Below are 53,440 nucleotides of genomic sequence, written 5' to 3'. Positions count from 1 at the left end.
TGTGGGAGATTCTATGGTGCATGGCTAGCCCTTAGATGCCTTTTGGTAAGTATTCGCTCTGGTTCTTCAACAGGGCGAATACCACTCGGGCAAGCTTGCGGGCCAGTGCCACTAATGCTTCGGTTGTGCTTAGCCCTCGAGCCCGCAAAGCCCCATAAAAACCCTTCCACGCCGCTGTGCGGCTCGCCGACATCGCGGCGTTGTGCATCAATCGGCGCGCCTCCGGGTCACCTCGCTTAGACAGGCAGCGGCGTCCCTTCTTTTTTCCCGAGTCCGATATGCGCAGGTCCAGCCCTAGAAAAGCGATGAAGGCATCGGCATTTCTGAAATCTCCACGCTGAAACGACGTAAGTAAACGCGCACCGCTCAACAGCCCGATTCCTTCGACTTTCATGCAGCGCTTGAGCTGACTGCCCAGACCGGCTGCATCCAATTGCGTCTGGATTGTTTTCTCAAGCAAGATTTCCAGTCGCTGCATGGCCTTTATCTGGTTCTCAAAGGCCGTTTTGAGCAACGGTTCGTTCGACCAACTTTGCTTGAGGCTGACACGCGCCTGAACCAAGGCTGCCCGGCGCCGGAAAAGGCTTATAAGCCGGCAATACAGGGGCGATGGCGGGGTCCACGGGTGCAACTGGTGGCCTTCGTTGTTCAAGTAGCGAGCCAACAACCGAGCATCCAGCGCATCGGTTTTGGCGCGAACTTTCACACCTTTGCGGTAATGGCTGAGTTCGTAGCCGCCGATCATGTAGATCACACAGCCCTGCGCATAAGCCAGGTCGGCGAAGTCCTGGTGATAGATATTGGTGGCCTCGATGGCGACATCCACTGGCGCAGGCAATTCCTTGAGCCACTTCTTGATCGCAGCTTTGGTGTTGGGGATCGCTTGCAGTCGATCTGTTTCTGCGTGATAAATCACCAACTCATCTTTGGCGACATCAACCCCCACGATCGGCTTTGCGACAGAAACCGGCATTGCCATTGAAAATCCTCCGCGCTAAGGTTTGAACACTTGAAGGGTTCACCCAGAGGCGCAGGCTTGTTCCTATCGTCGGTCTAGGCCAGATGCATTCTTTATCGGCGCTTGGGTGAAAGGAGGAGGGGTGAAATCTCCCACGGTCTGTACTGCGCGAACAGTCAGAATCGAGCCTTGTCCCTCCTCCTCCCTTCAAGTCCTACCATACAAGCGAGCTTGCTCGCGATAGCGGCAGCCAGTCGACGTCTGCCTCGACTGACACACCGTCATCGCGAGCAAGCTCGCTCCCACAAGGTTTAGTGGCCGCTTTGCGGTCCTGGGCCGGCATACAACTTGCTCCGTCTCCCGTCTCCCCAGGCTGGAAACGGACCATGTTGCATTCCCACCTCACCACCCTCAATGCCGTCTCCCTGGTACTCGATGCCTTCAAGCACGATGGCCTGCCCAGTGATGCATTGCTGGCCGGCAGCGGCATCAGCACGGCGGACTTGAGCCGGGCCGACACGCGCATCACCACCAACCAAGAGATGCAGGTCTGTGCCAACGCCGTGGCCCTCAAGCGCGACATTGGCTTGGAATTGGGGCGTAACATGCACGTTTCTTCCTACGGCATGCTGGGATACGCCCTGCTCACGAGTGCCACCTTAGGTGACGCTTTGCGCCTGGCGTTGCGCTACCCGGCGCTGTTGGGAACACTCTTCGAGCTGGCCTTGGAGGACGACGGCGAGCACATCTGGCTCAGCGCCGGCGACTACCGGGAGAACCCGGCCCTGGCGGTGTTCAACGCCGAGTTCTGCATGGTGTCGCTGAAGGTGATCTGCAACGACCTGCTCGGTCACCCGCTGCCCTTGCGCGCGGCGCGCTTCGAACACTCGGCGCCGGACTACCAGGCGCGCTACGCCTACCTGTTCGACTGCCCGGTGCGCTTCGACAGCTTCGACAACGCCTTCGCCTTCGATCGCCACTGGCTGGAACAACCCTTGCCGCTGGCCGACCCCATCACCCATCAAGCCATGGCCGAACGTTGCCGGCGGCAAAACACGGAATTCACCGGCCGCCAAGCCTGGCTGGGACGAATCCGCCAACTGCTCGGCGCGCAACTGGACGCCGCCCCGGGCCTGGAAGGCCTGGCCGAGCAAATGAACTGCTCGGCGCGCACCCTGCGTCGGCACCTCAAGGACCTGGGTTGCAGCTATCAAGAACTGCTCGATGAACTGCGCTTCGAGCGGGCCAAGCAGATGCTCTGCGAGGATCAGCTGCCGATCTACCGGATCGCCGAACTGCTTGGCTTCAGTGAAACAGCGAGCTTTCGCCATGCCTTCGTGCGCTGGAGCGGCGTGGCGCCGAGTCGGTTCAGGGCGTGAAAGTTGGCTTCAACACGATCCCCGTGGCGAGGGAGCTTGCTCCCGCTCGGCGGCGTAGCCGTCGCAAACCGGCTGACGCGGATTATCTATAGAAACGCGTTGGATCGGTTGGGGCGGCTTCGCCCCCCAGCGGGAGCAAGCTCCCTCGCCACGGGTTGTGAAACTGCGAACCCGTCCACGCCCCGAATCGGCTCACACCCGCGCCAACAAGGGGCGATTTACGGTCAAACCTTTTGGCCATTTCGATCCCCTTTTGGCCTCTCCTGCCGTTCTCCGAAACGCTTCGCGCCGCAAGACTGTGTTCCAACGAATCAGCCCTGCGGAGAACAAGAATGCTGACGATCTACTCAGACGATCACCACCTGCACCACGGACGCTGCGAATTGATGGATGGGCAGTTGATGCCCTGTTTCGAAATGCCGTCCCGGGCCGACCATGTGTTGGAGCGGGTCAAGGCTCGGGCGTTGGGGCCGGTGGAGGCGCCGAAGGACTTCGGCCTCGCGCCGATCCAGCGTGTCCACAGCCCGGCGTACCTGGAATTTTTCAAGGGCGCCTGGGAGCGTTGGACCGAGTTCAATCGCGACGGTGACCTGCTGCCCTACACCTGGCCGGCCCGCACCTTGCGCTCGGTGATCCCGACCAGCCTGCACGGCCAGCTCGGCTATTACAGCTTTGATGGAGGAGCGCCGATTACCGCCGGTACCTGGCAAGCGGCGTACAGCGCAGCCCAGGTCGCCCTCACCGCCCAGGCCCACATCCAGCGTGGCGCCCGTAGCGCCTTCGCGTTGTGCCGCCCACCGGGACACCACGCTGCAAGCGACTTGATGGGTGGTTATTGCTACCTCAACAATGCCGCCATCGCAGCACAGGCCTTTCTTGACCAGGGGCACAAAAAGGTTGCGATCCTCGACGTGGACTACCACCACGGCAACGGCACCCAATCGATTTTCTACGAGCGCAGCGACGTGCTGTTCGCGTCGATCCACGGCCACCCGGAGGCCGAGTTCCCATTCTTTCTGGGCTACGAAGATGAGCGCGGCGAAGGTGCCGGCGCGGGCTTTAACTTCAACTACCCTTTGCCGGCGGGCTCGGGTTGGGAAACCTGGAGCGCCGCGCTGGAACAAGCCTGCGGCGAAGTCCATCGCTACGACGCCGACGTCATCGTCGTGTCCCTGGGCGTGGACACGTTCAAGGACGACCCCATCTCGCAATTCAAGCTCGACAGCCCGGACTACCTGGCGATGGGCAAACGCATCGCGGCGCTCGGCAAGCCGACCTTGTTCGTGATGGAAGGCGGCTACGCAGTGGCAGAAATCGGCATCAACGCCGTGAACGTCCTTGAAGGTTTCCAAAGCGCCCAATGAGGAACAACAGCATGAACAGACTCAAGCGTTTGATGGCCCCGGCCCTGTGCGCCGCGCTGCTGTGTGGCGCCGCTCAGGCCGAGGAGCGCACGTTGCGCGTCTACAACTGGTTCGACTACATCACGCCCAAGGCCTTGGGTGACTTCAAGGCGCAGAACAGCCAGGTCAAGCTGATCTACGACATCTTCGACACCAACGAAGCCCTGGAGGCCAAGCTGCTGACGGGCAACGCTGGCTACGACGTGGTGGTGCCGTCCAACGTGTTTCTGGCCAAGCAGATCGAAGCCGGGGTGTTCCAGCCCTTGGATCGCAGCAAGCTGCCGAATTGGAACCACCTCGATCCCAAGCTGATGAAGCTGATCGAGGCCAACGACCCAGGCAACAAATTCGCCGTGCCTTACATGTACGGCACCATCCTGATCGGCTTCAACCCGGACAAGGTCAAGGCCGCGCTGGGTGAAAACGCGCCGGTGGATAGCTGGGACCTGATCTTCAAGGAAGAAAACATCAGCAAGCTCAAGCAGTGCGGCGTGGCCTTGCTCGATTCGCCCTCGGAAATCCTGCCCCTGGCCTTGCAGCACCTGGGCCTGGACCCCAACAGCAATAAGCCGGCGGACTACGCCAAGGCCCAAGCGCTGCTGTTGAAGATTCGGCCCTACATCACCTATTTCCACTCCTCCAAATACATGGCGGATATCGCCAACGGCGATATCTGCGTGGCCGTCGGTTATTCCGGCAGCTTCTCCCAGGCGGCCAACCGCGCCAAGGAAGCCAAGAACGGCGTGACGGTGGACATGCGCCTGCCCAAGGAGGGCGCGCCGATCTGGTTCGACATGCTCGCCATTCCTAAAGGGGCGAAAAACCCGGACGACGCCTACACCTTCATCAATTACTTGTTGCAACCGCAGGTGATCGCGCCGATCAGTGATTTTGTCGGTTATCCGAACCCGAACAAAGACGCTACCGAAAGCGTCGACCCAGCGATCCGCGGCAACTCCAACCTGTACCCGACCGAAGCGGCCATGGCGACGCTGTATACGCTTCAACCGTTGCCGAGGGATGCCGAGCGCGCACGCACGCGAGCCTGGACGCGAATCAAATCCGGCCAGTAACCACGTCGTATCGGCGCCAAGGTCATACGTCGGCCTATACATAGTTACCACCTGCCCCAGTCCGTGCCTCCCTAGCATGAAAAACCCGAAGCGTTCGGCTTCGGGTTTTCATGTTCAAGGAGGGACACGCAAATGACACTCGACTCGACTGACACAGGCCCTACGTCCGAAGCAAGCATCAAGGCAGCATTGCTCAACCAATTGCTTGCAGGCCCCACCTACCCGGAAGTGGCCGCCGGACTCCTGCAAGGTGCGCTCAAGGACCTTTATCCGTCCTTGGACCTGGACCCCTACACAACCGTCCTCGCCGAACCGGCCTGGGACATCGTCGGCGGCGAAATCGTAGCGTTGCCAACCCGTTATGAGTCACTGAGCAACTTACTGGCCGATCAGATCGACCAGGAACATCCGACCTTGTTGATTGAGGGTTTGCACTTCCTGACCCGGCTGCCGATTACCGAACCCGAAGTGCATTTGCCGGTGCGCATCGAGCAGATCGGAAGGTTGATCAATGAGCTGGCGCCCGCGATGTTGAAGGCCAATCAGGAACAACAACTGGCTTACTGGAACATGCCATTCGGTCATTACGGTGCCCGCTGGCATGAGCTGTCCAATACATTGCGCAAATTCTGGGACGTGCGGCAACTCAAGGGCTGGACGGCGGACGAATGTGCCATGGCCAGGCAACTTTACCTGTACCCCGACCCGCAAGACCGAAAGGATAAATTCCAAAGCCACGCGTACCTGGTCGACGTCGATGCAGTCGCTGGCACTCAGGTCACTCGCTTGAACGAGAACTCGCTGGTCGTCCTGATCGGTCAGATCGATGACAAGGAGGTCATCCTTACGCACTCGTTGTACAGCGGTTATGAGAAGTTCGAGACACGTGACGCATTGGGCCAGTCCCTTACCGATCATCTATCGCTCTCTCACCCCACCACCGCGATACGCTGGCGGCTCTATGAACCGCGCGCAAACATTTTCGACAGCAAGGCCTGTGGACTTATTGGTGTGCAGGTCAGGGTGCTCGGAAACCCTCGTGCGGAGTCGGACGCTGTCGCTGCTGAGCCCGAAATACCCATCAGTGGAATCGCGGTCGGACCAGGCGAGGCGTGGTTCAAGCAGCAGATACCCGATTGGTTACGCAACGCACCAGTAGCCGACCAGACGTTGTTCGCTCAATACATGAAAAACCTGTCGGCGCTGGGCAGTTCCCACGCCGGCGAAACCTACCTGGACGATATCCCTTCGATCAAGGACTACGCGTCAAATGCCTTGAAAACCCAGATGCAATCCGACCACAGCGATGTTTCGACTCTGAAACCGGAAACAATCGTCATCGAGATAACAAGCCCGGTGGTCTGGGGGACCTTTGTCGTTCCGTTCAAATTCGACACAACCGAGTTCAACTTAATCGATCTCGCCTTGCAAAACCTGATTGCGCTTCCACAGGGCAACAAAACCGTGAAGTCCGTGGACGGGACCGAGCTCCCCGAATGGGTGACGGTGGACTACCTTGAGCGCCTTATTACCCAGGTCGATATCGGTCGCGTCTATCCAGAGCTGATCAAACGCAAACTACTCGACGATCCAACGCAATCGTCCCGTCGAGAGCGCCTGTTCAGTTCACAGCTACGCATACAACTGCCCCTGCTTGCGCTGGAAAGTAAATTGAAGGGGTTGGGCGATATCGATGATCGCGGCTGTCGTTACGTCGCGGCGCTGATGGAGCCGCTGGAAGCCGACCGCAAGGTTGACGGGCAAACCATTGTCCTGCGCAAGCTGGCGTTCGTGCCAGAGTGGCAGCTCGGTATTTCCGAGGACATCGTGGCCAATATGTTTGTGATCGGCCCGCAGACACCCAGCGCCGGCCCCTGTCTGCTCTACCGCCCTCTACTCGAACCGCAGCTGTGCCAGTTCCCCTCGTTCAGCAATTTGCTCTATGCCATCAAGCAGTCAGCCACGTTGCGCCAATCGGTACTGGCGTGGCTGCCCGATGGGGTGCGGGACACTTACAGCCGACTGGTTTTCCCGGGCGCTCTGCCTTCGCCCTGGGCCGTTTTGGAGTTCGTGGCGACCCCCATCACATCATTAGCCAACGCGGGGCCCATCACCTTAAGCGACGAATCCTTGGGAGCCGATTTCATGCCGCTGTTGTTCAAGGCCAACGCCAACGCCCTGGTGACACTCGCCGATAAACAATCGGTTTCCAACAGCGAGAGCCGTTGGGAGTCGTTCAAACAGGCGGGGTGGTTGATTTTCAATCTGGCGTTGCCCTATCTCGGCACCACGGCGAACACCGCGACCTGGCTCTGGCAGATACTGGAGGACTTGGAACGGTTAGCGCAGGACGACGGAGAGCGCAAGGACCAGACCAAGTGGGAGGCCGTCGTGGATTTGCTGTTAAACGTGGCGTTAGGCGTGGTCAATATTGCTATCGATCGCTCCAAAGCAGGCAGCCGCGAACGACCAACACAAGCGCCTGAAGTAGCCCCGAAACAAAATGTGCCAGCACCACTTTCCAAACCAAGCATCGAGACACTTTCGCCACTCGTGCAAAAAGAACTGTCACAAGAGCACTACGAGTTCATCCATACCAGTGGCGCCTTGATGGGTAAATCCGGCAGTCACGCCGGGCTTCTCGCTAGCTTCAGCATCGATGCGCCCGATAACCTCGGGCAACCCGAGAGCGAAGGCGTGTTCAAAGGCCTCTACCCGAAAAATGGGAAGTGGTACGCAAAGCTGGCGAGCCAGTGTTTTGAAGTCAGCGTCGAGGGTGAGCAGGTCAGCATCATCAAGGACACACGCTCCGGCCCCCCCTTGCTCCGGGACGAGCGTGACCAGTGGAGAATCGATAGTCGCTTGCGATTAAAGGGCAGCGGATCGAAAGGCGTCAGGCAGAAAGTCGTCGTCGCGGCACAACGCCGCAACATCGAATTGCTTGCCGAACTCAATAAATTTGAAGAAAGCAGAACGTATAACGAATGGGCGCTGAATATCGGTGCTCAAAACATGGAGCGGGCATCGGCCGATTCCCGGGAACTTTTCGGTGAGGTTTATAGTTTGGCCCTGCAAACGCAGCGGCAAAACTATGAAAAAGCGCTGAACGCGTTGATTGAATGGCCAGTCTTCCAGGCCAGGCCGGACGCTCCCCGCGTGAGCATTGGCTACTTGAACGCGCAAATAAATTTCACTTTCGCGGACATGGACATATTGCAGGAACGATTTCTGCCTGCCATGGAACAAGCGAGGGAGATGAACACCCCTCGCTTCCAAATACGCGAACAACGACAGGTCGATGCCGCCAACAGCATGATTCAGCTCGGTGACAACATGATCGAGCGCCTGGATTATATGGAAACACGCTTTTCCAGGCTCAAGAAACTGGGACTCGGAGGCTTTGAGTTTGTGCGCGACTACCGTAGAAAAATGCCTTCCTACACAAGCGACGATCTACGGCTTCTTCAGCTGGGAATGTATCGCCACCTCTGCATGACCCTCGACAGCATTGAAACAATGCCCGAAGGTTGGCTGGAAGTTGACCGACTGGTCGACAATGCGATGGTGGCCTTCCAAACCTTGCGCGAGGCGCTCGATGAAACAACCAAGATTCGGCTGGACGAACAAATCGATGCACTCGGCAGCCTGACGGAACAGTTCACGGCCATCGAAGAGCACCTGGACTACATGGTGAGCGAATACCAGGACAGTGCTAACACTCAACAACTCAACCGTCTGCGTGATCGAATGACGGTTGCCAAGAAACGCGCGTTGCGTCATTTGGCCAAGGCCCTCGACGAGCGAAGCTATAAACGACAATCGCTGACCCTGTATGAGGAACGCCCGCGCTCCAGGAGAAAATTCATCAGAGGCCGCTTCTGGGGAGTCGTCAGCGGCGTGGCGCGCGTGTCCAGCTCGTACGAAGAAACAGATTGGGTCGAGGTGAGGAATCCGTTATCCGGTGAAATGATTGCTTTATTCCACCGTAAGGAAACCGGTGAATGGGTGCCCCATATTGAGTCCAACGAGTCCCCGGCGGTCCCCGCCCTGAAAACCAGCGTCAAGAAAGGCAAAGCCCTGATCAAAGGACTCTCTGCCTTCAAAACACACGTCCAAAATGACTTGCAGCAGCCAGACCGTACACCGTCCGGTATTTCATTAATCATGGGTGCCCATGCGAGCCGGTTCGATACAATCGCCATTGCAATCGAAAAAGCGCTCGACCGGGCCAGGAACGAAACGGTCGAACTTGCGCAAGAAGAACGGAGTTCGGCCGAATCCTTGCAATTACAACTCAAGAGCGAAGCGACGGCGCTACGCGCCGAGGAATACGACACCGTACTGGGGCTCATCAAACAAAGCCCGCCCAACATGAGCGGCGTCACTTGGCTAAACGAACGAAACCTCATCCACGTCACTAAACGAATCAACCGAAAGCGCATCAAGCCCCCGGAGGGAAAGAGATACCTTGACCGGTACGAAATACAGGACAAGCAAAGCGGCAAGCCGCTATGGTTCGCGGACTTTCACTACTCCACCTTTTGGGGGAGCGACCGTAAGTTTCTTTCGGCACATCTGAAAACCCCGGAACAGGTCAAGTCAGGTATGGCAGACATCTCCTTGGATGGATTGAATCAACGTCAATTGATTGATCGTTACCGCAGCGAAATTGCCGTGGATCAGGCCATACAGGTGTTCTTTCCAAAGAAACGGCCATGAAGCCGAGCCTGGCCTGCGATTGATGTCCAGGCCGCGGGCCGTCAGACATCCCAGGCCTTAGCCAGGCTCGCCAGCGCCGTGCCGATCGCCGCGGGCGGGACTGCCGCGAACCCCAGCACCAGCCCGGCGCGGACCTGCGCAGGCGTGGTAGGCAACCAATAGCCGCTCAGGCCATTGATCTCCACGCCGACGCTGGCCGCCTTGGCAATCAGCTCCCGTTCACGCTCGATGCTGTCCACGGGCACCGTGACATGCAGCCCGGCGACGACCGTGGGCATGGCGCCAACACCGGCGACAGCCTTGGGCCAACCCGCCAACAACGCATCCCGCCGAGCCAGGGCCGCCCGACGCATGCGCCTGATGTGTCGCTGGAAATGCCCGGCGGCCATGAACTCGGCCATCACGGCCTGGGTGCTGACTTCGGAGTGGCGCACATCCACGGCGCGTCGTCGGGCGAAGGCGTCGACCAGGCCCGGCGGCAGCACCAGATAACCCAGGCGCAGGGCCGGGAACGCCACCTTGCCGAAGGTGCCGACGTAAAGTACCCGACCCTGGCGATCCAGCGCGGCCAACGGCGCCAGCGGCGCGCCGCTGTAGCGGTATTCGCCGTCGTAGTCGTCCTCGACGATCCAGCCGTCGTTGCGTTCGGCCCAACCCAGCAGCTCCAGCCGTCGCGCAAGGCTCATGACCACCCCGGTCGGGTATTGATGGGAGGGCGTGACATAGGTCAGCCGACAATGGCTCAACGCCGCGAGCGCCGCGCAATCCAAGCCATCGCTGTCCACCGGCACGCCTCGGACGTCGGCTCCAGCCACCGCAAACGCATGCCCCGCAGCGCGATAACCTGGGTTTTCCACCGCCACCACGTCACCGGGATCTACCAATAGCTGTGCACAAAGGCTGATGCCCTGCTGCGCGCCGCTGGTGATCACAATTTGTTCAGCCGTGCACTGCAGGCCCCTCGAACTGCGCAGGTAAGCCGCAATCAGGCCACGCAAGCGTTCGTCTCCTTGAGAATCGCCGTAGCACAGCTGTTGAAGATCCGGCTTGCGCCAGAAAGCCCCGTTCAGCTTGGCCCAGACATCAAAAGGGAACAGGTCGAAGGCCGGCACACCCACCCGGAATGCACGCGGTGGTCCCGCCGGCGGCTGGGCCAGATGATGCTTTTCGACACGTAGCAGCGCGTCGCTGTGGATAACTTTACTGGATGGGCCCACAGGTAAATCGAGCCATTCTGTGGATAAACCTGTGGGTAAGCCTGTTGAAAAGCCTGTGGATGCTTTTGTGGATAATTTCTTCAGCGGCAACGCCACTGCGGACAGATTCGCCACATAGGTTCCGTCACCGACGCGTCCTTCGATAAAACCTTCGGCATAGAGCTGGTCGTACGCACGCACCACGCTGTTGCGGGAAATGGACAAGGCCGCCGCCAGGTCGCGGCTAGCTGGCAGACGCGTGCCGCTTGCCAGGCGACCATCGAGGACGCGGGCCCGCAATGCCTGATAAAGCTGCCGGCTGAGCCCGTGGCGGCGATCCAGTTCGATTCCAGCGGGGTTGAACGACAGCGGCGGCACGGGGTTGTTCATCACACAGCCTCAGGAATGGACCTATCAAACTGGCCTGGAGTGGCTCTTACAACAGACCAATAGCCTGCCTAGGATGCTGGCATTCGCCAAGGAAAAACTTTCATGTACAACCCAAAAGCCTTCGCCGTCCAAGACATACCCCAGTTACATCAAATGATGAACGAGTGCCGCTTGGCCGTACTGGTCACCCAGGGTGAACACGGCCTACAGGCCAGCCACTTGCCGCTGCTGCTGGATACGCGACAGGGTCCCCACGGAAGCCTGCGCGGGCACATGGCCCGGGCCAATCCGCAATGGCGCGACCTGGAGGCCGGGGCCGAGGCCCTGGTGATATTTCCCGGCGCCGATGCCTACGTCAGCCCGGGCCTGTACCCCAGCAAGGCCGAACACGGCAAAGTGGTGCCGACCTGGAACTACCTGGCCGTACACGCCTATGGCACAGCCGAAGTTTTCAGCGACGCCCATCGCCTGCGCGAAGTAGTCGGCGCCCTCACCGAACGTCACGAAACCGGCCGCGCCCAACCCTGGAAACTCGATGATGCACCGGCCGAGTACGTCGAAGCGATGCTCAAGGCCATCGTTGGTTTTTCGCTGCCTATCCAGCGCCTGGAAGGCAAACGCAAGCTCAGCCAAAACCGCAGCCCCGAAGATATCGCCGGAGTGCGCAACGGTCTCGCCACGAGCACCGATCCGCAAGATCAGGCGCTCTCACGCCTGATGCCTGATGCATCCACCAAGGAGTGAACATGAGCCACACCGAGATCCGCCTCGTCACTGCTGAAGACCACGCTGCCTGGCTGCCGCTATGGCAGGCTTACCTACGGTTCTACAACACCGAACTGCCGGAAGCGGTGACCCACAGCACCTGGCAGCGCCTGCTCGACGATCGCGAACCAACCCACGGCGCCCTCGCCTGGCACGGCGATACGGCGGTGGGCCTGGTGCATTTCATTTACCACCGCTCGAACTGGAGCATAGAGAACTCCTGCTACTTGCAGGACTTGCTGGTGACCGAGCAAAGTCGGGGCACCGGTGTTGGTCGGCAATTGATCGAATTCGTCTATGCCACGGCCAAGGCCGACGGTTGTGCCAAGGTCCACTGGCTGACCCACGAGACCAACACGACCGCGATCCAACTCTACGAACGCATCGCCGAACGCCCAGGCTTCATTCAATTTCGCAAAGCCTTGTAAGGAGCACTGCATGTCGACCCCGCTTACCGATTGGAAAGGTGTCTCGGCGCCATCTACGCGCTTGCTCGAAGGGCGATTCATCCGCCTGGAAAAACTCGACCCGGCGCGTCATGCCGAGGGTCTTTGGCAAGCCCTCGAAGGCCCCGGGGCCGATCCGAAACTCTGGGACTACTTGCCCTACGGTCCCTTCAAGGTTCGTGGCGACTTCGACGCCTGGCTGGACAACCATGCAGCCAACACCGACCCGTATTTTTTCAGCGTGATCGACCGTGCCAGCGGCGAGGTGCAAGGGATCCTCAGCCTGATGTCCATCGTGCCGGCCCACGGCCGCATCGAGATCGGCCACGTCACTTTTGGCGCGCCGATGCAGCGATCGCCGAAAAGCACCGAGGCGGTTTATCTGCTGGCCAAGGAGTCGTTCGCCCTCGGCTACCGTCGCCTCGAATGGAAGTGCAACAACGGCAACGCCCGCTCCAAATATGCCGCCGAGCGGCTGGGCTTCACGTTTGAGGGGGTGTTCCGCCAGCACATGGTCGTCAAGGGCCAGAATCGCGACACGGCGTGGTATTCGATGCTCGATTCGGAGTGGCCGGCGATCGGAGCGGCATTTGAACGATGGCTGAGCGAAGAAAATCAACGCGAAGGCGGGCAGGTCCGAAGCTTGGCTGCTTGCCGTTGAGCAAGAGCAGATGGCTATCGCGGGTGGCCTTGCGATAGCCATCGTTGCATCACTCTTTATATATTTTGTATTGCCATGCCCAGTCCGGTATCCGGTTATAACAACCCACGTATTCGGCAAACATCAAAAGACTGTGTTCCGCTCGACTCGCAGTAAAGTCGAAGCGATATAGATGATTCAGTACCTGCGCCGAGGTCGTGGGATCGGCAAAGACTCTGTCAATCAGCTGATGCGCGCGTGCCACATCCTGCTGCAGAGCATTGATCAATGCCGATGTGAAATTCGCTTCGGAGTTCAATGGGCGAACCTGCCCAAGCGCGTCGTAAATATTCAAGTCACTGTAGTACGGGCTGATCAACTCTCTCCAAATACTCCTGGCCTCTTCGCGGGTAAAATTATTGGTCAGATTAGCCAGCAAGTTAGGGATGTCGAGCAGCATAACGATTCTGGAGTTCGACGGAACGCCATCAGATCCGCTTAGCAGCTTGGCGATACTCGCCATACCGATATCTCTGGCGCTTGCCGGCTCCAAGAAACGGATAAAAGCCGCCAGAGATCCTGAATGCATTTCGATATTTCTCAGCGTCTTGTCCGTGAACAAGTGGATCCACCGGATATCGATATTGCCGGTATCCAATAGCTCCTGAGCACGGGTGTCGGCATACCTGGCAATAAAATCCAGCTTCGCTGAACCGAGGGACGGATGACTTATCCACCTTGAAAATACAGATACGGGCAAAGCACCGCCAAGATTGGTTGCGATCACGCGAGAAACCAGAACTCGCTCAGCCCTGGCCAATAACCTGCTTCTGTTGCGAAGCGCACCTCGAAGCAAGCCGACGGTCCGTCCGACCATTTTTTTATAACGAAAGAACTCTATCAACTCATTGATCAGGCTCCCCTCGCCCCGATTTACCTTGAGGGTATTGGCGATCTCGGCCAACTGATGTGGGTGTACCAGTTCCCTGCCGTTAAGGAGCCCCCGCACATCCCCGGCAGCCGCCTCGCTGCTCGGAATATATGCTTTCGGGTTCTTCGGATAGAACTTATGCCACTCGTCGATATCGACGCCGTACTCAAGCAAGATATGAATCGAATCCCGGTTCAACTGAAAATAGCCATCCCTGGCCAGAAGATCGATCGTTCTCCCACCCACGCGGCTGACCAGCGTCATATCCAGGAGCTCCTCGACAACGCTTCTTTCGGCGGGCGTGTAGGGGGTGAAAGAGGTTGCCAGTCCATACAAAGGCCGGGCCGGAGTCAGTTGCTCGATTTGCCTCCAGAGCTCCGACGAGGAGACACCGACGGCTGTCAAGCCTGCACGCAGCGACAGATGTAGCCGAGGCGATCCAAACAATTTATATGGGTTGCGGGCGCCAGCGATCAGGCTCGTTAAAACTTCCACGGTCTCCCTGCCCAGGAGATTTTCAAGCGTGGCCTCCGTTTTCGCTAACACCTGTTTCGCCTTCGCGACCGCCTCCTCGCTCTGACCAGCCGGTTGCCGCATTGGGCGGGAGGTGTCCTGAAGCTCCAAATGGCGAAACGATTCGAGGTTTTGGCGAATGTATCCTGCCGACGCCAGGCGCAACTCTGTTGGGGTGAAAACGACCCTCCCCTCAAGTTCGTCCAACCCCTGGGTAACAGCCGAGAAGAAACAGTCACCGGTGCTTCGAATTGTGATGACACGATCTGCCTGGACCAGATCATAGTGGTTGTCGCTCGACCGTCTCACCACGACATCCGTGGCGTAATCCGGACTGCTCGACAAACGTTCAGGGCCTGCCTGGCGCGAGAGCCGCAAGGTGGAAGGGAGCCTCCCGGGCCTGACATCCATGATGACCAAGCCCCTGTTCTGCGGCCAGCCTGGAATATGGGGCACGAGTTCGGGAACGATATCCATCAGGAGAAAATCCCATTGGCCGGGCTGTTCCAGCACAGAGATCATGTCCTCGAGCGTCTGGCCACCCGTTCTCGAACTTGAGGGGCCCTGCCGCGTAGGACGTTCCCCGCCACCTCCGCGGCCGAACCCGACCGCACGCCATTCCCCATCTGGCATGCGTGCCACGGTGCTCCTCATCACACCACTGGAGCGGATACTCGACCCTGAGACTGGATCGACCAAAGTCGCCTCGGCTGCGTTCAGCTTCGTACTGTCGTGCACGCGGAGCACCATTGCCCCCGGTTGTCGCACATACACTGGGCGAGCGGTGACGACGCCTGTCGCTGCATCTCGAACGGTAACGCGGTAAAACCCACCAGCGTCCGGGGTCAGCCCTCGTATAACCGTTGCATCCTTCACCGCGTAGGGGCCGTAGATTGCTTGTTCCAATGGCAACCCAATCGGTTCTTCCTGTTGGTTTAGACGGGCCAATACCTCCCGGGAAAACGATCTTTTTCGTGAGGTGCCCATCGCACCGCCGATAGGTCGCGGCGCGATGCCGGAGCGGATCAGATATTTGACAATTTTCAGGTGAAGCGGGATTTGGCCGGTCTTGGCGACCATCAAGTACAGCTGCAACGCGGCGTAAGCGGGTGCCAGAAACGAAACCACGTCCAGGAGCGTTTCGAACGCCATCACGGTCAGGTTGAAAATGGTTTGGTGCAGGATGTTGCGGTTGCTGTTGGAACGATGATCGGCATGGGCAATTCGAAATCTCACATGCGCCCCATGGAGCGCTTCAGACAGATCGCCGCCGATCAACGAGCCACGCGCCAAGGGTCGACCGCTTCGCGTCCCGAAAATCTGCTTCAGTTCTTGAGGATTGTTGGTGGCGATGCGGGAAGCGAAATAGACCTGCCATTCCTCCCGTTGTAGAAGATCCGCGACACCGTCATTGAGATTGGCAAACTCATGCAGATCATCTCCACCGGGACTGTCCGGAAAATAGACGCCAACGGTTCCCTGTATTGTCGGCCCGTCCTGATCTGAAAAAATCAGCACACCGTCGACACTGGTCGCGTTGCCCAAGGTGCCGTGCTGTCCTCCCGCGCCTACGGTCCCGCCCAGCAGCAGACCGTAAACATGTACCTCCCTTCCCTGTACTCTTACGCGATCCTTTGCCTTCGATGATTGGATAACCGCATCCTGCCAGAGAACAACCCGTTTTTCGGTGCGTGCTGGATGGACACTGACATCCGTCGCGGTCTCTTTGAGTACATCACCTTTGAGGACGGCTTCGTAGCCCTTGAGGGACATATTGGCCAGGTAAGCATCCCACCAGGCCTCCTTGTAGTCCGGCGCATTCATCTTTTCCTTGAGGTACGTCTCGTAACGGTCACCGATATCAAGACTCGTCGCCATCCTGGCAAGCTCAGGCCCCGTTAAAAGAATCAAAAGACGGGTCAGCGGGTGACTGATCGGTTGGCCGTCCTTATCGACAAGATAGACCGGCCGGATTTCCTTCATTGCATTCGGGTACTGCGCAGGGCGCGTATTGTCGATCATCAATTGGGTCAAGCTGGTCAGTCGCGAGTCGTTCAACGTACAGGCGCGACCTTGAAACAAGGTAATCAATGTCCGGTCTGGATCGGGATCAATCTCCTTGTGCAGTTGCTCCCGGAGATAGGCGACGATTTTTTCGCGACTGAATTCCGATATTGTCTGAACGCGTCTTTTGGCAATTTCACTTTCAGCCGTCAGCGCCTGCTCTTCCAAGATGCGATAGATGCGTTTGTGTACAACCGTCGCGGCTCTGTAGGCGTCCGGGCGACTGTTTTTGAGCAAGGTTTCGCTTCGGGCAACCAGCACACCGTCGAGCGCCAGCATCGGCAGTTCCAGCGCTTTCTCAGCATCCAGAGCAAAGCGGGCCAAATCGAACTGCACAAGTTCCGGTGCTTTCAGAACGGCTTGTAACGACGCGTACTGAAGATCAAGCAGGTCTTTGGCTGCCCGCTCGAAAACATGCTCAGGAAGCGCCTGATCAATACTTTTGATTTTGCGCTCCTGCCCTTGATAGACCGGGGTTACCGAATTCACCAACTCCCGGAACTCATCGAACCGCTCTATACCCCTCTCCATGGAGTACAGGAATAAAGCCGGCTGGTCACGTTGCTTTATCACCATCGCGGCCGGCCACTTCTGCGACAAGTCGCCCTCCATTTCAAGCATGACCTTATATACATGGGGAAGATGCTCTTTCCTCATCAAACTTCCCCTGGCCGCCTCTGAAGGGTGGGTCGTGATGATGCTCAGCAGGCGATCCTCGTCATTGCGCAGGTTCCGCTCCCCATGGGTTAGCCGTGCAGTGGGATCTCGATCGGCTTTGTATAAATCCAATAAATACAGGAATCGTTGGGAAAGTCTGAGGACCAACTCATCTTGCGCGGTGGAGGGGATAACCGGGTCGAGCGCGTCTCTCAGGGTCTCCTTCGTGCGAAATGCGGCCAGGTCATCAAGAAACTGACGCCTCAGGTGGTTATTGGTTGTAGGGTTCTCGATATGGAAAGCCGACGTCATGACCGTCAGGATATGCGCATCCACCGGGTCGACGAATAGGCTGTCGGTCTCTTGCACCGTGTCCGAGCGAGTGAAAAAACCCACGCTTCCCTGGGCGTATACAGGAGACTCATCAGTGGACAAACAGTCCATCATGACTTCGCTGAAACTCAATGAAGAAACCAATGAGCGCGCCCCAAGCGAATCTGTCGTGAAGTGATTCACATAACAATTGTCCGGGTCGATCGCCTGTCGCGCTGCGCCACGGAATTTGTCCGGCTCGATTTTTTTCCTGATCGAATCGACCAGCAGATTCTTCAACGCCGTGTCGAACGTGGGCAAGCCTGCAAACAAACGATTCAGGTCAGCTTTATGGGTGGCCAGACGTTTCAGCTGTTTATGGCGAGCTTCTTCCTGAGGGGCCAGCGAGGCGCCTTGACTGACGGAGTCGGCCTCCAAAGCGAGCCCAGGCCCCCTGTAGCCCGGAGGCACGCCTGCTTGCAACTTCTGCAACAGGTTTCTTGGAAGCACAAAACCGTCGATACGAAGTGCCGAAAAATCCCGCTTCATATGGCTTCTGTGGGGATACTCGATCCAATCCTCGCATCGGTGAAAAGCCGCGTAGGCGGCAATTGGCTCGCTTTGATAGGCCTTGAGAAAACCCTGAGTGACAGCGACACGCAAGGGAACCGATGCGGTTTTATTTTCAGCAGCCGAATCGATTGCTTCAACTTCCTGGTAAGTCACACGAAGCGGTGTGGCGCCCAGCAATCCCAACTCCAGCAACCACTGATCGGCAAACTTGTGCGGCTCGAATGCATTGCCGTCAGGTAATGGATCAAGGGGTGCAAGGGTGACGGGCGGCGCCTGGCGCGGCACGCCTGGTTCATCGTTAAGCAAAAGGGTCATGGAGGGTCCGTTTGTTTGATTAAAGAACCCAGACCCTATCCTCCCGCCACCGCCGTGAAGCCATACATATATATGGGCAACCTGACCCTGCTATATACATATGTGAACGTAAGTTTCCGTAGCGTTGCGAGGCTGCTGCGCATGAGCAACTGTGACAGACATTCTCGCGAGTCAGCCATGTGATGGCGATTGGATCATTCCGTTTTTGGCGCAAGCCTCTTGGCCAGAAATTTAACGAGGGATTCGGGCGTCGCCCCCTCTTGGCATACTGCCAGGCCCATTCGGGTATTTCCCCTCGATGACTCACGTGGCGTGCGAAGCTCAAACGGCTATGCTCGGCCCGATTGCCTGAAAACCCAAAGCTCTGCAGAAATTGCTGGGCTTCCCCTTGGTTCACCGCATAAGCCCCCATAAGCAGTTGGTGGGCACGGGTTTCCTCGCTTATCAGGCTGTACACCAATGCACCTGCCAAAGCCTGCTCGGACGCTCGGTAAAGGGCTGGGTTTATCGGTTGGTTCGGGGAGCATTGGACTGTCCAAGGGTTGATTGGAAAGTCCGCAAACCTATCGTGCCGGCGAGGCAGCGCTGACATACATATGTATGGCGTCGCTGCCGCGTTGGGTAGGAAATCGTAAGCGCGGGTGAAAAAGCGGTCGGCCAATTCCTCGGCCAACCGCCACATCACTCAACCCAATCGTTGGGCCAGGACGGCGATATGTTCCGGCCCGATTCCGCAGCAGCCCCCCAGGTGACTGGCCCCGCGCTTTTGCCAGTCCGTTGCCCACTGAAGATACCCCGGTGGATCGAGGTCGTCGCGCAATGGGTCCAACCCGTCGTTGGCGGTCGCCTCCTTGGGCTGCGGCGGAAACGCGTTGGCGTAGGCACCGATGTGGATTTTCACGCCCAGGCGCTCGAACGTCTGCCGCGCGGCATCGATGGCGCCACCGATCACCTCCGGCTGACTGCAGTTGAACAACAGCGTCTCGACGCCCAGCTGCGCTGCGACGGCCGCGGCATCCGCCACGGGTTCACCGGAACGCAGGCGCGGCACTTCATCCGTGCCCTCGTCTTTCAAGGTGAACGAGAGCCAGAACGGCTTGCCATCCCGTGGGATCCCGGCACGGATGGCTCGTGCCTCGACCGTTGAGCTTTGGGTTTCTGCCAGCCACAGGTCGACGTGGGGCGCCAGTCCCGCCACCAAAGGCGCCAGCAGCTCACTTGCACGGGACGCATCGAACAGATCGGGACGGTAGGAACCGAACAGCGGCGGCAGCGACCCGGCCACTCGTACGTTTTTGCCTGAAGCCTGCACCGCCCGCCGCGCCAGTTCACCGGCCAAAGCCGCCAGTGCCTGACCTTCGGCGGCAAAACGCGCCTCGCCAATATGGAACGGCACCACGGCGTAACTGTTGCTGGTGATCACGTTGGCGCCGCTGGCGATATAAGCGGCATGGACATCTTCCACTGCCTGGGGCGCTTCGCTCAATGCCAGCGCCGACCACTCGGGCTGTCGAAACGGCGCGCCGCGGCGTTGCAATTCACGGCCCATGCCGCCATCGAGAATGACTGTTGCTACGCCCATATGCGATTCACTCATAAGCTTATGAAAAATACTCACTACCGGAGTAGTTCTTATAACTATTTAATGCGCACTCTTTCGCCAATCACAACCTCTTTTTCAACCAGGGATCGCCCATGAAATTTCAACCGTTGCTGGCCCTGGGCCTGGGTCTGCTGGCTGCGTCTTCCCAAGCGCTCGCAGGTATCACCCTGGATCGTATCGAACAGAAAAAAGAGCTCGTCGGCGTGTTGATGGAAAGCTATCCCCCTTTCTCGTTCCTCAATGACCAGAACCAGCTTGACGGTTTCGACGTGGACGTCGCCAAGGCCGTCGCGCAGAAACTGGGTGTGAAGCTGCGCCTGGAAACGCCGTCCTGGGACGTGATTGCGGCCGGTCGCTGGAGCGGGCGCTACGATATCTGCATCTGCTCCATGACACCGAGCAAGGCCCGCGCCGAGGTGTTCGATTTCCCGGTGCAGTACTACGCCTCGCCAGCGGTCATCGTGGTCAATGCCAAGGACGACAGCATCCATGGCGCCAAGGATCTGAGCGGCAAGAAGGTCGGCCTGACCAGCGCGTCCAGCTATGAGAGCTACTTGAACAAGAACCTGGTCATTGAAGGCGCGGAAGATACCCGGTTGAGCTATCCGTTCGAGAACGTACAGATCGCCCCGTATGACACCGATAACGTGGCGTTCCAAGACCTCGGCCTGGGCGCCGGAGTGCGCCTGGACGCGGTGCTGACCAACCTGGTGACCGCTCAGCCACGCCTGACCGAAGACAAGCGCTTCAAGCTCGCTGGCGAAGCGCTGTATGCCGAGCCGAACTCGGTCGCCATCGAAAAGGGTGACGCCGAGTGGAACAGCAAGGTGCAAGAAGTCTTCGCCCAACTGAAACAGGACGGCACCCTGAGCAAGCTCTCGCAAAAATGGATCGGCGCCGACATCAGCCAATGACTTCCATTCCGCCTCCTGTCCAGCTACCGCCACCGGTGACTGAGTCGCGCCTGCATAAAATCTTCGGCTTTCGCACACGCTTGTACCTGACGTGGGCGGTCATGCTGGTGCTGTTCGCCAGTTTTTTCCTGAGCTTCGACCTGAAGTTCTCGATCATCCTCGACAAACTGCCGAACCTGCTCGGTTTGCATCTGGCCCCCAACGGCTTCCTGCAGGGCGCGGTGCTGACGTTGTTCCTGTGCCTGTGCTCGATCGTCGCGTCGTCACTCCTGGGCTTCATCACCGCGCTGGCGCGGCTGTCCAGCAGTGCGGTGGCGTTCGGCATCGCCAGCTTCTATGCGTCGTTCTTTCGCGGCACCCCGCTGTTGATCCAGATTTTGCTGATCTACCTGGGCCTGCCCCAGCTGGGCATCGTTCCTGGCGCCGTTGCCGCCGGCATCATCGCGTTGTCACTGAACTACGGCGCCTACCTGAGCGAAATCTTCCGCGCCGGCATCCTCGGCGTTCCCCACGGCCAACGCGAAGCCTCCCTCGCCCTGGGCATGGGCGAAACCGTGATCTTCTGGCGCGTCACCCTGCCCCAGGCCATGCGCACCATCATCCCGCCGACCACCAACCAATTCATCTCCATGCTCAAGGACTCCTCCCTGATCTCGGTGATGGGCGTCTGGGAAGTGATGTTCCTGGCGCAATCTTATGGTCGCTCCAGCTATCGCTATATCGAAATGCTGACCACGGCCGCGATTATCTACTGGCTGATGTCCATTGCGCTGGAGCTGATTCAAGCGCGGATGGAGCGGCATTATGGAAAGGCTTATCTAAAGCGCAGCTGATCGATCGTGTATGAACCTGCTGTAGGGTAAAGCTACAGGCTCCGCCAGCCATCGCGACGATGGAGGGAACCGAGCACGACCGGCCTACGCTCTTCATCCGCCAATTCGCCTCTGCGGCGAGAAGATGGCTGGCATCGCCGCTTTCGGTGAATTTTTAAAGTGCGACCTTCTCCACTACAGGTCGCATTCAATGCCTACCCAACACCTATTCCTGCCCCACCATCTTGCCTTGGCAATAACCTTGGCCCTCGGCTGTGCCGAGGTTTCGATGGCCCAATCAGTTACCGAGGACGCCCGCCCCGTTGAAACAACCGCGAAGATGCAGGCGAGGCTCAAGGCGTTCGCGGCGGCGCCGGATACAAACATCGAACCGGTCATCAAGGCCCAGGAAGCGCCCCTATCGATGAGCGACGGCAATGACCTTGTGATTGTCAGCAAGCAAGGCGAACTTTTCGGGCCCACTGACGGCGGCGGCGGTACCAATGTTCTGCAGTTGGATGTCAGCAAGGGAGGCGTAATCGGCCCAACCGGCAACTTCAAGGATCTGTACCTCAAGCAAGGCGAATGGTCGAACGGTGGCGCGCTCACCGGTGCAAGCCTGGTTGACTCAAAGGCAAAGCTGGCCAACACCGGCCAGATAACGGGCGCGGTGCATGTGCTTGGCGTATTCCATAACCCAGGTACCGTGACCGGACCTGTGTTCGTTGGAAAAAACGGCACGTTCAGCGGCAACGGGACGGTCGACGCGCTGGATGTGGCGGGTTTGATTGAAGTCGGTCCAGTCATGGGTGCCCCCTCGGTTACCCATGACCTCAAGCTGTCCAAAAGCGCGACGCTGGCTTATGGAGTCGACGCGGAGAAAGGCGGCGCCACGATCAAGGTTGGCGGTACCGCGACGTTAGGCAATGCGACGTTGAAGATCACGTCTCTGTCGGGCGAGTCCATCGCTGAGAACAAACACATCGTGATAAAAGCGCAAAAAGTCGAAGGGAAGTTCGGGAACGTCATCAACGAACTGGCCTTGATGACGGCAACACCTGAGTACGCCACGGGAGAAGTAGGATTGACCCTTGCGCTTAAGGACAAGGTGCCCAACGAGATCGCGTCTACGGTTAATAGCCAAGCGGTTATGGGCAGTATCGTGGAACACCATGCCGAAGCAACGGAGGCTGGCCCCGCCGTCGCTTTACCCGCTGAACAAATATCCGCCACAGAATCGCAAACCCGTCATCCCGCGTCATATCCCAACGAACCCGCGAAAGTGGCAGCCAACCCCAAACCCAACGCCGCCATCAACGCCCTGCTCGGTACCAACATGGCCACCGCCGCCGATGCCATCGACCAACTGGGCGGTTACGACACGGCAGACCTGGGCAGTGCGACTTTAAGCAGCGTCGCACCGATCAGCTCGGGAATGCTCTCCGCCATGGGCCGGAACAACCCGACGGGTGAGCATGGCAATGGCCAGGTCTGGGTCCAGGCCATCGGCAACAACGGCAGCCTCGCCAAGCAATTGGGCAGCTTTGCCCTGAAGCATTCGACCAAAGGTTTGATGCTGGGAACCGACTGGGCCGTCAGCCCCGATTGGCGCCTGGGCGTCATCGGCAGCAAAACCCAGACACGGCTGGACAGTTATCAATTCGACGGCGCGCTCGACAGTTGGCTGGTGGGTGCCTATGCCTTGCGCCAGGACGGGCCAGTGGCCCTGCGCCTGGGTGCCGTTTATGGCAGCCATGACGGAAGCACCAAACGCCATGTTGGGTTCAATGGTTTCAGGGATCACCTCAAGGGTCGCTACGACGCCACAACACAACAGATCTTTGGACAGGTCGGCTACAACCTGGACGTCGGACACTTCGATATGGAGCCCTACATCCAGGTGGGTTACCAACGCTACCAACGCGACGCCTATGCAGAAAAAGGTGGCGATGCTGCATTGCAATACCACGACCAGAGCCAGGAACACTTCAGCAGCGATCTCGGCCTGCGTATCGCCCACCCTTTTGCGTTCGACCAAGGCATGCGGTTGACGCCACGCGTGGATGTCGGCTGGAAACACCTATACGGCGACATCAGGGGCAGCTCCCATCAACGCCTGGCTAACGGTGGCAGCACCTACATCATCCAAGGGGTGGAACTGGACCGGGACAGCCTGCTCTTGCAAGCGGGGTTGGACCTGGCCATGTCGCCACGTCACACCCTGGGGTTGAGCTACAGCGCAGAAACGGGCCAGGACAACCGTAACGGCGCGTTGACCGGGCAATGGCGGATGGCGTTCTAACGGGCAAAAAAAAAGGGGAGCACCTGCTCCCCCGAGGTAAAACGTTATATCGCGGCTGTTCGGATCAGCCTTCGATTTCCACCAGGATTTCGCCCGGATTGACCCGGTCGCCCTTGGCTACATGAATCGCCGTGACCCTGCCTGGGATGGCGGCCTGGACTTCGGTCTCCATTTTCATGGCTTCGGTAATCAGCACTGCTTGGCCGGCCTTCACCACGTCGCCCTCCTTGACCAGCACATCAACGATGTTGCCTGGCATGGTGGTGCTGACGTGGCCCGGCGCGGTGGCTTGCTTGCGCTTGCTGCTGCCGCCGCTGACGAACTCATTGAGCGGTTCGAACACGACCTCTTCCGGCATACCATCGATGGAGAGATAAAAATGCCGCTTGCCCTCGGCCTTGACGCCTACGCCGGTGATGTCGACGCGATAGGTTTCGCCGTGGACATCGATGACGAATTCGGTTGGTACACCTTCGCCGCCAGCGGAGCTCACGCTGCCAGCCTCTGGGATAGGCAGCAGTACTTCGGGGGTCAAGGTGCCGGCTTCACGCTCCTCGAGGAACTTGCGTCCGATGTCCGGGAACATCGCGTAGGTCAGCACGTCTTCCTCGGATTTGGCCAAGGCACCGATTTCACCACGCAACCGGGTCATTTCCGGCTTGAGCAAGTCGGCGGGACGCACATCGATCACGTCTTCGCTGCCGATGGCCTGGCGACGCAGCTTCTCGTTCACCGCGCCAGGTGCCTTGCCGTATCCGCCTTGCAGGTAGAGCTTCACTTCGTTGGTGATGGTCTTGTAGCGCTCACCGGCCAATACGTTGAAGAACGCCTGGGTGCCGACGATCTGCGAGGTCGGGGTCACCAGCGGCGGGAAGCCGAGGTCTTCGCGTACTCGTGGGATTTCCGCCAGCACTTCGTTCATGCGGTTCAGTGCGCCCTGCTCTTTCAACTGGTTGGCCAGGTTGGAAATCATTCCACCCGGAACCTGGTTGACTTGGACGCGGGTGTCCACCGCGGTGAATTGACTCTCGAACTGATGATATTTTTTGCGAACGGCGTAGAAGTACAGGCCGATTTCCTGCAGCAGTTCCAGGTCCAGGCCGGTGTCGAATTCGCTGCCCTTGAGAGCGGCGACCATCGACTCGGTGCCTGGATGGCTGGTGCCCCAGGCGAAGCTGGAGATCGCGGTATCGATGTGATCGGCGCCGTTTTCGACAGCCTTGAGCTGGCACATCGCGGCGAGGCCGGCGGTGTCGTGGGAATGGATGAAGACCGGCAGCGATTGCTCGGCTTTCAGGGCTTTGACCAATTCGCCAGTGGCGTAGGGGGTCAGCAGCCCGGCCATGTCCTTGATCGCCACCGAGTCGCAACCCATGGCTTCCATCTGCTTGGCCTGGGCCACGAATGCTTCGATGGTGTGCACCGGACTGGTGGTATAGGCGATGGTGCCCTGGGCATGCTTGCCGGCAGCCTTCACCGCTTCGATGGCGACCCGCAGGTTACGCACGTCGTTCATCGCATCGAAGATACGGAACACATCGATGCCGTTGACCGCAGCCTTGGCCACGAACGCCTTGACCACGTCGTCGCTGTAATGGCGGTAGCCCAGCAGGTTCTGGCCGCGCAGGAGCATTTGCAGGCGGGTGTTGGGCAGCGCCGCACGCAGTTGGCGCAGGCGCTCCCACGGGTCTTCCTTCAGAAAGCGCACGCAGGCGTCGAAGGTTGCGCCGCCCCAGACTTCCAGCGACCAATAGCCGACTTTGTCGAGCTTGTCGCAGATCGGCAGCATGTCTTCGGTGCGCATGCGAGTGGCGAGCAGCGATTGGTGGGCGTCGCGCAGGATTGTGTCGGTTACGTGGATCTTCTTGGACATTGTCATGATTCCTTACAGGCCTGCGTGGGCGGCAATGGCGGCGGCGATGGCCAGGGCCAGCTCTTCGGGTTTGCGCTTGATCGAGTAGTTGGTCAATTCCGGATGGCTTTCAACGAAGCTGGTATTGAACTGGCCGCTGCGGAACTCCGGATTGCGCAGGATTTCCTGGTAATACGCGGCGGTGGTCTTGACCCCTTGCAGGCGCATGTCATCCAGGGCCCGCAAGCCGCGGTCCATCGCTTCTTCCCAGGTCAGCGCCCAGACCACCAGCTTCAGGCACATCGAATCGTAGAACGGCGGAATGGTGTAACCGGTGTAGATCGCCGTGTCGGTGCGCACGCCCGGGCCACCCGGGGCGTAGTAGCGGGTGATCTTGCCGAAGCTGGGCAGGAAGTTGTTTTTCGGGTCCTCGGCGTTGATGCGGAACTGCAACGCAAAGCCGCGGTGCTGGATGTCTTCCTGCTTGACCGACAGCGGCAGCCCGGAGGCGATGCGAATCTGCTCGCGCACCACGTCGATACCGGTGATTTCTTCGGTAATGGTGTGCTCTACCTGGACCCGGGTGTTCATCTCCATGAAGTACACCTCGCCTTCGGCGAGCAGGAACTCAACGGTACCGGCGTTCTCGTAACCGACAGCCTTGGCGGCGCGCACAGACAGGTCGCCGATATAGGCACGCTGTTCGGGGGTCAGTTGCGGGCTGGGGGCGATTTCGATCAGCTTCTGGTTGCGGCGCTGGATCGAGCAGTCCCGTTCGAACAGGTGCACCACATTGCCGAAGCTGTCGCCCAGGATCTGCGCTTCGATGTGCTTGGGATTGACGATGCATTTTTCGAGGAACACCTCCGCCGATCCAAACGCCTTCGTGGCTTCGGAGATGACACGCGGGAAGGCCTGTTCGAGTTCTTCGCGGCTGTTGCAGCGACGGATACCCCGACCGCCGCCACCGGACGTAGCCTTGAGCATTACCGGGTAACCGATTCGGTCGCCTTCGGCCAAGGCTTCTTCGATGCCCGCGACGTTGCCTTCGGTGCCTGGCGTCACCGGTACGCCCGCCTTGATCATGCTGCGGCGCGCTTCGGTCTTGTCGCCCATCCGCCGAATCACTTCCGCCGACGGACCGATGAATTTTATTCCGCGTTCAGCGCAGATATCTGCCAGCTCGGCGTTTTCCGACAGAAAGCCATAGCCGGGGTGCAAGGCATCGCAGCCTGTTTCCACGGCGAGGTTGACCAATTTGCGCGGGTTGAGGTAACCGGCCAGCGGATCGGCGCCAATGCTGTGGGCCTCGTCCGCACGCTTGACATGCAGCGCATGGCGGTCCGCGTCGGAGTAGACCGCGACCGAGCGAATGCCCATCTCGGCGCAGGCGCGCACGATGCGGACGGCAATCTCACCACGGTTGGCGATCAGGATCTTTGTTATCAATTGGAGGTTCCCTTGAGCCGGTGATACCACGGCCTGGGATCCAGGCCGACGCGTGACCAGATGTAACAATTGGTCGCAGCCCCACACTAGTCCTGGCTGGGGATTAACAAAAATGAATAATTATTGGGTCACGCATAAGCAAACACTTATAGTTGGATGATCAGTCTCGGACCAGAGTGCTTGAAAAATGCGTAAGTCATTGATGCGTATGACGTTGCGTCAGCTGCAAATCTTCAATGAGGTGTGCGATCTGAGGTCCTACAGCCGTGCGGCGGATGAAATGTCTCTCACGCAACCGGCCGTTAGCCTACAGATTCGATCCCTGGAAGAGCTGATCGGCCAGCCGTTGTTTGAGTATGTCGGCAAAAAACTCTACATGACCGAAGCCGCCGAAGCGCTGCAACGCGCCAGCCGGGATATCTTCGGTCGTTTGGAAAACCTCGATATGCAGCTTTCCGACATGCAGGGCTCGCTGCAAGGCCAGCTGAAGCTTGCGGTGGAGTCCAGCGCCAAGTACTTCGTCCCGCATCTGTTCGCCGCGTTCAAGCGCCAGCATCCAGAGGTCAACCTGAACCTTACGGTGGTCAATCGCGGCCAAGTCATCCGCAGGCTTTCGGATAACCGGGATGACCTGGTGATCATGTCCATGGTGCCCCAGGACATGGGCCTGGAGTTTCTGCCGTTTCTCAATAATCCCATCGTTGCGGTGGCGCCGCCCGATCATCCGCTGTGCCACATGGGCTCATTGCGCTTGCAAGACCTGGAACCCTATACGCAGCTGTTGCGCGAGCCGGGTTCAGGCACGCGGCTGGCCTGTGAGGAATATTTCAAGGAGAAACGGGTGCATTTCACCCAGACGCTGGAGGTGGCGTCTGCCGAAGCCCAGCGTGAATGCGTGGTGGCCGGGCTGGGCGTGGCGCTCTTGACGCGCCACGCCGTGAGTCGGGAATTGTCGTCCGGCGCGCTCATCGAGTTGCCGGTGGAGGAGCTGCCGCTGTATCGCAGCTGGTGCCTTGTACAGGCCCGGGCCAAGCGCCTGTCACCGGTGGCTCATGCGTTTCTGGCGTTCGTTCGCGGCGAACGTGCGCAGATCATCGGCTTGGTTGAGCGTTTCGACGGGAAACCGCCGGCGTTGCCTGCCAGCAATTGATTTCCATCAGGTCAGGATATTCGCTTATTTGCGCCAGGAGCTGACGCTGCTCATAGCGGTCTTCGATGGCACGACGGAACGCCATGCGGCGCTGGTCTTCCTGCTGGCGACGGGTTTTGGCGGCGCTGCGTTCTTCGTAGGACTGGGTCATGTCGAGACTCCCAAGACGTATACGGGAGCTTCACGATGACGGTGAGGGATGACGGTTTGGCGGCGCGAGCGTTACAGAACGATGAATTCGGCCAAATGCCCCGTGGTGAGGGAAGCTTGCTCCCTCGCCCAAAAACCCTGACTTCCAAGGCCTCGTTCAGTCGTCCAGCGCCTTCACCGACTTGGGTGACAACCGCAAGCTGCGAAGGCTGCGCTTCACGCTCTTGAGGTGGTTGACCAGGCTTGGGCCACGCGCCATGGCGACGCCCATCGCCAGCACATCGATAACCACCAGGTGGGCAATGCGCGACGTCAATGGCGTATAGATTTCCGTGTCTTCGTGCACGTCGATCGCCAGGTTCACGGTGGAGAGCTCAGCCAGCGGTGTCTGGCTCGGACACAAGGTGATCAGCGAGGCGCCGCTTTCACGCACCAGATTGGCAGTGATCAACAGATCCTTGGAGCGCCCCGACTGGGAAATACAGATCGCCACGTCGGTCGGCTTCAACGTGACGGCCGACATGGCCTGCATGTGCGGGTCGGAATAAGCCGCCGCCGTCAGCAGCAACCGGAAAAACTTGTGCTGGGCGTCGGCCGCCACCGCACCCGAGGCGCCGAACCCGTAGAACTCGACACGCTGGGCCTGGGACATTGCCGTCACGGCTTTCTGCAGCGCGACCGGGTCAAGTTTCTCGCGGACCTCCATCAGGGTGTGCAGCGTCGTGTCGAAAATTTTCAGACTATAGTCGGCGACCGAATCGTCTTCATGAATAGCGAACTGCCCGAAACTGGCACCGGCCGCCAGGCTTTGCGCCAATTTGAGCTTCAAGTCCTGGAAACCCGAGCAACCGATAGCCCGGCAAAAACGCACGATGGTTGGTTCGCTGATGCCAACGCTGTGGGCAAGATCGGCCATGGAACTGTGCATCACGGCCGCGGGATCAAGCAGTACATGATCGGCGACTTTCAGCTCCGATTTGCGCAGCAAGTGGCGTGACTGGGCAATGTGTTGCAACAGGTTCAAGGGGCTGGACTCTTGTTATGGGCAGGTGCCGGGATGTAGCAGGCTTGTAGTTATACTACAAGAATCGGCTCTTCGCCTGTCCAATACGTAACTGAATTGACCTTGTTGCCCCTTGTTTTGGCGGGCGACGCTCCTTGTAGCCGTCTCGCAGGCTCGGCGCACGCCAAGTCCAATCCTATCCCTGCTCCCGCAGCAGACGGGCGAGGCCTTCGGCTCCAACCGGTCGACTGATGAGATAACCCTGGACTTCGTCGCAGTGCTCATTCTTCAGGAACTCAAGCTGTCCCTCCCGCTCGACACCTTCGGCCACAACCTTGAGCGACAGTCCGTGGGCCATGGCAATGATCGCGCGGGTGATGGCCGCGTCCTCGCCCCCCTCCTCCAGCCCACGAACGAAGGCCTGGTCGATCTTCACGTAATCCACCGGGATGCGCTTGAGGTAGCTCAGGGACGAATAACCGGTGCCAAAGTCATCGATGGCCAGCTTGACTCCCAGATCCCGCAGCTGTTGGAACGTAGCGATGATGTGCTCGACGCTGTCGAGCAACTGGCTCTCCGTGAGTTCCAGCTCCAAATAATGCGGAGCCAGGCCGGTTTCTTCGAGCACTTGGCGCACCAGGCTGACCAACTTGCCCTGGCGCAACTGATGCACCGAAAGGTTGACCGAGACACGAATGGACTCCAGCCCCTGGCGCTGCCATTCACACGCCTGCCAACAAGCCTGGCGCAGCACGAACTCGCCGATCGGACCGATCAGCCCGGTTTCTTCGGCGAGACCGATAAACTCCCCGGGTGGAATCTGGCCCATGCTCGGATGCTCCCAGCGCACCAACGCTTCGGCGGCATTCAGACGCCCGGTCGCCAAGCATAGCTTGGGTTGGTAGAACACTTTCAGTTGTTGTTCTTCCAACGCCTTGCGCAACTGGTTCTCCAACTGCAGACGCTCCAGCGTGCTGGCTTGCAGGCTGTCGGTGTAGAACTGGAAATTATTCCCGCCCAAGTGCTTGGCGTGTTGCATGGCCATGTTGGCCTGGCTGACCAGGGTGGAAATTTCCCGCGCGTTATCCGGCAGCAGGCTGATGCCTATGGAGGCGCTGACCACCAGTTCGTGACCATCGATCGTCACCGGCACGCGAAGCTTGGTGGCCAGTCGGGTCGCCACTCGCGCCAGGCTCGAAAGATTGCCGTAGGCGTCGAACAGTACCGCAAACTCATCGCCGGACAGCCGGGCGATGGTGTCGGCTTCGGGCAATGCGTTGATCAGGCGCCGAGCCATTTTCTGCAAAAGCTGGTCGGCGATGTCATGGCCGAGGCTGTCGTTGAGCAGTTTGAAACGGTCGAGGTTGATGTGCAGCAAGGCCAGGCTACGCCGTCCTCCCTGGCGCACCCGCTGATGGGCTTCGTTCAAGCGCTCACGGAACAGCGAGCGGTTCGCCAGCCCGGTCAGCTCGTCATAATGGGTCAGATAGCGCATCCGCTCTTCGGATTCGCGCCGCGCCGAAAGATCGGCGAAGAAACCGACTATATGGCTGATATTTCCCCGCGAGTCCCGCACGACATTCAACTGGAGCCACTGTGGGTAGAGCTCGCCGTTGGCGCGCGCCTCAACCAGCTCGCCTTGCCAGGTGCCGTGCTGCTTGAGCGCTTGGCGAATCACCGGATAGTGCCGACGCGCGTCGCGACTGCAAGGCAGATCAACCACATTGCGCCCCAGCATGTCCGCGATATCGAAGCCGGTCACTCGCGTAAACGCCTGGTTGGCGGCAAGCAGCGCGTAATTAGGATCCAAAATCACGATGCCCTCACTGGCGGCCTCGAACACCGTGGCGGCCAGTTGGCGCTGCTGTTCCAGCTCCTTGCTGACGCTGATGTTGCGGCGCGTACCGACCATGCGCAGTACCCGCCCATTCGCGCTGCGCTCCACGGCCCGGCCGCGGTCTTCGATCCAGACCCAATGGCCGTCGCCGTGGCGCACGCGGTATTCGATCTGGTAATCCTCGCTGCGGCCCTTCAGATGTTCGACAAGGGCACGCTTGAGCGCCGGAAGGTCTTGGGGATGCAGGCGCGGGGTGAGATGACTGAGCATGGCCGTGATGTATTCGGGTTCCAGGCCAAACAGCTCCTTGAGCTGGGTGTGATGAACCTCGTCGGTCTGCAGGTTCCAGTCCCACAACCCCAGCTCACTGGCCTTGAGGGCCAACGCCAGGCGCGCTTCACTCTTGACCAGGGCCTGGCTGGCCGCCTCCAGTTCGAGGCTGCGCTGCGCTACCCGCGCCTCCAGGCCAACCTGCGCCGTGCGCAATTGGGCCTCGGCGGAGCGACGCTGTTCGACCTCCCGGGCCAACGCCTCGTTGAGCTGCGCGCCGCGGCTTTGTGCCTGCTGCAAATGCTCGATCAACGCCTGGTTCTGGAACCGTCGCAACATCCCGTTCTGTATCAGCCGGTTGACCTGCCAGGCCACCACGCTCAGCGAGACCAGCACCACCAGCCCGAGCCAACCCCAGCCACGTTGATGCTCGTCCGGCCCCCAGAAAAGATAAGCGATAGCCGGCAAAAGACAGGGCAAGGTAAAGGACAGGAACGCCGGTAGACTCACGGCGTAAGCGACACTGGCAGAGAGGGTCGCGGCGCCGATCAGGCCGAACACCCAAGCCTGTTGCTGGAAACTGTCCGCCGGCACCAGGGCGATGCCCGCACCGGCCAGCGTCAGGCCGGTCATGGCCGAGCCCAGAAGAAACATGCGCAACCAGACCGGGTGGGCCTGGCGGCTTGGTATCGCCGAATCGAAAGCGGCCACCTGGATCACCCGCAGCGCGACCAGCGACAGTAACCAGACCAGCCACACGCTGACCAGGAAATAGCGCTGAGGCTCCCACAGCAGCGCCGCGCAGACCAGACCGTTGATCAGCATGAACAATGTGGGCAGCAGCGAGCCCTGGTACAACAACCTGGTGCGTTCGACCGCCATTTCCGTGGCGTACTGCTTGCAGATAATCCGCGGCTCTACACGCGGGCCTGCCAGATCGGAATTGAAGGTCATAAATGTTGTTCTTGTTCTTATTCAGGGGAGCATGGTGAGCCCGAAACGATCACCGAGCATACACAAGCCAAAGGCCATCCCACACTGCCCTGGTTCATAAAAATACTGAAAAAACGCGGATCCAATTGCGCGCCGGCCACCGTAACCGAGCCCCGCCGATGCTTACGGGCGCTGACTGACCGGTCGTCCGCAGGCGGTGTTTTGTCGGCCAATGCAAAGCTCGGTTTGCCCGAGGTGGCGCCGCACCCTAGAATGCCTCGATGCGCGATGATCTCTCCCTTCTGCTGAACTCCCTAAACGATGCCCAACGCCAGGCAGTTGCTGCCTCCGTGGGCCGTCAATTGGTCCTGGCCGGTGCCGGCTCCGGCAAGACCCGAGTGCTGGTGCACCGTATCGCCTGGTTGATCCAGGTCGAGAACGCCTCGCCCCATTCGATCCTGTCGGTCACCTTTACCAACAAGGCTGCCGCCGAGATGCGCCATCGCATCGAACAGTTGATGGGCATCAACCCGGCTGGCATGTGGGTCGGTACGTTCCACGGCCTGGCCCATCGCCTGTTGCGCGCCCATTGGCAGGAAGCCGGCCTGAGCCAGACCTTCCAGATCCTGGACAGCGACGATCAACAACGGTTGGTCAAGCGCGTGATTCGCGAACTTGGGTTGGACGAACAACGCTGGCCCGCCCGCCAGGCTCAGTGGTTCATCAATGGTCAGAAGGACGAAGGCCTGCGCCCGCAGCATATCCAGGCCAGCGGTGACCTGTTCCTGGCAACCATGCGCAGCATCTACGAAGCCTACGAGGCGGCCTGCCAGCGTGCGGGGGTTATCGACTTCTCGGAACTGTTGCTGCGGGCGCTGGACCTGTGGCGTGACCACCCGGGGCTGCTGGAGCATTACCAGAGGCGCTTCCGGCATGTCCTGGTGGACGAATTTCAAGACACCAACGCCGTTCAATACGCGTGGTTGCGCTTGCTCGCCAAGGGCGGCGACAGCCTGATGGTCGTGGGCGACGACGACCAGTCGATCTACGGCTGGCGTGGCGCCAAGATCGAGAACATCCACCAATACTCGGCGGACTTTCCCGACGCCGAGGTGATTCGCCTGGAACAGAACTACCGCTCCACCGCTGGCATCCTCAAGGCCGCCAACGCCCTGATCGCCAACAACACCGGTCGCCTGGGCAAGGAGTTGTGGACCGAGGGCAACGAAGGCGAGGCGATCAATCTCTACGCCGCATTCAACGAACACGACGAGGCCCGCTATGTGGTGGAAACCATCGAGAGCGCGTTGAAAACCGGCCTGGCCCGCAGCGACATCGCCATCCTTTATCGCTCCAACGCCCAGTCGCGAGTGCTTGAAGAGGCCTTGCTTCGCGAACGGATCCCTTACCGTATCTATGGCGGCCAGCGCTTCTTTGAACGCGCCGAAATCAAGAACGCCATGGCCTACCTGCGCCTGATCGAAGGACGAGGCAACGACGCGGCCCTGGAGCGGGTAATCAATGTGCCGACGCGGGGCATCGGCGAGAAAACCGTCGAGGCGATTCGCGACCATGCCCGTCACAGCCATGTGTCGATGTGGGAAGCCATGCGCCAGCTGGTGGACAACAAAGGCGTCACCGGCCGTGCCGCCGGCGCCCTGAAGGCTTTCATGGACCTGATAGAAGACCTGGCCGCCAAATGCGGGGAAATGCCCCTTCACTTGATGACCCAGACCGTCATCGAGCAGTCCGGCCTGATTGCCTACCATGAAGCTGAAAAAGGCGAGAAAGGCCAGGCCCGGGTGGAAAACCTTGAGGAACTGGTCAGCGCTGCGCGCAACTTCGAAAACACCGAAGAAGATGAAGACCTGTCGCCGTTGTCGGCCTTCCTCGGCCACGCCTCCCTGGAGGCCGGCGACACCCAGGCGGACGAGCATGAAGACAGTATTCAGCTCATGACCCTGCATAGCGCCAAGGGCCTGGAATTCCCCTACGTCTTCCTGGTGGGTATGGAAGAAGGTCTGTTTCCCCACAAGATGAGCCTGGAAGAGCCCGGACGCCTGGAAGAGGAACGGCGCCTGGCTTATGTCGGCATCACGCGTGCCATGCAGAACCTGGTGATGACCTACGCTGAAACCCGTCGTTTGTATGGCAGCGAGACCTACAACAAAGTGTCGCGATTCGTACGTGAAGTGCCGAAGGGTCTGATCCAGGAAGTGCGTCTTTCCAACAGTGTCAGTCGACCGTTCGGCGGCAGTCAGCAACAAGGCACCAGCAGCCTGTTTGGCGGCAGCGACATCCCGGAAACCGGATTCAGCCTGGGCCAGGCCGTCCGACATTCGGTATTCGGCGAAGGCGTGATTCTCAACTTCGAAGGCGCCGGTGCCCAGGCTCGGGTCCAAGTCAACTTCAGCGAAGGCAGCAAATGGCTGATGCTGGGGTATGCCAAGTTGGAAGCGATCTAAAAGCCTCGGTAATCCCCTTTGTAGGAGCGAGCTTGCTCGCTCCCACAATCACTCTGGAAACATTAAATATTTTCGATAGAACTTGTTCACCTTTCCTACAGCCCAAAGCGAACAAGGCTCCTTGCGCGAGCCGAACCTGAACCTTGGCTGTCACGCAAAAGCCCGAAACACTCTGCTGCTAGCCAGCAACAGTTCACCTGTGCAACATGGCGCGCGTGCTATCCACAAATGGGAATGCCTTTATATGAAACGTTTTCTTAGCATCGCCATGGCGTTGTGCATCGGCCTGACGATGGCCATCGACGCCAATGCCGCCAAGCGTTTTGGCGGTGGTAAAAGTTCGGGCGCAGCCCCGACTCATCAGACCAGCCAGATGGCGCCGACGTCTGCCGCCGGGTCCACTGCCGCCACCGCGGGCGCGGCAGGTGCTGCTGGCGCGGCCACCAAGGCCAGCGGCGCTTCGCGCTGGCTCGGCCCCCTGGCCGGTATCGCGGCCGGTGGTTTGCTCGCTTCCATGTTCATGGGCGACGGCTTCCAGGGCATGCAGATCTTCGACATCCTGATCATGGCGGTCATTGCCTTCCTGGTCTTCCGTTTCATCGCAGCCCGTCGTCGCAAGCAGCAGGAGCAATTCGCTCCGGCCGGCCATGCGCCGATGCAGCGTGAAGTGTTCAACCAACAACCTGCCGGTGGCTCGATCTTCGGTGGCGCGGCTGCTCCAGTGGCGCGCCCGGTGATCAACGCACCTGCCTGGTTCAACGAAGAACGCTTCATCGAAGCGGCACGCAGCCATTTCATGTCCCTGCAGCAGCATTGGGACGCAAACGAAATGGACAAGATCGCCGAGTTCGTCACCCCGCAATTGCTGGAGTTCCTCAAGCGCGAGCGGGCCGAGTTGGGTGATGGCTATCAGTCCACCTACATCGACAACCTCCAGATACAACTCGAAGGCGTCGACGATCGCGCCGACAAGACTATCGCCACCCTGACCTTCGTCGGCGTGTCGAAAGACTCTCGCTTCGACCAAGGTGAAGCGTTCAGCGAAAGCTGGAACATGGAACGTGCCCAAGGCGAAAACCAGCCTTGGCTGGTCGCAGGTATCCGCCAGAACGGTTGAACCTTTGCGCGTTTCGCAGGTTGAAATAAAAGAACCCCGGCACTTGCCGGGGTTTTCTATTTCGCGGTTGCATCTACAGCGGGCTACTGTATAAACCGCCCTATAAAACCGCGCCATCGAGAAAGAGGATCCCGGACGTGGAAGAAATCATCGAACAATTACGCGAAGCCAACGAACCCGTACCGGTTCCATTGGAATTGCCCGACGAAGACTTGCTGGTGGAAATCGAAGAGCAGCTGTTCATCGATATTCCGTTCGTGTTCCGGGAGTTTTTGCTCACCGTCAGCGATGTCGTCTACGGCAGCCTGGAGCCGGTGACCGTTACCGATCCGCAGTCCCATACCTACCTGCCGGATGTGGCCGCCAATGCCTGGGATGCCGGTGTTGATCGAAGCCTGATTCCGATCTGCCAGGACGGCGATGACTACTACTGTGTCGAGGAAGACGGCACGGTAGTGCTATGGCAGGCAGAAGAGGAGCTGATCGCCGAGGAAACGTGGGAATCGGTATGGCACTGGGCAAGGGATGTCTGGTTGGAAAGTTGATGCTCTAGCGTCCGGCGCTGATCAATGCCCGGACGATCCCTTGTGATTGTCCAGCGTTTCGAGCAAGGCCACCTGCATTCGTGTATGCAGGCGGACAAACCAGCGCCAAAGCAGGGCCGCCAAGGCAATCGCGACCACTGCGATCCATACCAGCAGCTTGTTGGTCGGCAAGATACTGGCTGACAAGGCTGCCAGCAGCAGGAAAATCACCAGCAGCGAAAGGAGCGGAATCACTTCGGCGATCACGCGACGCACGCGCTGGGTGTGGCGGCCGGCCATCTCCGGCTTTACACCCATTTCCGCCAGCAGCATCGACAACGCCTTGAGCTTGCGGTACGCCGCGATCAGGAACGGTAGCGACAGGAACAGCGAGCCGCCCCAGATCAACGCTTTCTGCCAGCTCGGATCGCTGATCCAGTCTTGCAGATAGGCAGACACTCGTTCGGCAAAATACCCCCCCGAGACAAAAATCGCGATCACCAATGCCAGGTTGACACCCACCTGCAGCATGATGCGCCTGATGATGGAAGCCAGCATGGCTCCCTCACCCTGTGGCTGGATGCTGCGCAACCATTCTCCATACATGCCCAGCACGCGCGTCAATCGCTGCGGCATTGCCGACGCCAATCTGACCGACAGCGGATCAGCGGCCCGAATCAGATAAGGGGTCGACAATGTCGTGAGCACCGAGACAGCCACAGCGACCGGATAAAGGAAATCGCTGGTCACCTGCAGGGTCATCCCCAACGAAGCGATAATGAAAGAAAATTCGCCAATCTGTGAAAGCCCCATCCCGACTCGTAGAGAGGTGCGTCCATCATTTCCGGCGATAAAGGCGCCGAGACCACAAGAAAATATCTTGCCCAATACCACCGCGCAGGTAATGACTGCGATCGGCCACGCATATTGAAGCACAATGGCCGGATCGAGCATCAGCCCGATAGCCACGAAAAATATCGCGCTGAACAGATCGCGCACAGGCTCCACCAATCGCTCGATCTTCAGCAATTGTCGAGACTCGGCCATGATTGCACCGATCAGGAACGCCCCAAGCACCATGCTGTATTCCAGCTTTACCACCAGCAGGCAGAAGCCGAAACAAAGCCCCAGTACGGTAATCAACAACATCTCGTTGCTGTCGAACTTCGCCACGTACGCCAGCAATCGCGGCACCAGCAGGATGCCGACGACCAACGCCACGATCATGAACAGCGACAGCTTGCCGACCGTGGAAAACACCTCGCTGGAGCTTACGGTGCCGCTGACAGCGATGCTCGACAGTAAAGCGATGATACCGATGCCGAGGATGTCCTCGACGATCAATACCCCGAAGATCAACTGCGCAAAGCGCTCGTTTTTCATCTTCAGGTCATTCAAGGCTTTGACAATAATCGTGGTTGAGGAAATCGCGAGGATCGCGCCGAGAAACAGCGAGTCCATGGCGCTCCAGTCGAACCAGCGACCAATTTCATAGCCGATCCATATCATCAATACGATCTCTAGGAACGCAGCGATAAACGCCGTGGCTCCCACCTTGAACAGTTTGCGCAGGCTGAACTCCAGGCCCAGGGAGAACATGAGGAAGATCACGCCGAGCTCGGCCAGGGTCTTGATCGTTTCTTCATCGTGAATGAAGCCGAACGGCGGCGTATGCGGGCCGATGATAAAGCCGGCGACAATGTAGCCCAGCACCACCGGTTGCTTGAAACGATGGAACAGTACGGTGACCAACCCGGCCGCCAGCAATATGATCGCCAGGTCTTGAATGAAACTGATGGCGTGCATTGTGGGGCTCCTTGTCGAAACGACTCCAGGTGAAGTCGGGTACGTCCGTTTCTTTTGTAGGAATACCCGGCATGACGGGTTTTTTGCAGGTTAACACCGGGACTTCTTACGAAAAGACGGTGCAATATATGGAAACAGATCCACCCAAGCGTGACGGCAAGTCGTGGCGCAGCGTCCCGATATGAGTGGTTTGAACCCGCTAACCACATTCCAGCGCCCGCAGAGGCGCGCCCTCGAATCTGCTGCCTTGAACCGTGAGAACGTTATGGAACCCGGAAACGCCCAGCTGTCGATGACGGTGTTGATGACCCCCGATATGGCCAACTTCTCTGGCAATGTCCATGGCGGCACCTTGCTCAAGTACCTGGATGAGGTGGCCTACGCTTGTGCCAGCCGCTATGCCGGCCGATACGTGGTGACATTGTCGGTAGACCAGGTGATTTTTCGCGAGCCGATTCATGTCGGCGAGTTGGTTACCTTCCTGGCGTCGGTGAACTACACCGGCAATACCTCGATGGAAGTGGGCATCAAAGTCGTGACCGAGAACATTCGTGAGCGCTCGGTTCGCCATACCAATAGCTGCTTCTTCACCATGGTAGCGGTGGATGACCAGCGCAAGCCCGCGCCCGTCCCGCCGCTGCAACCGCAGAACAGCGAAGAGAAGCGCCGCTACGAACAAGCGCAGCAACGTCGCCAGATTCGCCAGGAACTGGAGAGGCGTTATCAGGAAATCAAGGCGGACGGGCCGTAACCCGCCGCCGAAATCAAGGTGGGATCGAGCTCGCTCCCACAGCGATCAAAGGCTGATCGGCATGGCCTCGAATCGCACGCGCGGATGGGCAATACGGTCCTGGGCGCGGACCAGCTGCAATTCGTAGCTTGCACACGCCTGGGTTTCCAACAGCACCTCATGCACGGCCGCAGCGGTGAATTCAAAGGCTGCCGACAGGCTGTCTCCCAACAGTATCCGCGCCAGGAACAGCCCCGACGTCAGGTCGCCGACTCCGACCGGTTGGCGGGGGAACGCCAGCAATGGACGGCGCAAGTGCCAGCTGCCTTCAGCCGTGACCAACAGCATCTCGAAGCTGTCTTCGGGCTTGCCGGGATAAGCCAGGTGCTTGACCAGCACGACTTTCGGGCCACGGGCCAACAGCGCACGGGCCATCGCCAGGCAGTCGAGTAGTGATTGCGCCTTGCGGCCGGAAAAACTGTCCAGCTCCAGCTGGTTAGGACACATGATGTCAGCCACGGCAGCGGCCTCTTCCAGCAGGAACCTGCCCACCTCGGGCGCGACAATGCAACCCTTCTCCGCATGCCCCATGACCGGGTCGCACAGATACAACGCCTTGGGATTACAACGCTTGATGCGCGCCACACCCGACAGGATCGCCTGTCCCTGGGCTGCGCTACCCAGATAACCGGACAGCACCGCGTCGCAATTGCCCAGCTCGCCAATGGCCGCGATACCCTCTACCAACAGCGGTATCTGGTCCGGCGGGAGCACTTCACCGGCCCACTGCCCGTATTGGGTGTGATTGGAAAACTGCACGGTGTTGAGCGGCCACACGTTTACGCCGACCCGCTGCATCGCAAACACGGCGGCGCTGTTGCCGGCATGGCCGAATATCACGTGGGACTGTATGGCAAGCAGATGGGGCGTGCGTTTCATGCGGGAAATGTCCGTAAAACGATTGAAATTCAAGCCGCGCAGTATGCGACTAAACGCAGCCTGTACGACAGACCGGCGACACAGTTAAGCTGACGGCAACTTGTTGGAGCTCTTCGTTCATGCTGACCCTTGGAAACATTTTCGTGCTGATGCTGCTGGCTACCGGCGGCGCCTGGCTGTGGCACAACCATGGCTTGCGCGAACGAGCCTTGGCGAGGGTCATGCAACATTGCGCCAACCTGAAGATCGAGCTGCTGGACGGCAACGTGGCGCTGCGAAAGATCGGATTCGTCAAGGACGCCAACGGACGGCGGCGCCTGGCACGTATCTATAATTTCGAATTCACAGTGACGGGCGAGACCCGTCATACCGGCACCATCACTCAGTTCGGTGCCCACAGCGCGCATATCGAACTGGCTCCCTACCCGATGCCCTTCGAAGAGGCCCCGCCCACGCCAGTTGAGCCGGAGCAGACCCGGCCCAGGGCTGAAGTCATCGAACTGAGCCAGTGGCGTCAGGAGCACAACAAATGGAAGCCTTGAAGCAAAGCTGATTCAGGTGCACCGAGCAATCAACAGACCCGTTTGCAGGCGATCAATGTCTTGCGGCTGGTCGAATATCAGCTCGATCCGCGAGTCTTCGCGCCATTCACTGGCTTGCCATTGCAGTGCCGCCGCTTCCAATGCATTGGCGGAAACCCAACCGTCGGCACTGTGGATAACCATCTTCGCGCGCTTCCAGTGATGATCTGTTAGCCAATGCGTAAGCGCCGCTGTGTCGAATTGCTGGCTGGGGTGCCAGCGCCAGCCGATACTCCAGCCGCCCTCCTGCTGCTGATACAGGCGGATCGGCACCGCCGGGTCGGTCCATATGGCCGCCATTCGACCCAGGCTTTTGGGCAGGCTCAAGTTATCCACAGCCTCGCTGCCCCGAGCCGCCAGGCCAGGCAATTGGTCGATCGGCAACGCTGCGTGCTGCGTCCAGTACAGCGTCCGTCCTGGCAGTTGCATCGCCAGCCGTTCCCGGTCGGCTTGCGTAAGGGTCTCGGATTTGTTCAGTACCAGCAGTCCGGCATCCGCCAGGGTTTGTCGCTGCGCATCGGGCAACGGCTTGCCGTCCGCCATCGCCTGGGCATCCAACACCAGCACGCAGGGTTGCACCGCCAGTACACCAAGCCAGGGTGCTTCGTTCAGCTGCCGCACCAACTGCACCGGATGGCCGAGGCCCGAGGGTTCGATAAACAGCCGATCCGGCCGAGCCTTGCGCAGTAGACGCCCAAGACCGATCTGAAACGGCGCGCCGTTGACGCAGCACAAACAACCGCCGGCCACTTCGCCCAGTGCGATACCATCGCCAGCCTGGGTCAGTAACGCGGCATCCAGGCCGATCTGACCGAACTCGTTGATCAGCACCGCCCAGCGCTCGCTGGCCGGGCGCTGGGCCAGAAGATGCCTGATCAGGCTGGTCTTGCCGGCGCCCAAAGAGCCGGCTATGACATGAGTGGGGATGTGCTGCAACATAATCGACGGCTTTCGATGGAGGTGAACATGCGAATGATCGGCTGGTTGTTACTGGCGCTGACGTCGAACCAGGTACTGGCCCAGGCTTGCGTGGTTCACAGCCAGGCGGAGCGGCTCGATGTGAAAGTCTGCCAGCAGAACCGCAACATTCCGCAGAAGCTGTTTGCCGATGGCTTCTGCCAGCCAAACCTGGCCGGCCAGAAGGTCGAGGTGCAATACGTCGATCAGTGCCCCGGCGGCGCGTTCGGCGTTTGCCGCAACGCTCAGGTCGCCAATATGCCTTACCGCCAGGATATTCACTACTACGGCGTGGCGACCGATGCCGCTTACCTGCAGCCATTTTGCGAAGGGCAAAGCCAGGGCACCTGGCTCAAGCCTTAAGCCAACCAGTCCAGCGTGAGAATCAGGCGACGCTCTTACGGGGCGGGTTCCGGTGAGCGGTGGATCAGGCCAAACCCCTCGTTGCCGTGCCATTTCTCGCCTTTAAGCAAGCCGACATCACCGCAACAGAACTGCTCGATCACTTGTGGATCCACCGGTTCGGCCTCAGGTTGCCCCAGGCGCTGGCGATCCATGACGCCCTCCTTGAGCCACTGGCTGCCGACGCCGCCATAGGTGGTCAGCAGCCGCACCGGTACGTGATCAACGTGAAAGCGCGGGCACATGGCCTTGTCCAACGTGCGAAGACGCAGACCGACCCGTTGCGCCCCCAACAGGCAAGCAAATGCGCAAACCAGCCAAGAGACGTCGGCGATAAAGCCTTCATAGCCGTGCAGGTCGCTGAAGCCTGCAGCCAGGCCTCGCAGCGCTGGCTGGGCGTCATCATCCGGCAAGTCGAGCACCCGTGATTCGGTCAATGGCTGGTCCAACGCTAGTACCAGTGCCGCGAAATCGCCGATGTGCGCGGGAAGCTGACGTTGCCAGACCGCCAGGTTGGTGCCGTCGTCCAGGATCTTCGTGAGTATCTCCGGTGTATCGCCTTGGGCCTGCTGTACCTGCAATGCCCTTTTCAGACTCGGCGCCAGCATCACACTGCCGCCTCTTCATGCCATGGGCCGAATGGATCGGACAATAGCCGCCAACTTTCGACACCAAGGGCCAATTCCTCGTCGGTGAGCAGGCAGGCGTCCAATTCGGCGGTGAGTTGACCAAAGTCGATGTCCTGGCCAATAAACACCAGCTCCTGACGGCAATCGCCGGTGGCCACGGACCAGTTCTTCATGATGGCCGCGGTGCTCTCTTGGTCCTGCGGCCATTGGTTTTCTGGTACGAACCGCCACCAGCGCCCGGCAAATCCGTGGCGCATCAGGCCGCCGGCCTGGGACCAGCTCCCCGCCTCCTCAGGTTTGCTGGCCAACCAGAAGAACCCCTTGGAGCGCAGGAGCTTGCCATTTGGCCACGGACGGTCGATGAAGTTGAAGAAACGCTGGGGATGAAACGGCCGACGTGCCCGGTAGGCGGTCGAGGCAATGCCATATTCCTCTGTTTCAGGTACATGCTCACCACGCAGTTCCTGTAGCCAGCCAGGCGCCTGGGCGGCGCGCTCAAAGTCGAAAAGGCCGGTGTCGAGAATACGGCCCAGCGGTACCTGACCCATGACCATTGGAATGATCTGCGCCTGGGCGTTGAGACGCTGCAGAATCGCGGTCAACTCTTCCCGCTCGTGTTGGCTGATCAGGTCGATCTTGCTGATCAGAATCACGTCGGCAAACTCGATCTGTTCGATCAGCAGGTCGGTGATCGAGCGCTCATCGTCCTCGCCCAGAGTTTCCCCCCGTGACGCCAGGCTTTGCGCGGCCTGATAATCCAGCAGGAAATTCACCCCATCGACCACCGTCACCATGGTGTCGAGCCGCGCCACATCGGCCAGGCTTCGGCCCTCCTCGTCACGAAACGTGAAGGTTTCGGCCACTGGCAACGGCTCGGAGATGCCTGTGGATTCGATCAGCAAATAATCGAAGCGCCCTTCCCGGGCAAGTTGCCCGACTTCTTCAAGCAAGTCCTCACGCAACGTGCAACAAATGCATCCGTTGCTCATTTCCACCAGTTTCTCTTCCGACCGGCTCAAGCTGACGTCTCGCTGGACTTCGCTTCCATCGATGTTGATCTCGCTCATATCGTTGACGATGACGGCAACGCGAAGGTCATCCCGATTGCGCAGGACGTGATTAAGCAGGGTACTTTTTCCGGCACCGAGAAATCCGGAAAGCACGGTCACAGGGAGACGCTTGGTCATCAGAGGATCCTCGTTGGGACGCCGTTATTCACGGGGAGTCTTCAGGCATTGGTTCGATGAAAGGTGGTCGATATACATGTTATAGTATAACAGTGCAATCTGACCAAACGATTTCCATGGCCGACACCGTATGCCGAGCTTTTCGAACCTTTTGCCGATAGGACTGTTATTGCTATTTTCAGCGGGTGCTTCGGCTCACCCTCCCACGCCGGCCAGTTGCACGCGCAGCGCCAATCTGCTCGCGTGCGTCGATGCGCAAGGCAATGCCTACAGCGTTTTCACGGCAGGAAATACCTTTTATTTACGAGGTTTTGAGGCTACCGGACGGCGCTATTGGTCCCAGACAAATAGCCGTTATGGTCAGCTGACGTTTTTCACCGGGTTTGCTTCTGATGGCGAAGCCTGGGTTGGATATAGCCGGCGCGTGGGTTGGACCACTATCAATCGCTTTTCCAGCTCCGGCGGGGGCGGTGGCCGGTTTGTATGCGGCCGTATGAGCGGGTGCGAGCGACCGAAACGCTGATGTTTCACGTGGAACGCTGCCCATGAAAAAGCATTCATGAAAAAGGCCTCGTCGCTTTTATAGTTATATTATAACATTAAAGCGAACCTCTTCTGGACCTTCAAGATGAATGCGTTAACTCTGCCAGACGTCGCGGCACAGGCATCTCGCCAGAACTTGCCGCTGGATTGGGTCGGCATGTGCGGCATTGCTGTACCGCTGTTGATTGACGGTCAACGCTTGAGCGCAACTGCTGACGCGGGCGTCAGCCTCGATGATGGCGAAGCTCGTGGCATCCATATGTCACGCTTGTATCGGGCGCTGGAGCCGCTCGAAAACTCCCTACTTTCGCCGTCTCTTTTACGACAGATTTTACAGAGCTTCCTTGATAGCCATGGGGGATTGTCCCGGCGCGCCTCGCTTAGCCTGAAGACGGATCTCATGTACAAACGCTCCGCCTTGATCAGCCCTCTTGCTGGGTGGAAACTGTACCCCACCAAGGTGGACGCTCATTTGGACGATTCGATGTTCCATGTGGAACTTGAGATTCAGGTTCCGTATTCATCCACCTGTCCCTGCTCGGCAGCGCTTGCGCGTCAGCTCATTCAGCAACAATTCATCGAGGATTTTGCAAACAAAGCGCTCGAGCATGCCGACGTGCTCGCTTGGCTGGGCACATCAAAAGGCATCGTCGCTACCCCTCATAGCCAACGCAGCCTCGCCACCTTGAAAGTGCGGCTGAACACCGATATCCGTGAATTACCATGGCTGGCGCTGATCAACGAGGCCGAGGCTGCCCTGGGCACCGCTGTACAAACCGCCGTGAAGCGTGCGGACGAACAAGCCTTTGCCTTGGCCAACGGCCAGAACCTGATGTTCTGTGAAGACGCTGCGCGTCGATTGAACGTCGCGTTGCAAAAGATGCCCTGGATCTCCTCATTTGACGTGCGGGTGGTTCACGCTGAAAGCCTCCATGCCCACGATGCCGTCGCCCAGAGTCACTGGGTCCGGGAGGCCTCATGATTCGTTGCCAAGCCTTGAGATGGGGTGCGCCGGGTCAACCGCTCACGCCCCCGCTGGACATGGAACGACCTGAAGGCAGCCTGACCGCCATCATCGGCGCCAACGGCTCCGGAAAAAGCAGCCTTTTAAAAGTGCTGGCCGGGTTGCAAAAGCCGCTATCGGGAACAGCCTCATTGAATGTGCCTCGGCGCGGCGGTGTTTCATTCCTGCCCCAGCAACAACACTTGGACCGGCATTTCCCGATCAGCCTGCAAGAGCTGGTTGCAGCAGGCTCATGGGGCCTTCGACAAAATCCAGCGACCCGAAACCAGCGACTCAAGGCCGTCCTGGACGATTGGAATCTAAGCGGCCTCGAACATCGCCCGCTGATGGCTCTGTCGGGTGGTGAGCTACAGCGTTCCCTGCTCGCCCGGTTGAGCTTGGCCGAGGCACCCGTCCTGCTGCTCGACGAGCCTCATGCTGCGCTCGACGAAATGGGCCAGGCGCTGTTGTGGAAACATATTCACCAATGGCACCGAGAAGGTCGGACCTTAATGGTGGTCTGTCACGACCTCGCTGCGGTACATCGGCATGTTCCCCACACCTTGCTGATCAGTCCTACAGGTTGCGCATTGGGTCGCAGCGTCGACTTGATCGAACGGCCTCAGTACACGCAGGTCGCCTGATGCTCAGCGCAACCCACCTATGGCAGCCCTTCCTGGATTTCCTGTTCATGCGCCGGGCGTTGTTGGGCGGTCTGGTACTGGCGTGCAGCACGGCTCCGCTAGGGGTGTTTCTGATTCTGCGGCGGATGAGCCTGATCGGTGATGCCGTGGCTCACGGCATCCTGCCAGGCGCAGCGCTCGGGTTCTGGTTCGCCGGCTTGAGCCTGCCTGCCCTGACCGTCGGAGGCCTGGGGGCCGGCCTGAGCATGGCCGGGCTCGCAGCGTGGATTACCCGCCGCACTGGACTGCGAGAGGACGCCAGCCTGGCGGCGATCTATCCCATATCCCTGGCGGCCGGCGTACTGATTCTCGGCATGGCCGGCAAACGCCTGGACTTGCTGCACCTGTTATTTGGTTCCGCACTGGCAGTAGACAGTCCGACACTCACCGGCATGTTCTGGGTTTGCGCCGCAAGCCTGGGTGCAATGGCGCTGATCTATCGCCCGCTGTTGCTCGATACCCTGGACCCCTTGTTTCTGCGGACAGTCAGTCGTCTGGGTCCGTTGGCCCACGGCGTGTTCCTGACACTTGTGGTGTTGAACCTGGTGATCGGCTTCCAGGCCATCGGAGCACTGATGGTTGTGGGCCTGATGATGTTGCCTGCCGCGGCTTCGCGGTTCTGGAGCCGCCGCCTGCCGACCCTGATGGCTTTGGCCGCACTGTTCGGCTGCCTTTCAGTGTGGCTGGGCCTACTGCTGTCCTTCTACTTCTCGCTGCCCAGCGGACCGGCCATCGTACTGATGGCGGGCGTGCTCTATTTGCTGTCCGTAGTATTCGGTCCGGTGCATGGCTTGCTGCGCCGCCCGCCTTTGCTCACATCCCAATGAGGTTTTGCCGATGCGCGCCCTGCTCCTGATATTCAGCTTGATGGTGTCCATGTCCTCCCCTGCTGCCGAAAAGCTGCAGGTCGTCACCAGCTTCAGCATCCTTGCCGACATGACCCAACAGGTCGGCGGCGAACACGTTCAGATCGTCAACATGGTCGGTCCCGACGCCGACGCACACACCTACGAGCCCACCCCAGACGATGCCAAGGCGCTGCTGAAAGCCAAGGTGATCATCAAGAATGGATTGGGCTTCGAGCCGTGGCTGGATCGCCTGGTCACCAGCACCGAAACCACCGCGCCGGTAATCAGTGCCAGCCGTGGCGTGATTCCACGTTCGTTGGACGAAGACGGGGAGACCATCCCAGACCCGCATGCGTGGCACAACCTTGCCAACGCCGTGCTCTACATCGGCAACATCACGAAGGCATTGGAAGCAGCCGACCCGGCCAACAAGGCCGATTTCGAACGTAACAGCCAGGCGTACCTGAAAAAGATCCATGCCCTACTCGCCGAAGCCAAGGCGAAGTTCACCGCTTTGCCACCCGGCAATCGCAAGATCGTCACTTCTCACGACGCCTTCGGTTACCTGGGCCAAGCCTACGGCATCGATTTCATGGCACCGCAAGGCTTGTCCACTGAACGCGAGCCATCGGCTGCCGAAGTGGCTGCCTTGATCACGCAAATCCGCCAGGCCAAAGTCAAAGCGGTGTTCATGGAAAACATCAAGGACGCACGCCTGCTCAAGCAAATTGCCGATGAAAGCGGCGCGCACATCGGCGGCACCTTGTACTCCGACGCCCTCGCCGCCAGCGGGCCCGCGAGCACGTTTACCGGACTGTTCGAATACAACCTCAACACCCTGTACGAAGCGTTGAGCCAGCCCTGAAATCAAGCCCTCGGCTTGACCGTTCCGCAATCCTGCCCCAGCCACACGGCGCGGGTATCCAGGCTACCGTTCTGCTGGATGCCCGTGGCGTTGAACGTGCCATTGACCTTGGTGGTGAATTCGCGATCACTCTGGAAGGTCGCGATGCCACTGCCCTGGGCTTTCGGACAACTGAAGCGAAACTTCCATTGGTTGCCGGTCCGCTCGGTGATCTGCTGCTTGCACCCTGACTGCGGATCCTGCAGCGGGATGTCGTTGGTCTGGACTTGCTCCGGCGTCAGGCATACCCGAATACCTTTACCACCCATGGTGATGCCTTGCTTTTCCAGCATCGCTCGCTGCTCGGGCGTCATCTGGTTCTGCAACTGGCCAAGGATCAATTGCAGGTCAGGCAAATTCTGGTTATCAACCTTCATGTTGCTTGTCGTCAGTTCCCACAGGCCCGGTTGAAGCATTTGCGCATGAGCCGCTACAGGAACCGAGAAACCAATGGCCAAGGCCAAACCCAGCAGGCGAACTTTCATTGCAAAAACTCCAGAGGACAAGTGGCCGTTAGACGCTGCCGGCAAGCTTCGGTTCAGGCCAGCACAGGTGAATAAATTAGCGACATTCGTTGCGTAACATGGTCTGTTAAGCATTGAAACTTCAGGAGCACGGCTGCCCCATGGACTATTACGGCCCGCATGTTTTCGGTTACCTGATCGCGCTGCTCCACACCCTCGGTTCCATCGCCGCGGTCCATGCGGTACTCACCGTGCGAACCGCCCAAGGCTCGATCGCCTGGGCCCTGTCACTGGTGTTCATCCCTTATCTGACGCTTATTCCCTACCTGGTTTTTGGCCGCAGTACTTTCGACGGTTACATCAAGGCGCGACGACAGGCCAACGAAGAGATGCGCAAGGCGATCTCCGAGCTGAACTGGCGGCCTTGGGTCGAAGAGGCGCTCACAGCCCGCGCGTCCCACGCTTATGCTTCCTTGCGCGCCATGCCGAAGCTCGGACGCGCGCCTTGCCTGGCGAATAACCAGGTGCGGCTGCTGGTGGATGGCCACGCCACGTTCGAGGCGATTTTCCAGGCCATGGAAAGTGCGCGGGAAGCCATTCTGATCCAATTCTTCATCATCCATGACGACCGTCTCGGCCAACGCTTGCACGCGTTACTGTTGAAGAAAGCAGCCGAGGGCGTGGCGGTATACCTGCTTTATGACCGTATCGGCAGTCACTCCCTGCCCCACCGTTATGTCCAGGCACTGCGCGACGGCGGCGTCCATGTGAAAGCCTTTGCCACCCGCAGCGGTTGGTTGAACCGGTTCCAGGTCAACTTCCGCAACCATCGCAAGATCGTGGCCGTGGATGGCGTCCTGGGGTTTGTCGGTGGTCACAACGTGGGCGACGAATACCTGGGCGAAAAGCCTCCGTTGGCCCCATGGCGCGACACCCACGTCGAAGTGCGCGGCCCCGTGGTGGCGAGCATGCAGGAATCCTTTGCGGAAGACTGGTTCTGGGCCGCCCGTGCGTTGCCGCCATTGATCCTGCCGGACACCTATCCGGATGGCGGCGTGCTCTGCCAACTGCTGGCCAGCGGTCCGGCGGACGCGCAGGAAACCTGCTCATTGTTTTTCGTCGAAGCGATCCACGCCGCAAACGAGCGAATCTGGATCACCACGCCCTACTTCATCCCTGACGAAGCGGTTTTTGCGGCGCTGCGCCTGGCCGTCTTGCGCGGCGTGGATGTGCGTATCCTGCTACCTTCGCGGCCCGATCACAAAATCGTCTACGCGGCGTCCAGCCTCTATGCATTCGAAGCGGTGCGGGCCGGCGTCCGGGTGTTTCGTTATGAGCCAGGATTCCTGCACCAGAAAGTCGTACTGATCGATCAGGAAATAAGCGCGATCGGCAGTGCGAACCTGGATAACCGTTCGTTTCGATTGAATTTCGAAGTCATGCTGCTGACCGTTGATATCGCGTTTGCCAGCGAAGTGGAGCAAATGCTCGAGAAGGATTTTGCCCAAGCCCACGAAGTGGCCAAACAAGAAAGCCGGGAGACCCACCGCCTGCAAAAAATCGGCATGCGAATCGCCCGGCTCATTTCGCCGATTCTTTAAGGCGTGTAGATGTCGTCGCGAGTCCAAGGCAATTCATGGCTGCCATCGGCATGGGCCTTGACCGCGAGAATCTGATGCAAGTTTATCCAGCCCTTGGCGAACGCGTAGGCGCAGCCCGCCAGATACAGTCGCCAGATTCGCAAGGCCTGCTCCGGCACTTCCCTTGACGCAGCTTCGAGGTTGTCCTCCAAACGCTCGCTCCAATGATCGAGGGTGCGCGCGTAGTGCATGCGCAGGCTTTCTACATCGACGATTTCCAGCCCGGCTTCGCTGATTTCGGCGGAGATCATCGACAGATGCGGCAACTCACCATTGGGAAACACGTATTTCTCGATGAATTCGCCCGCCCCGCGCCCTACCGGACGGCCATCGGTGTGCTTGGCGGTGATACCGTGATTCATCACCAAGCCGCCTTCACGGACGGCACCGAACAGCGTCTTGCAGTACTGGGCCAGGTTGGCGTGCCCCACGTGTTCGAACATGCCGACACTGACCACTTTGTCAAAACGTCCGTCCTGGGGCAGGTCCCGATAGTCCAGCAACTGCAGCTCGACCTGATCTTCCAGGCCTTCAGCCTTGACCCGCTCCCGAGCCAGGGCGAGCTGCGCCTTGCTCAGGGTAATGCCAAACACCTTGGCTCCGAATTCCCGCGCCGCGAAACGCGCCAACCCGCCCCAGCCACAGCCAACGTCCAACAGATAGTCTCCGGGTTGCAGGCGCAGCTTGCGGCACAAATGGCGGAATTTCGCTTGTTGCGCTTGTTCGAGGGTTTCGCTGCCGGTCTCGAAATAAGCGCATGAATACACCATGTCGCTGTCGAGCCAGAGCTGATAAAACGCATTGGACAGGTCGTAGTGATAAGAGATCGCCTTGGCGTCGGTTTCCTTGTCGTGGACAGTACGCACCGGCAAGTTGCTGTCGTCTTCGTCCACCAGGGCCTGGCTCAGCTCGTCACATACACGAATGACTTCATTGATAGAGCCTTCAAGCTCGAGTTTGCCTTCGACAAACGCTGCACCCAGTGCATCCAGGCTGGGGTGGGTGAATTGCGCGACCACTTGAGGGTCCTTGACCACAATCGTGACGCTGGGATCGGCACCGAGCGTGAACTCATGGCCATCCCAGAGCCGCAAACGAAGCGGTAGATGCAGATTCTGTAAGGCCGGCGGAAGTTGAGCGAGCATGAAAAATCCCCCTTTGTTTCAGACGTCTGAAATGAGGGTAGACCATGCTAGAAAAATAGCAGGCTATCGAATTTATAGCCTTTTTCTATCGCCCTGTTACCAGCTGTGTTTTAGCAGTGACTGCTGGCGAAGGAGTGCCCTCTCGTAAGTGACTGCGGGCGCCGCCAACAGTTCGCTCCAGCTCGCTCGTTAGATTCTCAACAGCGGTTCCTGGAACCGCAGCAGACGCCCAGCGTTTCCCAGCACCAACAGGGTGCTCAAGTTGTGCAGCAACGCGGCGATCATCGCGCCCGCCGCGCCCAGCCAGCCAAATGCGGCGAAGGCAACGATAGCGAGCGTCCAACCCAGGCCGATGATGACATTGACCTGCAACGTACGTCGGCACTGCCGGCTCAACCGTACACAGGTTCCAAGGCGCCTCAGATCACTGCCAATCAGGACGATATCCGCCGACGCAAGCGCGATATCCGCCCCGCCGGCACCCATTGCGACCCCCACCACCCCGGCCTTCAGCGCCAGGGAATCATTGATCCCGTCACCCACCACCATCGGCCGGAACCCGTGACCGATTTCGGCCATGACCCGTTTAAGTTTGTCTTCCGGCAAAGCCTGCGCTTGCAGATCGTTGATACCAACCTGCTGCGCCAACGCAGTCGCCACGCTTTGGCGATCTCCGGTCAACAACAATTGGCGACCCAGGCCAAGCTCGCGCAACTCGGCCATGGCTGCCCGCGCTTCTGGTTTGACGCTGTCGGCCAGCAGCAACCAGGCGAGAAATTGCCCGTCGAGGGCCAAGCCGGCGATTGGGCCGTCATGCTCGGGAATGGCCGGCGTCTCGATTCCCAGCCGGGCGAACAACTCGGGACGACCAAGTGCGGCTTCGCCCCGTCCGGTCATGGCCACCACGCCCAGGCCCTGGCGTTCGTGTACATCGCTAAGCGGCAGATAATGTTGCGCAGCCACCTGCCCTGCCAGCGCTCGGCTGACCGGATGACTGCTGGCCGATCCGAGGCTGGCGGCCAAAGGCAGCAGCTCGGAGCGATCCGCCGAGGCGCCTTGTATCGATTGCAGTTGCAATGTGCCGTGGGTCAAGGTTCCGGTCTTGTCGATGACCAGCGAAGTCAGGTCGGCCAGTTCCTCCAAGAAAGCCGAGCTGCGAATCAGGATCCCGTGACGTGCAGCCACCGCAATCCCGGCAATGGCCGTTGCCGGCGCTGACAGCACCAAGGCGCAGGGACACGCCGCCACCAGGACCGCGAGCATCGCCTGGGCATCGTTCGTGACAAACCAGGTCACCGCCGCCAGCAGCAACACCAGCACCAGGTAACGACCGGCGTAGCGTTCCAGCAAGCGGGTAATCGGCGGCTTGGAACGCTCGGCGTTTTGCATCAGGGCAATGACCTTGCCCAGCGTCGACGCTTCGCCAATGCGCGTCACTTCCAGGCGCAGCAAACCGTCGAGGTTGATCGCGCCGCCAAACACATCCATCCCCGCGACCGCCTCCACGGGTACGGACTCGCCCGTGATGGGCGCGGTGTCGAGGCTCGCTTGCCCGGACAAGACTCGCCCGTCGGCAGGCACCCTGTCACCGGCGCGAACCTCCACCACATCGCCTGGTCGTAGCGTGCCGTTATCGACTTCGATGACCGAGCCGTCGGCCTGCACTTTGCGACCTTGGCTGCGGGTCAACTGGCCGAGGGCGTGGATGGCTTCCTGGGAGCCGATCACACTGCGTTCTTCCAGCACGTGACCGAAGATCATGATGATGGGCAACAGCGCGGCCGTCAGCAGATCGCCGGTGGCCCAGGCCCCAAGCATTGCCAAGGCGATGAGTTGATCCGTGATCCCATGCAAGCTCGGATACCGCAAGCTGTACCAGGCGGAACGCATTACCGGCATCGCTACCAGCAACGAGGCAGCACCCAACAACAACTGGCTGACACCGTTTTGCCCTGGCGACCAACCGCGCCATGCCAGGCCCAAGGCGAGCAGCCCGAGTGCGAGCATCGCCAAGGTCAGCTGCCGAGCGGCTGCACGCTGTTCGGCAGAAGACAACATCGGTGCGGCAGTGGCTTGAGCGGTCATTGCCCGGCTCCTTGGATAATCAAGCGGGAATCGTCTTTCGGATCGACCGTGGTCACCGACCCGGCCCGACGCAGGATTTCAGGCATGCGTTCACGGTACAGCCGCCACGGCATCTGCGGATCGCTGCCCTGGGTCTTGGCCAAGCCGAACACCGAAGCTGTGTCGGACGACGCTTTGGC

41 protein-coding genes (1 of these 41 only partly in view) are annotated in these 53,440 nt (G+C 59.4%); 23 read left to right on the top strand and 18 right to left on the bottom strand.

Annotation, left to right across the window (positions count from 1 at the left end):
- Positions 1-31: 31 nt before the first annotated feature.
- Positions 32-979 carry an IS110 family RNA-guided transposase gene (locus ACLK1G_RS15085; RefSeq protein WP_420766120.1) on the bottom strand — a complete coding sequence of 316 codons (948 nt, stop codon included), beginning with the start codon at positions 977-979 and terminating at the stop codon, positions 32-34.
- 365 nt (positions 980-1,344) lie between these two features.
- On the opposite strand from ACLK1G_RS15085, the gene ACLK1G_RS15080 reads away from it, so the two are divergent.
- The 4 genes from ACLK1G_RS15080 to ACLK1G_RS15065 all read left to right on the top strand — a co-directional run bounded on the left by ACLK1G_RS15080 (position 1,345) and on the right by ACLK1G_RS15065 (position 9,532).
- Positions 1,345-2,337 (top strand): AraC family transcriptional regulator, encoded by a 993-nt coding sequence (locus tag ACLK1G_RS15080; RefSeq protein WP_420766119.1) that lies wholly within the window; start codon positions 1,345-1,347, stop codon positions 2,335-2,337.
- A 332-nt stretch (positions 2,338-2,669) separates the two neighbouring features.
- Positions 2,670-3,701, top strand: a complete 1,032-nt coding sequence (locus tag ACLK1G_RS15075; protein WP_420766118.1) for a histone deacetylase family protein — start codon at positions 2,670-2,672, stop codon at positions 3,699-3,701.
- A gap of 11 nt (positions 3,702-3,712) precedes the next feature.
- Entirely contained in the window at positions 3,713-4,813 is a 1,101-nt protein-coding gene (locus ACLK1G_RS15070) for a polyamine ABC transporter substrate-binding protein (RefSeq protein WP_420766117.1), read from the top strand.
- Positions 4,814-4,945: 132 nt separating this feature from the next.
- A complete protein-coding gene (locus ACLK1G_RS15065; protein ID WP_420766116.1) occupies positions 4,946-9,532 on the top strand; it encodes a dermonecrotic toxin domain-containing protein in 4,587 nt (1,528 codons plus the stop codon).
- A 41-nt stretch (positions 9,533-9,573) separates the two neighbouring features.
- Here the strand turns inward: ACLK1G_RS15065 and pdxR are convergent, their stop codons facing one another.
- On the bottom strand, positions 9,574-11,118 hold the full coding sequence (gene pdxR, locus ACLK1G_RS15060) for a MocR-like pyridoxine biosynthesis transcription factor PdxR (protein WP_420766115.1): 1,545 nt from the start codon (positions 11,116-11,118) through the stop codon (positions 9,574-9,576).
- Positions 11,119-11,220: 102 nt separating this feature from the next.
- On the opposite strand from pdxR, the gene ACLK1G_RS15055 reads away from it, so the two are divergent.
- The 3 genes from ACLK1G_RS15055 to ACLK1G_RS15045 are packed head-to-tail and all read left to right on the top strand — an operon-like array spanning position 11,221 to position 12,990.
- Complete coding sequence (locus ACLK1G_RS15055) at positions 11,221-11,862, top strand: FMN-binding negative transcriptional regulator (protein ID WP_420766114.1); 642 nt, start codon at positions 11,221-11,223, stop codon at positions 11,860-11,862.
- Positions 11,863-11,864: 2 nt separating this feature from the next.
- Positions 11,865-12,311, top strand: coding sequence for a GNAT family N-acetyltransferase (locus ACLK1G_RS15050; RefSeq protein ID WP_420766113.1), 447 nt, complete (start codon positions 11,865-11,867; stop codon positions 12,309-12,311).
- A 10-nt stretch (positions 12,312-12,321) separates the two neighbouring features.
- Positions 12,322-12,990, top strand: coding sequence for a GNAT family N-acetyltransferase (locus tag ACLK1G_RS15045; protein WP_420766112.1), 669 nt, complete (start codon positions 12,322-12,324; stop codon positions 12,988-12,990).
- A 49-nt stretch (positions 12,991-13,039) separates the two neighbouring features.
- On the opposite strand, the gene ACLK1G_RS15040 is transcribed toward ACLK1G_RS15045, so the two are convergent.
- Together ACLK1G_RS15040 and ACLK1G_RS15035 are read right to left on the bottom strand one after the other, a co-directional pair.
- A complete protein-coding gene (locus tag ACLK1G_RS15040; protein ID WP_420766111.1) occupies positions 13,040-18,334 on the bottom strand; it encodes a dermonecrotic toxin domain-containing protein in 5,295 nt (1,764 codons plus the stop codon).
- Between the two features lie 685 nt (positions 18,335-19,019).
- Positions 19,020-19,916: a homocysteine S-methyltransferase family protein gene (locus tag ACLK1G_RS15035; protein WP_420766110.1), complete on the bottom strand. Its 897-nt coding sequence runs from the start codon at positions 19,914-19,916 to the stop codon at positions 19,020-19,022.
- 113 nt (positions 19,917-20,029) lie between these two features.
- On the opposite strand from ACLK1G_RS15035, the gene ACLK1G_RS15030 reads away from it, so the two are divergent.
- From ACLK1G_RS15030 to ACLK1G_RS15020, 3 genes are all read left to right on the top strand, one after another.
- Complete coding sequence (locus ACLK1G_RS15030; RefSeq protein ID WP_420766109.1) at positions 20,030-20,851, top strand: ABC transporter substrate-binding protein; 822 nt, start codon at positions 20,030-20,032, stop codon at positions 20,849-20,851.
- Positions 20,848-21,684 (top strand): amino acid ABC transporter permease, encoded by an 837-nt coding sequence (locus ACLK1G_RS15025; protein ID WP_420766108.1) that lies wholly within the window; start codon positions 20,848-20,850, stop codon positions 21,682-21,684. Before ACLK1G_RS15030 ends, ACLK1G_RS15025 begins: the two co-directional genes overlap by 4 nt.
- A 268-nt stretch (positions 21,685-21,952) precedes the next feature.
- Positions 21,953-23,965, top strand: a complete 2,013-nt coding sequence (locus ACLK1G_RS15020; RefSeq protein ID WP_420766107.1) for an autotransporter outer membrane beta-barrel domain-containing protein — start codon at positions 21,953-21,955, stop codon at positions 23,963-23,965.
- Between the two features lie 64 nt (positions 23,966-24,029).
- On the opposite strand, the gene oadA is transcribed toward ACLK1G_RS15020, so the two are convergent.
- Complete coding sequence (gene oadA, locus ACLK1G_RS15015) at positions 24,030-25,838, bottom strand: sodium-extruding oxaloacetate decarboxylase subunit alpha (protein WP_420766106.1); 1,809 nt, start codon at positions 25,836-25,838, stop codon at positions 24,030-24,032.
- A 12-nt stretch (positions 25,839-25,850) separates the two neighbouring features.
- Positions 25,851-27,266, bottom strand: coding sequence for an acetyl-CoA carboxylase biotin carboxylase subunit (locus tag ACLK1G_RS15010; protein WP_420766105.1), 1,416 nt, complete (start codon positions 27,264-27,266; stop codon positions 25,851-25,853).
- A 187-nt stretch (positions 27,267-27,453) separates the two neighbouring features.
- Here ACLK1G_RS15010 and ACLK1G_RS15005 point away from each other — a divergent pair, with 187 nt between their 5' ends.
- Positions 27,454-28,416, top strand: coding sequence for a LysR family transcriptional regulator (locus tag ACLK1G_RS15005; RefSeq protein WP_420766104.1), 963 nt, complete (start codon positions 27,454-27,456; stop codon positions 28,414-28,416).
- On the opposite strand, the gene ACLK1G_RS15000 is transcribed toward ACLK1G_RS15005, so the two are convergent.
- The 3 genes from ACLK1G_RS15000 to ACLK1G_RS14990 all read right to left on the bottom strand — a co-directional run bounded on the left by ACLK1G_RS15000 (position 28,358) and on the right by ACLK1G_RS14990 (position 32,630).
- Positions 28,358-28,567, bottom strand: coding sequence for a PA3496 family putative envelope integrity protein (locus tag ACLK1G_RS15000; protein ID WP_420766103.1), 210 nt, complete (start codon positions 28,565-28,567; stop codon positions 28,358-28,360). The two genes, ACLK1G_RS15005 and ACLK1G_RS15000, sit on opposite strands and share 59 nt — an antisense overlap.
- A gap of 156 nt (positions 28,568-28,723) precedes the next feature.
- Positions 28,724-29,590, bottom strand: coding sequence for a transcriptional regulator HexR (gene hexR, locus ACLK1G_RS14995; protein WP_003187110.1), 867 nt, complete (start codon positions 29,588-29,590; stop codon positions 28,724-28,726).
- A gap of 175 nt (positions 29,591-29,765) precedes the next feature.
- Positions 29,766-32,630: a putative bifunctional diguanylate cyclase/phosphodiesterase gene (locus tag ACLK1G_RS14990; protein WP_420766102.1), complete on the bottom strand. Its 2,865-nt coding sequence runs from the start codon at positions 32,628-32,630 to the stop codon at positions 29,766-29,768.
- Positions 32,631-32,890: 260 nt separating this feature from the next.
- Between ACLK1G_RS14990 and uvrD the strand changes: the two genes are divergently transcribed.
- The 3 genes from uvrD (at position 32,891) to ACLK1G_RS14975 (ending at position 36,736) form a co-directional block, all read left to right on the top strand.
- Positions 32,891-35,074, top strand: a complete 2,184-nt coding sequence (gene uvrD, locus ACLK1G_RS14985) for a DNA helicase II (RefSeq protein WP_420766101.1) — start codon at positions 32,891-32,893, stop codon at positions 35,072-35,074.
- 244 nt (positions 35,075-35,318) lie between these two features.
- Positions 35,319-36,191 (top strand): Tim44 domain-containing protein, encoded by an 873-nt coding sequence (locus ACLK1G_RS14980; protein ID WP_420766100.1) that lies wholly within the window; start codon positions 35,319-35,321, stop codon positions 36,189-36,191.
- Positions 36,192-36,328: 137 nt separating this feature from the next.
- Positions 36,329-36,736 (top strand): SMI1/KNR4 family protein, encoded by a 408-nt coding sequence (locus ACLK1G_RS14975; RefSeq protein WP_003187120.1) that lies wholly within the window; start codon positions 36,329-36,331, stop codon positions 36,734-36,736.
- Between the two features lie 21 nt (positions 36,737-36,757).
- Here ACLK1G_RS14975 and ACLK1G_RS14970 read toward each other — a convergent pair whose 3' ends face one another.
- The gene (locus ACLK1G_RS14970) at positions 36,758-38,521 is read right to left on the bottom strand and encodes a cation:proton antiporter (protein WP_420766099.1); all 1,764 of its coding nucleotides are present in this window, start codon (positions 38,519-38,521) and stop codon (positions 36,758-36,760) included.
- A gap of 265 nt (positions 38,522-38,786) precedes the next feature.
- Between ACLK1G_RS14970 and ACLK1G_RS14965 the strand changes: the two genes are divergently transcribed.
- Positions 38,787-39,272, top strand: coding sequence for an acyl-CoA thioesterase (locus ACLK1G_RS14965; protein ID WP_039593237.1), 486 nt, complete (start codon positions 38,787-38,789; stop codon positions 39,270-39,272).
- Positions 39,273-39,317: 45 nt separating this feature from the next.
- Here the strand turns inward: ACLK1G_RS14965 and pdxY are convergent, their stop codons facing one another.
- Positions 39,318-40,190: a pyridoxal kinase PdxY gene (gene pdxY, locus ACLK1G_RS14960; protein ID WP_420766098.1), complete on the bottom strand. Its 873-nt coding sequence runs from the start codon at positions 40,188-40,190 to the stop codon at positions 39,318-39,320.
- Positions 40,191-40,309: 119 nt separating this feature from the next.
- On the opposite strand from pdxY, the gene ACLK1G_RS14955 reads away from it, so the two are divergent.
- Positions 40,310-40,732, top strand: a complete 423-nt coding sequence (locus tag ACLK1G_RS14955) for a DUF3301 domain-containing protein (protein WP_420766097.1) — start codon at positions 40,310-40,312, stop codon at positions 40,730-40,732.
- A gap of 12 nt (positions 40,733-40,744) precedes the next feature.
- Here the strand turns inward: ACLK1G_RS14955 and ACLK1G_RS14950 are convergent, their stop codons facing one another.
- Positions 40,745-41,710, bottom strand: coding sequence for a CobW family GTP-binding protein (locus tag ACLK1G_RS14950; protein ID WP_420766096.1), 966 nt, complete (start codon positions 41,708-41,710; stop codon positions 40,745-40,747).
- A 27-nt stretch (positions 41,711-41,737) separates the two neighbouring features.
- Between ACLK1G_RS14950 and ACLK1G_RS14945 the strand changes: the two genes are divergently transcribed.
- Positions 41,738-42,091, top strand: a complete 354-nt coding sequence (locus ACLK1G_RS14945) for an NADH:ubiquinone oxidoreductase (protein ID WP_420766095.1) — start codon at positions 41,738-41,740, stop codon at positions 42,089-42,091.
- A gap of 35 nt (positions 42,092-42,126) precedes the next feature.
- On the opposite strand, the gene ACLK1G_RS14940 is transcribed toward ACLK1G_RS14945, so the two are convergent.
- Both ACLK1G_RS14940 and zigA read right to left on the bottom strand, forming a co-directional pair.
- The gene (locus ACLK1G_RS14940) at positions 42,127-42,738 is read right to left on the bottom strand and encodes a DUF1826 domain-containing protein (RefSeq protein ID WP_420766094.1); all 612 of its coding nucleotides are present in this window, start codon (positions 42,736-42,738) and stop codon (positions 42,127-42,129) included.
- Positions 42,738-43,946, bottom strand: coding sequence for a zinc metallochaperone GTPase ZigA (zigA, locus tag ACLK1G_RS14935; RefSeq protein WP_420766093.1), 1,209 nt, complete (start codon positions 43,944-43,946; stop codon positions 42,738-42,740). Before zigA ends, ACLK1G_RS14940 begins: the two co-directional genes overlap by 1 nt.
- Before the next feature lie 130 nt (positions 43,947-44,076).
- Between zigA and ACLK1G_RS14930 the strand changes: the two genes are divergently transcribed.
- The 5 genes from ACLK1G_RS14930 to ACLK1G_RS14910 all read left to right on the top strand — a co-directional run bounded on the left by ACLK1G_RS14930 (position 44,077) and on the right by ACLK1G_RS14910 (position 47,888).
- Positions 44,077-44,469 carry a glutamine synthetase gene (locus ACLK1G_RS14930; protein ID WP_420766092.1) on the top strand — a complete coding sequence of 131 codons (393 nt, stop codon included), beginning with the start codon at positions 44,077-44,079 and terminating at the stop codon, positions 44,467-44,469.
- A gap of 105 nt (positions 44,470-44,574) precedes the next feature.
- Positions 44,575-45,471, top strand: coding sequence for a GTP cyclohydrolase FolE2 (folE2, locus tag ACLK1G_RS14925; protein WP_420766091.1), 897 nt, complete (start codon positions 44,575-44,577; stop codon positions 45,469-45,471).
- On the top strand, positions 45,468-46,136 hold the full coding sequence (locus ACLK1G_RS14920) for a metal ABC transporter ATP-binding protein (RefSeq protein ID WP_420766090.1): 669 nt from the start codon (positions 45,468-45,470) through the stop codon (positions 46,134-46,136). Before folE2 ends, ACLK1G_RS14920 begins: the two co-directional genes overlap by 4 nt.
- Positions 46,136-47,002 carry a metal ABC transporter permease gene (locus ACLK1G_RS14915; protein ID WP_420766089.1) on the top strand — a complete coding sequence of 289 codons (867 nt, stop codon included), beginning with the start codon at positions 46,136-46,138 and terminating at the stop codon, positions 47,000-47,002. Before ACLK1G_RS14920 ends, ACLK1G_RS14915 begins: the two co-directional genes overlap by 1 nt.
- 10 nt (positions 47,003-47,012) lie before the next feature.
- Positions 47,013-47,888 (top strand): metal ABC transporter substrate-binding protein, encoded by an 876-nt coding sequence (locus ACLK1G_RS14910; RefSeq protein WP_420766088.1) that lies wholly within the window; start codon positions 47,013-47,015, stop codon positions 47,886-47,888.
- A 2-nt stretch (positions 47,889-47,890) separates the two neighbouring features.
- Here ACLK1G_RS14910 and ACLK1G_RS14905 read toward each other — a convergent pair whose 3' ends face one another.
- A complete protein-coding gene (locus ACLK1G_RS14905) occupies positions 47,891-48,412 on the bottom strand; it encodes a DUF3617 domain-containing protein (RefSeq protein WP_420766087.1) in 522 nt (173 codons plus the stop codon).
- 140 nt (positions 48,413-48,552) lie between these two features.
- Between ACLK1G_RS14905 and cls the strand changes: the two genes are divergently transcribed.
- Entirely contained in the window at positions 48,553-49,992 is a 1,440-nt protein-coding gene (cls, locus tag ACLK1G_RS14900; RefSeq protein ID WP_420766086.1) for a cardiolipin synthase, read from the top strand.
- Here the strand turns inward: cls and cfaB are convergent.
- From cfaB to hflK, 3 genes are all read right to left on the bottom strand, one after another.
- Positions 49,989-51,176 carry a C17 cyclopropane fatty acid synthase CfaB gene (cfaB, locus tag ACLK1G_RS14895; protein ID WP_420766085.1) on the bottom strand — a complete coding sequence of 396 codons (1,188 nt, stop codon included), beginning with the start codon at positions 51,174-51,176 and terminating at the stop codon, positions 49,989-49,991. The genes cls and cfaB overlap by 4 nt on opposite strands.
- Positions 51,177-51,365: 189 nt before the next feature.
- Positions 51,366-53,261: a cation-translocating P-type ATPase gene (locus ACLK1G_RS14890; RefSeq protein ID WP_420766084.1), complete on the bottom strand. Its 1,896-nt coding sequence runs from the start codon at positions 53,259-53,261 to the stop codon at positions 51,366-51,368.
- A protein-coding gene (gene hflK / locus ACLK1G_RS14885) for a protease modulator HflK (protein WP_420766083.1) crosses the window boundary here: on the bottom strand, positions 53,258-53,440 show its 3' portion. The gene runs 870 nt beyond the window's last position; only the last 183 of its 1,053 coding nucleotides appear in the window; the start codon falls outside the window, past its right edge — the gene reads right to left on this strand; the stop codon is at positions 53,258-53,260. The genes ACLK1G_RS14890 and hflK overlap by 4 nt, the downstream gene beginning before the upstream one ends.

Origin of the sequence: Pseudomonas algeriensis, assembly GCF_048847255.1 — a bacterium.
GTDB lineage: Bacteria > Pseudomonadota > Gammaproteobacteria > Pseudomonadales > Pseudomonadaceae > Aquipseudomonas.
The sequence above is the reverse complement of the archived record's forward strand: the minus strand, read 5'-3'. Positions and strand labels throughout refer to the sequence as shown.

Bases quoted from the DNA above. Each gene is read 5' to 3' on its own strand.
- ACLK1G_RS15085 (WP_420766120.1), bottom strand. From the start codon at position 979: ATGGCAATGCCGGTTTCTGTCGCAAAGCCGATCGTGGGGGTTGATGTC.
- ACLK1G_RS15080 (WP_420766119.1), top strand. From the start codon at position 1,345: ATGTTGCATTCCCACCTCACCACCCTCAATGCCGTCTCCCTGGTACTC.
- ACLK1G_RS15075 (WP_420766118.1), top strand. From the start codon at position 2,670: ATGCTGACGATCTACTCAGACGATCACCACCTGCACCACGGACGCTGC.
- ACLK1G_RS15070 (WP_420766117.1), top strand. From the start codon at position 3,713: ATGAACAGACTCAAGCGTTTGATGGCCCCGGCCCTGTGCGCCGCGCTG.
- ACLK1G_RS15065 (WP_420766116.1), top strand. From the start codon at position 4,946: ATGACACTCGACTCGACTGACACAGGCCCTACGTCCGAAGCAAGCATC.
- pdxR (WP_420766115.1), bottom strand. From the start codon at position 11,118: ATGAACAACCCCGTGCCGCCGCTGTCGTTCAACCCCGCTGGAATCGAA.
- ACLK1G_RS15055 (WP_420766114.1), top strand. From the start codon at position 11,221: ATGTACAACCCAAAAGCCTTCGCCGTCCAAGACATACCCCAGTTACAT.
- ACLK1G_RS15050 (WP_420766113.1), top strand. From the start codon at position 11,865: ATGAGCCACACCGAGATCCGCCTCGTCACTGCTGAAGACCACGCTGCC.
- ACLK1G_RS15045 (WP_420766112.1), top strand. From the start codon at position 12,322: ATGTCGACCCCGCTTACCGATTGGAAAGGTGTCTCGGCGCCATCTACG.
- ACLK1G_RS15040 (WP_420766111.1), bottom strand. From the start codon at position 18,334: ATGACCCTTTTGCTTAACGATGAACCAGGCGTGCCGCGCCAGGCGCCG.
- ACLK1G_RS15035 (WP_420766110.1), bottom strand. From the start codon at position 19,916: ATGGGCGTAGCAACAGTCATTCTCGATGGCGGCATGGGCCGTGAATTG.
- ACLK1G_RS15030 (WP_420766109.1), top strand. From the start codon at position 20,030: ATGAAATTTCAACCGTTGCTGGCCCTGGGCCTGGGTCTGCTGGCTGCG.
- ACLK1G_RS15025 (WP_420766108.1), top strand. From the start codon at position 20,848: ATGACTTCCATTCCGCCTCCTGTCCAGCTACCGCCACCGGTGACTGAG.
- ACLK1G_RS15020 (WP_420766107.1), top strand. From the start codon at position 21,953: ATGGCCCAATCAGTTACCGAGGACGCCCGCCCCGTTGAAACAACCGCG.
- oadA (WP_420766106.1), bottom strand. From the start codon at position 25,838: ATGTCCAAGAAGATCCACGTAACCGACACAATCCTGCGCGACGCCCAC.
- ACLK1G_RS15005 (WP_420766104.1), top strand. From the start codon at position 27,454: ATGCGTAAGTCATTGATGCGTATGACGTTGCGTCAGCTGCAAATCTTC.
- ACLK1G_RS15000 (WP_420766103.1), bottom strand. From the start codon at position 28,567: ATGACCCAGTCCTACGAAGAACGCAGCGCCGCCAAAACCCGTCGCCAG.
- ACLK1G_RS14990 (WP_420766102.1), bottom strand. From the start codon at position 32,630: ATGACCTTCAATTCCGATCTGGCAGGCCCGCGTGTAGAGCCGCGGATT.
- uvrD (WP_420766101.1), top strand. From the start codon at position 32,891: ATGCGCGATGATCTCTCCCTTCTGCTGAACTCCCTAAACGATGCCCAA.
- ACLK1G_RS14980 (WP_420766100.1), top strand. From the start codon at position 35,319: ATGAAACGTTTTCTTAGCATCGCCATGGCGTTGTGCATCGGCCTGACG.
- ACLK1G_RS14970 (WP_420766099.1), bottom strand. From the start codon at position 38,521: ATGCACGCCATCAGTTTCATTCAAGACCTGGCGATCATATTGCTGGCG.
- ACLK1G_RS14965 (WP_039593237.1), top strand. From the start codon at position 38,787: ATGGAACCCGGAAACGCCCAGCTGTCGATGACGGTGTTGATGACCCCC.
- pdxY (WP_420766098.1), bottom strand. From the start codon at position 40,190: ATGAAACGCACGCCCCATCTGCTTGCCATACAGTCCCACGTGATATTC.
- ACLK1G_RS14955 (WP_420766097.1), top strand. From the start codon at position 40,310: ATGCTGACCCTTGGAAACATTTTCGTGCTGATGCTGCTGGCTACCGGC.
- ACLK1G_RS14950 (WP_420766096.1), bottom strand. From the start codon at position 41,710: ATGTTGCAGCACATCCCCACTCATGTCATAGCCGGCTCTTTGGGCGCC.
- ACLK1G_RS14945 (WP_420766095.1), top strand. From the start codon at position 41,738: ATGCGAATGATCGGCTGGTTGTTACTGGCGCTGACGTCGAACCAGGTA.
- ACLK1G_RS14940 (WP_420766094.1), bottom strand. From the start codon at position 42,738: ATGCTGGCGCCGAGTCTGAAAAGGGCATTGCAGGTACAGCAGGCCCAA.
- zigA (WP_420766093.1), bottom strand. From the start codon at position 43,946: ATGACCAAGCGTCTCCCTGTGACCGTGCTTTCCGGATTTCTCGGTGCC.
- ACLK1G_RS14930 (WP_420766092.1), top strand. From the start codon at position 44,077: ATGCCGAGCTTTTCGAACCTTTTGCCGATAGGACTGTTATTGCTATTT.
- folE2 (WP_420766091.1), top strand. From the start codon at position 44,575: ATGAATGCGTTAACTCTGCCAGACGTCGCGGCACAGGCATCTCGCCAG.
- ACLK1G_RS14920 (WP_420766090.1), top strand. From the start codon at position 45,468: ATGATTCGTTGCCAAGCCTTGAGATGGGGTGCGCCGGGTCAACCGCTC.
- ACLK1G_RS14915 (WP_420766089.1), top strand. From the start codon at position 46,136: ATGCTCAGCGCAACCCACCTATGGCAGCCCTTCCTGGATTTCCTGTTC.
- ACLK1G_RS14910 (WP_420766088.1), top strand. From the start codon at position 47,013: ATGCGCGCCCTGCTCCTGATATTCAGCTTGATGGTGTCCATGTCCTCC.
- ACLK1G_RS14905 (WP_420766087.1), bottom strand. From the start codon at position 48,412: ATGAAAGTTCGCCTGCTGGGTTTGGCCTTGGCCATTGGTTTCTCGGTT.
- cls (WP_420766086.1), top strand. From the start codon at position 48,553: ATGGACTATTACGGCCCGCATGTTTTCGGTTACCTGATCGCGCTGCTC.
- cfaB (WP_420766085.1), bottom strand. From the start codon at position 51,176: ATGCTCGCTCAACTTCCGCCGGCCTTACAGAATCTGCATCTACCGCTT.
- ACLK1G_RS14890 (WP_420766084.1), bottom strand. From the start codon at position 53,261: ATGACCGCTCAAGCCACTGCCGCACCGATGTTGTCTTCTGCCGAACAG.